We start from the raw sequence: 57,671 nt of genomic DNA, 5'->3' as shown, positions 1-57,671 counted from the left end.
TGGTATGGGTGTATTACCGCTTGAGTTTAAAGCAGGTACTACGCGAACTACGCTAGGTATTGATGGTAGTGAGAGTTTTAGTGTCAAAGGTGAGCCAACACCAGGTGCAACACTGACACTAGTAATTACCCGTGCCAATGGTGAAATCGTTGAAGTACCAATGACGTGTCGTTTAGATACCGCTGAAGAAGTGTCAATTTATTCAGCGGGTGGTGTACTGCAACGTTTCGCGCAAGATTTTTTAGAATCTGAGGAGCACTAAGCGATGGCGTTTAAACCACAAATTAAGGTGCCAGCGACCTATATGCGTGGCGGCACCAGTAAAGGGGTTTTCTTTAACTTAACTGACTTACCTGAGCCTGCCCAAGTGGCAGGTGAGGCGCGCGATAACCTGTTGTTACGTGTGATTGGTAGCCCCGATCCTTACCAAAAACAAACTGATGGTATGGGCGGTGCAACCTCAAGTACCAGTAAGACGGTAATATTATCAAAAAGCGCGAAACCTGATCACGATGTTGATTATCTATTTGGTCAAGTAGCTATCGATAAAGCGTTTGTTGATTGGAGTGGTAACTGCGGAAATTTAACTTCTGCAGTCGGAGCCTTTGCTGTGTCGAACGGCCTTGTTGATGCCAGCAAAATTCCAGACAACGGCGTTGTCGAAGTTAAAGTTTGGCAAGTCAATATTAGTAAAACCATTATAGTACATGTGCCAATTACTAACGGCGAAGTGCAAGAAACCGGTGATTTTGAGCTTGATGGCGTGACCTTTCCAGCCGCTGAAGTAAAACTTGAATTTATGGACCCTGCAGATGGCGAAGGGGCCTTATTCCCAACAGGTAACTTAGTCGATGAGCTAGAAGTGCCGGGTATTGGTATGTTGTCTGCAACGATGATCAATGCGGGTATTCCTACAGTTTTCATTAACGCCAGTGAAGTTGGCTATGATGGCACAGAGCTGCAAGAAGCCATTAACGGTGATGCATCGGCACTTGAAAAATTAGAAACAATTCGAGCCTACGGGGCGTTGAAAATGGGGCTAATTTCTCATATTGATGAAGCAAAGGCACGCCAACATACGCCAAAAGTGGCTTGGGTAGCACCTGCTAAAACGTATCACGCATCAAGCGGTAAAGTTGTAAATGAAACCGATATTGATTTAGTGGTACGTGCTATGTCGATGGGTAAATTGCACCATGCTATGATGGGCACGGCTGCGGTAGCAATAGGTACTGCAGCTGCCATACCTGGAACTTTAGTAAATCTTGCGGCAGGCGGTGGTGAGCGACAAGAGGTAAACTTTGGTCATCCTTCTGGCACTTTAAAAGTCGGCGCTGCTGCAACACTTGTTGATGGCAATTGGCAAGTCACTAAAGCAAGTATGAGCCGAAGTGCGCGTGTGTTGATGGAAGGTTGGGTTAGAGTGCCCGAGTAGTACTCAATCGCGTACTGATATTATCAAAATAAAGCGGCGGTTACGCCGCTTTGTCTGATCCGTAGCACTGTTGTTTCATTCCTTCAATATATTCATCAAACTTGCCGCTTTGTTGCATCAGTTCAATTTCATCATTTAAATCTTGTAAAACTTTTTGCCAGTGCGGCGTTGATTTACTAATAGAATAATAAAGCGGTTTGTATTCAAGCTTTGGTTCTAGCGCGACCAGTGATTCTAAAATTTGTCGTTTGCCGCTAATTGATAATTCAGACTTATAAACACTGGCTTTAAGAACTTCAAGGTCCGCCACAATCAGACTTACTCGATTACTTAGTAAAAGATGGATTAACTGGTATTCATTATTTGCGACGATTGTATCGATTTCTTTATTATCAATCATAGCATCGAGTTTTTTGGTATTTTTATAAGAGCGGACTACACCAATAGGTAAATTCTCAACTGATTTTAAATCACCATTGAAAGGGATTTGATTTCCTTTTAACGCCACGAATGATAGATCTCCACCAGGTATTTCATGACTTAAAGCAAGTAAATTGTTGCGAGTTTTACTAAGAAAATTATCTGATACAACATCATCTTCAATGAAGTACTCAGGAAAAAGAATATCAGCGCGACCTAATTCAGCTTCTCTTACGGCACGCGCCCATGGGTAGAAACCAATGTGTATGCCATAACCTTTTTCAAGAAGTGAGCTGACAGTAAATTGATAGAGCCAGCCCTTGTTACACAAGTTTTCGTCAATATAAGGAGGCCAATCTAAAGTGACGAGCTTTAAAACATGTTTGGCACTTAGGTTATAACCGTATCCGCCGTTGAAACGCACCGCTTCTTCAGTGACGATTTCACCATTTTTTTCAAAACTAACAGGTGTTAGACCCGCAAGGGCTTGATATGAGGCGAATAAAAAGAGCACTGTTAATAGTTTCATAAATTATCTAAGTTTTTATTATTTATCTAAAGCTTAGCCTTTTGTCGTAAATATACAACCTAGTAACTGTAACAATATCTAACGTACTTGCTGAGCTTTCTTTATAACTATAGTTGCCTTGCTAATTTTGGCGTGCTAGGTTTCATCAAGTGTAGCGCAGCGTTGCACCGCTTTGAGGACGACCTTAAAGTTGTAATTTAAATTCGGGGACGACCCCATAAAGAGGTCGACCATGAATTGGATCCTACTTATTGCTGCTGGCTTACTTGAAGTCGCTTGGGCTTATGGCTTAAAACAATCAGACGGTTTTACAAAACCCCTCATTTCATACTTTACAATCTTAACCATGGCTGCCAGCTTTTATTGCTTAAGTGTGGCGCTCAAATCATTACCACTTAGTTTGGCGTATGCGGTTTGGGTTGGTATCGGCGTTATTGGCTCAGCAATAATAGGCATGACACTATTAGCTGAAGGCGTGAGTCTATTAAAAATAGCCAGCTTACTACTGATTGCTCTTGGTATTATTGGTTTGAAACTCGCTAATTAATATAGTTTTTACTGCTCCTACTCAGTTTCATAACGCTAATTAAGGGTATGAGACTGAGAGCAAACGATTGAAGCAGTCGTGCGCTAAACAACTGAACTACATATTTTAAATTTGGAAAATTAAGAATTGGTACGACCGAGTGGATTCGAACTACCGATTTTGGCGTGGGTCATAGAGAGCGGTAGTGCTCTAACCAACTTAGCTAAGGAATATTTTAAATTTGGAAAATTAAGTATTGGTATGACCGAGTGGATTCGAACCACAGACTTTTGGCGTGGGTCATAGAGAGTGGTAGTGCTCTAACTAACTGAGTAAATCTTTTTAGATTAGTGTATTTATTAATATAAGTTGTAGGAATTACAAAGTAGCAATAAAGATATAATTGGTACGACCGAGTGGATTCGAACCACCGATTTTGGCGTGGGTCATAGAGAGCGGTAGTGCTCTAACCAACTGAGTTTCAACTGTATAATATTGATTTTAGGATAATAAAATTATGAGGAATTTGAATGAATTGGTACGACCGAGTGGATTCGAACCACTGATTTTGGCGTGGGTCATAGAGAGCGGTAGTGCTCTAACCAACTGAGCTACAAATATTTTAAATTTGGAACATTAAGAATTGGTACGACCGAGTGGATTCGAACCACCGATTTTGGCGTGGGTCATTGAGAGTGTTAGTGCTCTAACCAACTGAGCTACGGTCGTACAGGCATTTAATTCTGAAGTAGATTAAATGTTTTGGTACGACCGACTGGATTCGAACCACTGATTTTGGCGTGAGTCATAGAGAGAGGTAGTGCTCTAACCAACTGAGCTACAGATGTTTTAAATTTGGAACATTAAGAATTGGTACGACCGAGTGGATTCGAACCACCGACCTCTACCATGTCAAGGTAGCGCTCTAACCAACTGAGCTACGGTCGTACTGGGATGTTAAAATCAAGATTGGTACAACCGAGTGGATTCGAACCACCGACCCCTACCATGTCAAGACGTGTTCTATTTAACTTATGCTGATACATGTAGAGCCTATATTCTTTATAATTCAACATTTTATGATCTATTGCTGCTTTCTAATTTGTGTATTTTTGTGTGTTTTTTATGTAATTGCATTTGAAAAAGGCGCAGTTTAGGCACAAACTTAAAATGTCATTATTACCACTATTGTGTTGAAGTCTATGTTACCCACTAAGTATGAAAAAGAGTATGCGAAGATAAATTCAATTTTCTGCACGGCAAGATTTGAACAAGTAGCACTTGATAATGTTCTGCTTGATAGAACCATCAAGAAAATCATTTCAGAAGTTAACTTAGTTAGTTTCCTTAAGGGAAATAATGATGATAGTTTTGATGAGTTAGAGTCATTGTTAATTGACGCATATCAAGCCCCAATTCTGTGCTACGAAATTGATGGTAAATATTTTGCCTTTTCGGGTGTATTTACATATATGAAGTCTCAACGTTTAAGAGTAAGTAATGTTAACGCAACTATCCCTTGCTTGATTGTATCCTCTAGACCAAAACCCGAACAGCGTAAGTTAATTTTTTTGAATGACGTGCTTAGAATAATGCTAAAGCAGTACTTCAATGTGAGTGGTGACTCTATCTCAAAGTTGTTAAATTGCCTTTTTCTTAGTGAGGAGAATATTTTTAAAACTGAACATTGGCAAATGCTTTTTCCTAAAATAAAAACAAAAACTGAGTTTTGTAAATGGCTAAAAATCAGTAATAAAGTTATAAAGTTATGAGTTATTTACGAAGAGAGTTAATTACCCATTTAGTCGATGGATGCAAAAATACAGGCTTTCAGATAGATAAAGAAGATATCAAAAATGACTTTGATGAGTTTTTATTGAAAATTAAAGCACCAGTTGATGATTTAAGGGGGTTATATTGGGTTTTTGATTTCATAAGAATTGTACGTGATACATCAAAAACTGCTTATAAAACGTTGTTACACCAAATTGCACTTAAAAAATATATCTTTGATCTTTTTATCGAGTATGAAATTAAACTTTCAAAAGAAAACAATACTAATTACAGGGAGAAAACATTTAAAAAAGGATGGTGTGCTGCTTATCCGTTATATGTTTTTTTAATTAAATCGCATGATTATAAGCATGAACCTAGGGCACTAGATTTCATTGTTCACTTTATAAAACATTACTATGTTGTTGAGGAAAGCCTGATCAGTAGCGAGCTAGCAACAAAGACATTCACAAGGGAATATGAAGTCTGCTCTAAATTCAGACTTCTGATGTTAAATAGAAATACAGATTTTTACCCTGATCAAATTATTTTAGACTTAGCTGATCCTAGTTCAAAAGTTGTTAGTAAGCTGAAGAGATACATAGAGACTGATGATGAAAATAAAACTAACAAAGGTTATCTTAATTGCTTAATTCATTTCTATAATGATAGTTGGCAACCGGCAAGGTCATATAATCGTTCAGGTAGAACAGGTGATTTAAGATTTAAACGTTACAACAAACCTAAATATGAAAATTTGCTCGCTAATGACAGTATTAAAGTATTGAAGCCAGATAAGGAGTTTTTACCTGATGGGAATGGGGTCTTAGATGATGATTTGTTTGAGCAAATGCCTTATGTATTAATTGATGAGTTTGAAGAAGAGAATAAACTAGAAATTAAAAGTGTAGATAAAGTTTTTAGTAAAGATACGCGAGTAAAAAGAAAGGTTGATGTTACCAACAATGTAGTTCGTAGCCATAACATGGCTAAGCAAGATACGCGTTTGCTTTGTGAGAGAGATTTAGAAGTTTTTTTTACTGCATTAGAAAAATGGGCCAGCCAGAAACAAAATAAAGTACTAGCCGTGATCTGTTGGTGTATGTTTTTATTAAACAAAACATTTGAAGAGGCTTTGGAGCTTAATTTTACTACAGAGCTAGAAAATGCCAATAATGGTCTTTACTTTGATAAAAATAATGTCGCTTGGTGGGTGTTTAATGTTAATCAGCCTTTGAAGTCCTTACTTACGCACCGGGGTTTGTTCACAGTGGAAGAGCTTGCTATTACTAAATGTCCGGATTTTTTAAGTAATTTGATACTTTCTAATGTTAAGGAGGAAAGTAAATCAAATAAAATTTTTGAAGCAATAAATGTTGAGTATTTAAAGGTTCGTTTAGTTAAAAAATTAAAAAAATTATCTGAAAAATCAATGTCATCTCGCATAAGCATAACTTCAATTAGTAATTTTGTTGTTAATTATTTAAATGCCACTAGTGTTATCGATCCTATTATTTTTGATTTTAGTTATGACCTAAATTTATATTCTACAAGAGTATCAAAGAGTTATAGTAATTTAGGTGAGTTTTTTCGCTGTGAAATGCTAAACAAGTTTTGGCAAGAAATTCAAAGTGATTATGAGTGTTATCATAGAAAAAAATTAGGTATAAATTTATATGAGCTGACAAATTATCACCAAGAGGCAAGAACAGTTGGTTCTAAATTAACCCCTAAAGATGAGACAGTTACATGTTTAATTAATGACCTAAGAAAAGAAATTGAACACTATAAAAATCAAACAGAGAAGCATAAGTTAGAGTGGTTAGTCGCTTATCATAATGCTTATGTAGTTTACACAAGCTGGATGTTACTGTTTGGTACCGGCTACAGGGCTGTTTGGAACCCTCTACCAACTTTTTCTCTATTTATCGCCCAATTTAATCTTTTAGGGATCAGTGATAAAGATGATAGTGATTTCACACACTCTAGGTTAGTTTGTATTCCTAATATTCTTAAACTTCAAATTCAAGATTACCAAGAGCATTTAACATCCTTACGAGGCCTTATTAGGGCTTTGAATCCTCATTTAGCATTGAAAATTGACCACTTTATTTCATCAAAAGAATTAAGTCTAAAAATGTCTTATGAAGAGACTGCTTCTTGGTATTTAGACATTAAGAATTCAAGGAGAAATTATGGTCCACTATTTATTTTTGAAAACTTAACAACTGGTTTAAAAGTGAAGCCAATTTCACCAAAAAAACTAATTGAATGTTTACCAAGTGGAATATCTATTCCTTCAAATGCTGGGCGGCATTGGCTTAAAAGTAAGTTACTTGCTGTTGGCGTTACTAGTGAACTCATTGACCTTCAAATGGGGCATTGGCAAGTGGGTCAATTGCCATTAGCTAAATATTCGTCTTTAAGGTACAAGAGCGTATCCGTTGAATTGCTACCTCATCTTGACGAAGCTTTTGAGGAGGTAAAGTGGCAAAAAGTAAAATCTATACTTACTTAGACGATCTTGTTAAGCAAAAACATTTACACCCATGTTACCAAGAAATTGAGCAAGCTTATTTGAAGCATGGCGGTGATTTTGAGGAAAACTATACTGATATTGGCCTTTCTGACCTTTACGGTAAGATATGTGAATTACTCTTTCGTTATTTTAAAAAATGTTCAACCAAATATTGTAAACATCAATTCAAAAAGATTCAAAATAAGCTTAAAACAGACTTAGCAACTAGGCAGTTACAATTAAAAATCATTTCAGGGATTTTTAATTATGGAGAAGCGCATTACGGGATTAAAGCTTTAAATGTATCTTCAATCGTAGAATTAAAAAAAGATAAACCTATTATAGTACCGACAAGTATGACTATGCTTCCTGTAGCTATAGACTTGATTGAAATAATACAAGCAGAGATCAGGAAGCCTAGCCAAGATTTAGGTGTAGATGCAGAGTATGGGCGTTTAGCCCTTTTTATATTATTAACAACAGACATTCGTAACCCGCATGAAATATCTGAAATAATCAACCAACCAGAAAATGTAATCTATGGTGGAGGGCTGACTTTATGGTTAGGGTCCATAAAAAGCAAGTCACGACGCTACCTTTTATGTGATGTTGTTGCATTGTTGATATTTAAACTGCAGTCAAAGGCTAATTTTGAATTATTACCAGTTTATAACAGTACAAAAACAAATAACTATCTTAAGTCATTTCTATATCATCATTCGGATACTGAACTGGGTGCTTCATCTATAACATTTGCAAAAGTAAAAAAATTACGAAAGCTGGCTTACATTACTTATTTAAGTCCGCTTTTGTATTTGATGTATTTTCAAGTAAATTTGGCTGTAACATTATCTGAAACATCTTTCTTGAGACTTTTAACAGGGAGAGCTATTTCAACGAATGAACTATTGGAGCTAGAGCATGATAGTTCACTAACATCAGAAATTGATTTTTTATCAAATGTTAACTCTATTTATACACCTGCAAGTGAAATAAAAACTGAGCTTGAATTAGTTTATAGCGAATTGAAACAAAAAGAAAAACAACTATCTAGAGCAAAACTGATTTTAGATTTTAAGCAAGTTCTTAACAAAAATAAAAATCAAAATGTTTATCAAAACCTTCTAATGCTCTGGTTGTATCATCTATTAAAGAATGGGGGAGTGAATAAGCAAAAATTAAAAGTTAATACGGTTATTGATTATGTCAAGAGTGTCAGCCATCCATTTTTAATAGTGTTTACATCATGCGATTATAAACACCTTAAAAGTAGTGATTGGGAAAATCAGCTAAATGAAGCAGCTAACTATTTCAGCTCAGGGCAAAGAAGAAAGTATTTATATTATTTTGCTGATTTTTTAAAGGGCAGTGGTATAGTTCAGGGGTTAAGTGTTGATAATTTAGATGTTGCTTCAACAAAAGCAAATGTAAGTGCAAATATAATATCAGCCCAACACATTACAGCAACTTTAGAATATTTATATCAGCGATATCTTTCCCAACTTGAAACCTCTTCACCGTTCATAAATTTAGATTATTTGTATGCGTATCTGTTGCTATGCTTTTGCTTCTATAGTGGCTTGAGAAGAAATGAAGCCGCAAAATTGTACATCAGTGATTTAGATTTTTCGCCTATCGCACCAGAAAATGGTGAATTTGACTGGTGCAGATTAAGTGTTAGGCCGAATAAATTTCGTGCGTTAAAGTCAGCCTCCGCAAGGCGAGATATTCCTTTGGATGGGCTGTGGCCTCGCGAACAGTTAAAGATATTAAGAGCTTTTTATCAAGAGCTAAAAAACAATAATCATAAAAGAGCATTGCTGTTTAATTGTCAAAGTACTGTTGATCGTTCTTTCGAGTTAATCACACATTTACTGCAGCATTATTGTCAAGATTACACTATAAAAGTCCATCATTTACGTCATAGTTTTGCTAATTGGACGTGGTGTAGAATGAACAGCAATTTGCTAGATGAAATGAAGCTTAAATTTGAATTTACCAATGATGTTCTTTTTGAATCATCACTAAATGAGCGTTTCCAATACAGACTAAAACTTAAAAGTAACACGCGTTCAAAAATGTTTGTGTTATCTCATCTCATGGGGCATAAGTCTGTTACTACAACGCTATCTAGTTATATGCACTTAAAAGATATTTGGCTTTATATTGAGCTAAATAGTCAATTTTCTGTGAGTAAAAAATTTTTAAATGAGTGCTTTAGAAGAGCCAAGTTAGAGGGTATTGAACAAAACAATAGTTTGGTTGAGCGTATTAAGTTTTACTCAAAAAACGAAGAGTCTTCAATAAGCGCATTACCATGGGATCAATTCTTTAAATACTATATTCATAACTTACCAAATTTTAATGATGTAGATGATGGTTTTAAAACGATGAGAGCTGTATCTTTGATAGACTATGGAAAAATATTAAACGCTTTAGAAATAAATTCACCATTTGAAATAGCGCAAGTGTATGGGGTATCAGTTAAGCACATTATTGGTCTATATGAGAATGCAAAAAAGGTGCATAAAATGTTTCCTGAGTTTGGTAAGAAGCTTCCTGTCATCCCACACTTTCCCAATTTTAATGTTAGTCCAGGCGATCAGGATAAAAAAAAACCTAAAGGTAAAACAAGTTACCGTGCATTTGTACATTTATGTAATAAAGCGGATGAACTCTTCAAAAGTAATAAGTTAACATTAGTTGAAGTTTATCATGCTGTTAAAATTTTAAAGTATGCTGCAGCAGGAAAAAGCTTTGCAATTAGATCACCCGATCTATTTGTGAATGAGCAATTTCTTATTTTGTGCAGTAAGTTGAATTTAAAAGATAGGCACTTTAATTTAAAATTTCACAGAGGAGAGCTTACAGCTTCTGAAGCGACTAAAGCTAAGCAAGTTTGGGAGCAGCTGAAAAATAGAGTTGGCTATAAAGAAGCAAAAATTAAAGATGCTGCTTTATCTGAAAGTCGTTATCTACAAAATAGTGCAGGGCATGGCTACTTTGAAATTGCAGTATTGATAAGCAGAAAATCTAATTTTAAACGCGAACAACGACACCATAGCCTTTTTAGCTTTTTTCATTTGTTATTAATACTCAGCTTTCAAAGCGAATGACATAGAGTAGAGGTTTCAAACCTTAATTTTGAAGCTCGTTACATACAGGGAGTGATTATGATTAAATTTAAATTCATCGACTTTGAAAATATTGTATTGTGAAGAGAAATTTTATTAAGTGCTTAGTGGTTTCCCTACAGGGCAAAATCAAGCTGACTTTTTAATCATTGCTCAACTAGCTAAAGTACTAAGTATAATTTTACGCCAAGAAATCAATAAAGTTCAATTTCAGCGTTTGAATTTCAGTGTCAATCAAGCGATGCTACATTTAAAGTGTTCAAGACAAAGCAGAATGTTGTTCAACTTAAAAAAGCAAAACCTACACCGGAGCAACTACTACTTGATGCATTAAGTTCACCACAGAATTTATCTTTAGCACTACAAGAGAGTTTGGGATTAGCAAGAAGTGGCTTTACACGTGCTAGTAATCATCTTGCTAAATCTAAAAAGATCGTTTAATGCAAAGATAGTAAAAAGAAATGGATGCGAAAAGCTTAATACGAATAGATAAGGTGAATAAATGTGTACCAAGGGGAACTGACTGTATATAGTCGATTTGAGTCAAAAATCAGCAGTTTCGATATGAATCATTTATGCCCCTTTATGAGTTAACGTAAATACTCTAAGGTCGCCTTTGAGCGAAGAGCGGACGTTGACTTGTTCTTATATGTTCGTCCGTTTCAGATAAGAAGCGGACATTCAAAACATCTGTTTGTTGTTTCAAGCCTGTGCTATGTTCAGTTCGTCAACCAATGTTGCTCAAATGAATTCCCAGTTTAGAAAAGCAACCACCGAGGTAAGCAGAAGACGTTTAAGTAACTTCATGCCCGCAACAATTGACATGTTCAGCGTTGTATGAGCAAGAAAATGATAGCATTACTATAGCTTCCAATGTCACAGCCCGCCTTAAAGTTCTTATCGAATTTTGATCTTCCATAGTAAGTCACAGCTTAACTTTTTATTTATTGCAATTTATAAAGTTAGACGAGGTTGTATAAAATCTAAAAAAGCGGAGATGCGAGACGATACTGCACTATTTTTGTAGTATACCGCTTGCACCGACTCTCTGCGGTTAGGACTGACGATGTCGTCGCTAAATAGCTCGACGAGTCTGCCCGTACTAATATCCCTATACACCATAAAGTTTGAAAGTAAGGCTATACCTTGCCCCGCTAGACACAGCTGGCGAATAGTTTCGCCGCTTGACGCACGAAGACTGTACTGCAAGTTAATATCATACTTGAGCGGCCATTTATTTAAACTCGGTGAGTCGCTAAAGCCAATCAGTGTATGTTTATTTAGCGTGCTAATTCCATCCTCGTCTTCAGATATGGGATATTTTTCAAGATACAGTGGGCTTGCCACTATATGTAGCTTACTTTTTCCTAAACGTCTGGCGTGCAAGTTAGAGTCGCTTAAATCACCAATACGTATTGCGATATCGGTTTTATGTTCCAACAGGTCGATAATGCTGTCGTGACTGGTGATATCGAGGGTTATGTCAGGAAATGCTTCTCGAAATTCACCCACTAACGGCGCTAGCTGGTGAAATACAAACGGGCTCGCGGCATCGACCCGAATTTTTCCAGAAGGGGCGCGCTTTAATAGCCGTAATGCTTCTTCACCTTTTTCTAATATGTTTAGCCCGTCTCTGGCATATTGCAGGAAAAGCTCACCTTCTTCTGTTAGTTCCAACCGTCTGGTAGTGCGGTTCAATAGGGTTACATCTAAGCCATCTTCAAGACGGGTAACCGCTCTACTCACTTTTGCAACCTGCTGATTGAGTAGATTGGCAGCACTGGAAAAGCTACCTGTATCCACAACGGTTAGGAAGGCTTCTAAATCTTCAGTTTTTGATGAGACTGGCATCACATACCTTATATTTTCAAATATCGCAAAAGTATTTTGTCATTAGTGCTGTTTTTTGCAAATAAATTTATCGTCAAACTGTACGCACTTTAAAAATGACTCCCCAAAAGACGGTTTAGTTGTCCGCTTGAAGGGAATTGGTGGCGTCGGCAACGACTCCCATTACGTTACTTACTTTTTGAGGATAATTGAAATGCCTATTGCATTATTTGCGTTAACGTTAAGTGCGTTTGCTATTGGCACGACAGAGTTCGTGATAGTGGGGCTTGTACCTATTATCGCTACAGATCTTGGCGTTACATTACCAAGTGCAGGCTTACTTGTAAGCTTGTACGCCGTGGGTGTTGCCGTTGGCGCGCCCGTTCTTACTGCTCTTACGGGAAAATGGAATAGAAAACATGTTCTCCTAAGCTTAATGGCGCTATTTGTGGCAGGTAACATTCTTGCCTGGCAAGCCCCTAGCTACGAGAGCCTAATTCTAGCCCGCATACTGACAGGCCTTGCCCACGGTGTGTTCTTTTCCATAGGGTCAACTATTGCTACAGGGCTAGTGGAAAAGAAAAAGAAGCCAGTGCTATTGCCATTATGTTTACGGGCTTAACCGTAGCCTTGGTTACTGGCGTACCTTTGGGTACCTGGATTGGTCAAAACTTCGGTTGGAGAGCAACCTTCCTTGTGGTTTCCGCGCTTGGCACACTTGCGCTAATAGGCAGTGCGTTGTTGGTGCCGAACAATCTTAAGCAAAGTAAACCGGCCACCTTGAGTGAACAAATGAAGGTGTTGGTTCAGCCTCGTCTGGTATTAGTGTATCTAATGACGATATTGGGCTATGGCGGCACATTTACGGCATTCACCTATCTTGCCCCTATATTGCAGGAAGAGGCGGGGTTTGCGCCCTCAGCTATCAGCTTAATTATGCTGGTTTACGGTGTATCTGTCGCGGTAGGCAATATTTATGGCGGCAAACTTGCCGACAAAAAAGGCCCAATCCGTGCGCTAACAATCATCTTTTCAGCCCTTGCAGTCATCTTGTTTGCGCTGACATTTACCATGGGCAGTAAAGTTGCCGCAGTGATTACTGTATTGGTATGGGGCGCATTTGCTTTTGGTAACGTGCCAGGGCTTCAAGTTTACGTTGTTCAATTAGCAGAGAAGTTTGCCCCCAATGCCGTTGATGTTGCCTCAGGCTTAAACATCGCAGCATTTAATATAGGCATAGCAGTGGGTTCCATCTTAGGTGGCGCAATTGTCGATGGCATGGAGCTATCAGATACTGCATGGATTGGTGCGCTTATTTCTGTCGCAGCCTTGGTTGTTACTCGCTACAGCGGCTATTTAGACAAGCGCGCACTCAGTACTACGAATACGGCGAATAACACAACGAGCGCGTAGGGAGGTCACAATGACGACAAATACCTTTGATAAGCTTGCACAATATACGTTCTCAGTAGGTGTAGAGCTTCCGCTAGATAACGACTGGGCGCATTTCGACGCCACAAAAGGTACGCCATTCGGCGTACCTGATATGGCCGAGCATCACAGCCGTATTCAATTAGCCGACAAACTAGGGTTTAAAGCAGCGTGGGTACGAGATGTACCAATTTACGACCCTAGCTTCGGTGATGCCGCTCAGGTTTTCGAAACATTCACTTACCTGGGCTATTTAGCGGGTATCACAGACAATATTCTATTAGGCACAGCCGCTGTTGTTTTACCTCTTAGGCAGCCATGGCTTGTTAAAAAGGCGGCAGCAACGGTGCAGCAGCTAAGTAACGACCGCCTTATACTCGGTGTAGCCAGTGGAGATAGACCGGTCGAGTATCCGTTGTTCGATGTCGATTTTGACAGTCGCGGCGAGCAATTCAGGCAGTCACTTGAAATTGTAAAGCACGGTGAGAATTCCCTTGAGCCTGGCATGTCACTGTTACCGCGCTCAACCACGCCGCCTTTGTACGTTGCAGGGCTCGCTCAGCAAAGCCCTCAGTGGGTTGGAGAAAATATGGACGGTTGGTTGGCGTATCCGGGTACACCGAACGAGCATGTAAAGCGCGTAGAGATGTGGCGAAATGTCGCGGGCAACAAGCCTTACGTTAGCTTTATTCATCTTAATTTGGTTGAAGACGACGAAGCGCCCATAAAACGCCACCGATTCGGGGTTGAAACTGGTGTAAATGGGCTTATCAAAGAACTCAATGCAATGAAAGAAGCGGGGGTTGACCATATTGGCCTGCACTTCAGACGTAATACGCAACCAGTAGAAGACGCGATGCAGCGCATTGCTGACAACGTATTACCTCACTTTCATAAATAACGGAACCAACAAGGAGGCATCATGCCGAATGTAAATCAGTCACAATCTAAAATTCCTTCGCTAGGTGTAGGCACGTTTCGCTTAAAAGACGATGAAGCCTATAACAGCGTGACAATGGCACTTGAAGTGGGTTTCCGTCACATTGATACGGCGCAAATTTACGGCAATGAAGAAGCGGTAGGTCGCGCTATTAAAGACGCTATTGCAAACAACCTTGTTGCACGTGAAGACCTTTACGTCACCACCAAGGTGTGGAATGACAAACTGAATAAAGCAAGCTTTGTGGATAGCGTAAAAGAGAGTTTGGAAAAGCTTCAACTGTCGTACGTTGACCTGCTACTTATTCATTGGCCGTCACTGGAAAACGGCGAAAGCATGGAAGAGTACCTAGGTGAATTGCTGCGCGTTAAGGAGCTAGGCCTGACAAAAGAAATTGGTATTTCTAACTTTACCGTGGCACAAATTGAAGAAGCGGTGAGTGTCTTAGGCGACGGCGTTATCGCAACGAATCAGGTAGAGGTGCACCCTTATCTTACTAATGAAAAAGTGCGTGCAGCGTGCGAGAAGCATGGCATCACAGTTACAGGGTATATGCCGTTTGCTGTTGGCAAAATCCTAAAAGACGAGACTATCACTGCGATTGCAGATAAATATGCTGTAAGCACTGCTGAGGTAGTTGTAGCCTGGGAGCTGGCCCATGGTTTAGTCACTATTCCATCGTCGACTAAGCGCAAGAATCTGGAAACCAATTTCAAAGCGCTTGAACTTACCTTAGACGCAGATGATATAGCAAAGATTGACGCGCTAGATTGTGGTGACCGTCAAGCTAACCCAGATTTCTCACCTGCGTGGGACTAATTGGAAACATCACCTTGTTAAGGAGCTTTTATGCAAGCTAACGTTTGGCAATTTGAACAAGCTGGTGCAGCACTGGTGCAAAACGTAAGGGAATATTCTGAGCCGGAAGCAGGGCGTATTATCGTGCGCAACTATGCTATTGGCATTAACCCCGTAGACTGGAAGTTTATTGATGATAACCCCCGCGACTGGGAAAAAGGGCATATTCCCGGTGTAGATGGCGCGGGTGTTGTTGTCGCTGTAGGTGAGGGCGTCGATGACGGCCTATTGGGTAGGCGAGTGGCATACCATCATAGCCTAGGTGAAAACGGAAGCTTTGCCGATCATAGTGAGGTGTATGCTAGCCGTGTAATGGTTGTGCCAGAAAGCGTTGATTTTGCATTAGCCGCTGCCTTGCCATGCCCGATGCTTACTGCCTGGCAAGCCTTCAGCAAAGTGCCGGTAAGAAAGGGTGTTGACGTGTTGGTTAGCGGTATGGGCGCCGTTAACAAATTGCTGGCGCAAATGCTTTCTCAGGCTGGTTTTAGTGTACATGTTATCTCAGGAAGCTTTTCGCAAGAGCAAGCCGGTGAGATGGGCGTAAAAGCCATCCATCGCGGTAAACCTGAAGGACAAACATTTTACGCGCTTTTCGACGCGAATGGTCCAGACTATGCCGCGTCACTTGTGCCACTTCTTGAAGCTAATGGTCACGTAGTGAGTATTCTGGGCCGTATTGAGGTGCCTGTTGATGCGCCTTTCACTCGCACTATTTCTTATCATGAGATAGCACTAGGCGCGCTGCATGATTATGGTGATTTGTCACAATGGCAGCGCTTGGTAAAAGACGGTGAAGCGCTGCTTGAACAAGTTGCCGCGCGGGCTTTGATTGTTGATATGCCTAATCTGTTTGAATTTAATGAGTTAAACAACGCACTAAGGTTTTCAAAAGAAGATAAGCGTAAAGCGGTGGTGACGGTGTCATAAGGTCGGAACGATTTCTGAATGACCGTTTTGGTCCGTGTAGCAAAAAGCCTAGCCTTGTTTATCGAAGGTCGCTCTGACGCTCATAGTTGAAAATGGAAAACAAAGTTGTGAAGGTCCGGAATACGTACAGAGCAGTCAGTTGAACTCCAAAGCTCGACCGTCCGCTATTGGCACAAAGCCTCCCGTCGGCTTTAACTCATTTATGTCCATAAGTGAGTTAGATTTACCCTCTATATTGAATCACACTTGCTTCTCAGATGAAGTCTAAACTAATTCTTCCTAAGCTGTGAGATAAGATATTAGTTACTACAGATAAGATTTAATAATGGTAAGGTTAATCTAAACACAGCCCGGCCACGGTTTATATTTGCCGGGCAATTGATTTACTTTTCATTTAAAAGGAGTCTTAGATTCGTTTGTTACTTTCTCCGCTAATAACAACACCTGCTGGGCAGGGCTGTATTCACTTTTTTCAGTGTCTTTGAGAGTAAGCATTTGTGTTACATACCGAAGTAGAGCAGTGTCCATTGTTGCAAGTTTAGCTAGAGGCTCTGCTAGTATAGCAAAGTTAAAATTAGCATCATTTTGGTATTTATCCGCTTTATGTTGACTAAAGATCATTGTGAATATGTTACCAATATCTTGAAACAGTGCTGAAACCAAAATTACTTGGCAATCGAGCTCGCTATATTGAAGACGGCGAGCGTTACTGTATGCCATTTCAGCGACTTCAATACTGTGTTCTAGCAAGCCATGTTGGTACCCATGATGTACGTCAGCTCCAGATGCAATCAGAAACTTATCTAAAATATTTTGACGCGTGAGGATAAAGTCAGAAAAGGGTGTAAGAGTAGGTAGCGTGATACAGCTTAACAATCTCAAAAATCGTCCAATAAGGTTGGCTTTATTATCAGCCATTTTTAACATCATCGCTTGAAATAATTCTAAATTACAATTTGCATCAATTGACTTAATACGGCAAAGAATGATGTTTCCAAATTTATCTTTATCAAGGCTCGCATAAGCAAGTCCATAAATAAAGTTACTGGCTCTTGCAACTTCTATAGAAGTAATAGCATGCACTAAATTCTGGTTTATAATTAATGAATAATGCGCTATCGGCATTGAATCAATAATAGTGATTTTTTGAACCCATACATAATTTGTATCCATTATTTTAAACCTCATTGTTGGTGATTTTAACATTCTGGAGTAAACGGTCGAAAGCACTACCATCTTGGCGAGTGTTATTAGGTACGTATCGGCTATAGACTTCGAATAGCATTTTAGTCGTGCTGTGACCCATCTGCTTTGCAATCCACTCAGGGTTTTCTCCAGAGGCAAGCCATAAAGTGGCGCATGTATGCCTAGTCTGGTAGGGCCTACGTTTTTTTAGGCCTAATTGCTTAAGTGTTGGGTACCACACTCTTTTTGTAATATTGCGATGATCAAGTGGCTTATTTTTTGTGTTACAAAATACGTAAGTATTTTGACCGGTAACTTTATGCTGTTCTTTTAATGCATCTACAACCACTGATGACAATTGGATGTTTCGATAAGATGCGAGTGTTTTAGGTGTTTCTGTATTCCCATCAACTAAAGTTTCATGGATTGTTATTTCGTTTCTGTCAAAATTAACATACTCCCATTTCAAGCCATCTATCTCTGCAGTACGGATTGCTGTAAAAAAGCGAACAGTGTAATAATTATAAAAGTCAGCCCGCACATGCTTTAAAAAGTGTTGCACTTCTTTTAATGAAAAGGGTTCGATTTTAGTTTTCGGTATTTTTAAAGGTTGAATATTAATAAAAGGTGTTTGAAAATCATACCGTAATGAAGCTTCTTTAAGCATTTTTCGCAGTGGAGTCATTACGTGATTGATCCAATCATTACTCAGATTTTTCTTTACTGATAAGTTTCGCTTAGGCTCTAAAATACAGGCACGATATTTAATAATATGCGTACGATTAATTTCATCTAACCTAAATTGACCAAATTCTGGGATTAAATAGCGTTCGAATATCATTACCACATTTTTGTAATGGCTGATCTTCCAATGTATTTTGCTTTCATCTAGCCACTCGTAAGCAAATTGCTCGAATGTCGGCGTATTTACAACGATCAGGTCGCTTTTATTTGCCGTTGTCTCTTTTAACGTCTGTACTTGGTCATCATACTTTTTAAATACAGAGCATCGACTGCTTTTAGGAAATACATCACGATAGACAAATCTATCAAGCATGATTTGAGCCGCAATATTTTCTAGTACTTTTTCAAGTTTTTTTCTGTTTGCTTTAGTATCGAGCAAAAGAGTTTGCTCTCGACATCGAATGCCTTGATAATAGAAATCAAAAAATAGCTTCCCTGAACGATTGCGAATACTAGCCATTACACATACCTCCTCGTGTTAAAGGGATCACAATTTTTTGCTCCTGAGGGCTGCTAGCTTTATACATTTCTTTTAAAACATTCTCTAAAAGGTAAAAAACTTTACGTGAGCCAAAAGGCTGGATGTAATGTTGCCCCTCAAAAAAAACATTGTCTTTGAGCTTCCGATTGATATAGTCTGGTTTAAACTTAATATGTTCAGAAAGCTCTTTGGCTGTTAATAAAGTATACTGAGCATTTTGCATGTTGTATCCTCACAGGAAACCTATAAAGCAATTAAAGCACTTGGGTGGTTTCCTGTAAAGATACTTTTTATAATTTATGGTTATATGCTAATGGTTATTTATCACATAAAGGAATTAATAGACGCTAAGTCAGCTAAAGAGGGTAGAAAAATCTCAATGGCAGAAGTGGCTGAGGCGGCAGGCCTACAAAAAGCTGCTATCTCTAAAATGGCTAAAAATAATAACTATTCGACAACGACTCGCACATTGGATGCATTATGCACATATTTTGATTGTAAAATTGAGGATTTAATTACATATCAACACCAATCACTTTGATTTAAGTCTAGGGTAGCAGGCATATTTAATGGTGGTTATTGCCCTAAGAATTTTGACTATTTCATATAGATTTTATTACAACTAAATTGATGTCTAATAGCTTTCATGTCTGTTTTTCGCGCAAATATCTATTGAAATGCCAGAGAATAATCGAAACTTTAATTAATACATTTTATGGCTATTTCAATTACTTCTCCTTTTATTTAACTTTTAATTGTTAACAATGTGTTTATTTTGTTTCTTGTTTGTACTAGTCTGTATTGGTCACAGTGTGTGACCAAAATGACAACATTAATTTAAAGAGGCAAAAATGAACAAAACAACATTGTTTATCGGCTGTTTACTCACTACTACCAACTTGTTTGCAAATGATTGGGACTCAATTCCTTTACCGGTTACTCCTGGTGCAGGTAAAGTTTGGCAGCTACAGGAAGAATACTCCGATTCATTTAATTACACAGGTAAACCTGCTGCGTTCACCAGTAAATGGAATGATACTTATTTTAATAGTTGGACAGGTCCTGGCCTGACTTACTGGCAACAAGATGAGTCATGGGTTTCAGACGGCAACCTTATAATTAGTGCTTCGCGTCGTGCCGGCACAGATAAAGTTAATGCAGGGGTGATCACCTCGAAGACAAAAGTTAGCTTTCCAATCTTTTTAGAGGCAAACATTAAGGTAAGTAATCTGGAGTTATCCTCAAATTTTTGGCTTCTTAGTGACAATGACGAACGAGAAATAGATGTGCTTGAGGTATACGGTGGGGCACGTGATGACTGGTTTGCTAAAAATATGTCGACGAATTTTCATGTATTTATTCGTGATCCACAAACAAATCAAATAATCAGTGATTACAATGATCAAACGCATAATACGCCTAGTTGGGGAGCGTATTGGCGTGAAGGTTTTCATCGTTTTGGCGTGTATTGGAAAAGCCCAACAGAAGTCACATTTTACATTGATGGCCAGCAAACGCCTGATGGTTCGTGGGCGCAGGTGGTGATGAAAGATAAAGACTATACCGGTGCGACGTTAAACAAGAACACACATAATATGGATCAATCTGCTTATATCATTATTGATACAGAAGATCACGATTGGCGTTCAGAGGCAGGAAATATTGCTACAGATGCCGATTTGGCGGACGGTAGTAAAAATAAAATGTATGTCGATTGGGTGAGAGTTTATAAACCTGTTAATGTGTCCAATACAAACAGTGTTAGTAATGGTGCACAGATCAAAGCTAAGCATAGTCAAAAGTGTATTGATATAACAGCTGGCGCAATGAGTAATGGCTCTTATTATCAGCAGTGGGGTTGTGGCTCTGATAATGCGAACCAACAATTTAACCTTGTTGAGTTAAGTAATAATGAATATGCAATTAGCTCGCAGTTAAGTGGCTTGTGCATGCAGATTGAAAACGCCAGTACAAGTAATGGCGCTAAGTTGGAGCAGTGGGTTTGTGATCATGCAAAAACCAGTCAACGCTTTACTCTCAATAGCACAGGTGATGGCTACTTCGAGCTCAAATCAAGTTTAAGTAATAAATGTGTTGATATCGCAGGTAAACTGCAAACAAATGGTGCTGATATTGTACAGTGGCAGTGTTATAACGGCGACAATCAACGTTTTCAATTTATTGAATAAAACAATTAGTAAAATTTTTTACATTAATTTAAATTGTTAACAATTAATTGTTATTTATTTTGTGTTGTGTAATTATTCAACATAGTACCTAACCGCTTTTTTACAAAAGCGGTTCTTTAATAATAAAAGAATAGGCTTGCTATGAAACACATACATAAAACCATTTATATTCCAATAGCTCTGTTGTTAGGCAATGGGCTTATCGGCTGTACTAATAATCAACCAGAACAAAGCACACAGCTTAGTAATACTACAAAAAAAGAACACATGCTGTGGGATTTTGAAAAAGCTGACTACCAGCCTTTTTTAAAAAGCCACAATGCCACTACAAGTCTAATTGAACAGCAAGGCAACCATAAATTAAAGGTTACATTTGCTGCAAAAACGCATCACGAAAGTGATATTGAATTTGTCAATGACCAAACTTGGAATTGGCAAGCTTTAGGTAATTTCGCTTTTGCTTTAGATATTGAAAACCCTGATAAAGTGTCTACACAGTTATATATAAAAACAATTGATAAAACTGGCAAAGCGCAAAGCCGCAGTGTAGTGGTACCCAGCGAATCAACTAATACTTATTATATTGAATTAAAAGGCGCTGATTTAAATATAGAGTCGGGTATACGCTCTAACCCTCCGAGTTGGCAAAGCAGCTACACACCGGTATTGTATCGAGGTGGTGCAAAAAATATTGATGTTAGCCGAGTAACAAAAGTAAGCTTTGGCACAAAGGGCTTATTAGAAGACAAACACTTACTCATTGATAATGTAAGGCTAATAAAACCGACAAACTTTGATACTGAGTACCTAACAGGCTTAGTGGATAAGTTTGGCCAAAACGCCAAGCGTGATTTTGCCAATAAAGTATCTTCAACTGAGCAGTTAATTGCAGTTTCAAAACAAGAGCAAGCCAACCTTAGCAAAGTCCCTTTAGCTGGTCGCTCTAAGTTTGGTGGATGGCAGCAGGGGCCAAAACTTCAGGCTACAGGCTACTTTAGGACCGAAAAGTACAATGGAAAATGGAGTCTGGTTGACCCACAAGGCTATTTATTTTTTTCAACCGGTATCGCCAATGTACGCTTAGCCAATACCACCACCATAACAGGTTACGATTTTGATCAAAAATACATAGTGCAAAGAGAGCCCGGCGATTTAACACCTGAAGATTCGATTGGTTTAAATCCTGCGCCGAAATCGGCATGGCCATCACGTTATATTAGCTCAGAATTAAGAGCAAATATGTTTAATTGGCTACCCGCTGTTGATGATCCGCTCGCAGATAATTATGGATATCGCCGTGAGGTTCACAGTGGTGCGTTAAAAAAAGGCGAAACATTCAGTTTTTATAGAGCTAATTTACAACGCAAATATGAAACTCAAAACGAACAAGTATTGATGCAAAAATGGCGAGATACCACCATCGACCGTATGCTAACATGGGGTTTTACCTCGTTCGGTAACTGGATTGATGAGGATTTTTACCAAGAAGATCGCATGCCCTATTTTGCGAATGCTTGGATCATTGGCAACTTTAAAACCGTTAGCAGTGGCAACGATTACTGGAGCCCACTACCAGACCCCTTTGATCCCGCCTTTATTAAACGTGCTGATGTGACGTTAGCAACGTTAGCCGCACAAGTTAAAAATAACCCATGGTGTGTTGGTGTATTTATAGATAACGAAAAGAGCTGGGGCATGATGGGCTCAATTAATTCACAATATGGTTTAGTGATCAACACATTAACAGTCAATGCAAAACAAAGCCCGACAAAAGCTGAATTTGTGTCACTGATGAAAGAAAAGTACAAAGACATTTCAGCATTAAATGTAAACTGGCAAACTAATATTTCATCTTGGCAGGAATTTGCTTCAGGGGTGGTTATCCAAGATATCAACGAGGCAGTACAAGCTGATTTTTCAGTGATGTTATACCGCTACGCAAAACAATACTTTGCCGTTGTTGAGAAAGCTACAGCTAAGCACTTGCCTAATCATCTATACATGGGCGCGCGATTTGCTGATTGGGGCATGACGCCTGAGATCCGTCAAGCTGCAAGCGAGCACGCAGATGTAATGAGTTATAATTATTACCGTGAAGGCTTAAATGATGATTTTTGGGATTTTTTAGCCGCACTTGATAAGCCCAGTATTATTGGAGAGTTTCATAATGGGGCGTTAGATTCAGGGCTATTAAACCCAGGCCTTATTCATACTCAGTCACAACATGAGCGTGGCATTAAATATCAACAATACATGAAGAGTGTTATCGATAACCCGTACTTTGTTGGCGCACATTGGTTTCAATATATAGATTCGCCGCTAACTGGGCGCGCTTATGATGGCGAAAACTATAATGTTGGCTTTGTTAATGTCGCAGACATTCCGTATCAGCCGCTTGTCAACGCCGCGAAAGAAGTTAATCAGCAACTGTATCAACGCAGGTTTAGTCATGAAGATAACTAAATGCTTTGCCTTTAGCTTATTTTTAGTGATTACCTTATCTGTATATGCACAGCAACACGAGGTTAAGCCGCTCATAAAGCAAGGCCCCTATGAGATATACAATAAAAAAGCGTTACAGCTTTTAGATTTAGATGCAACGATTGAGACACTGGCATCAGGCTTTGATTGGTTAGAAGGACCAGTGTGGGTGAATGATGGCCAGTACTTATTGTTTTCAGATATTCCCACGCACCGTGTGTATCGGTATCAAGAAGGCGAAGGAGTGCAGCTATATTTAGCACACAGTGGTTATTCAAATGGTTTATTGCTGAATCAACAGAACGAGCTGGTGTTGTTGCAATCGCGCTCACGTCAAGTAGTTAAAATGGCCGCGCCATTAACGTCAGCTAAGGCCAACTATCAACAACTTGTTAGCAAATATAAAGGCCAGCGGTTAAATAGCCCTAATGACGGCGTATTTAATCGCCAAGGCCAGTTGTTTTTTACCGACCCTCCTTATGGTTTAGCCAAGCAATTGGACGATCCCGCTAAAGAGCTAAACTTTCAAGGTGTTTATAGCCTAACAGCGGCAGGGCAGTTACAGCTGTTAGACAAGACACTGATTTACCCAAATGGTATTGCGTTATCAAAGGATGAAAGCACCTTGTATGTGGCCGCATCCAATCCGCAAAAGCCTGCATGGTATCAATACAAATTGCATAAAGACGGGACGGTAATAAATAAAACGTTACTGTATCAATTGCCTGCTGTTACATCGGATAGCCATGGCTTGCCAGATGGCTTAAAAATACATGCAGATAGCGGGATTATTTTTGCAACCGGGCCTAACGGGCTCTGGCTATTTGATGAACAAGGCACGTTATTGGCACGGGTAAGGATGCCTCACATCAGTGCCAATTTAGCCTTTAATGCTCAGCAAAATCGGGTGTATATCACTGCACATCAACACTTGCTGGCGCTCTCATTAAAGAATTAAGCTAGTAATGTTCACCATTACAACTCATCGAGCATGTCAAATCAGTTGATTAACTTGCTCGCGCTTTACTTCAAAGCAAATTTCCGCGTTAAGTTATTTTCATTTTATTAACTATATATCCTTTACAATAAATTTGCATTGTTGTAGATTGTTAACAATAGACAGTATCATGTAAACTAATTTGGTGGCTAGATGAGAAATTCATTACTAAAAATAAAAAGCGTAAAGGTGGAGTATTATCAAATTCCTCTGGCTGAGGTGTTAAGTGATGCTAAACATGGAGATCATACCCATTTTGAAGTGATTGCTGTGCGCATCATGACAAACGACGGCTATGAAGGCATGGGTTATACCTACACCGGTGGCAAAGGTGGCCGTGCTATTTATTCATTATTAAATGATGAAATTAAACCAGGCTTAATTGGCGCCGACTCATCAGCAATCATGTCAATTTGGGATAAATTACAGTGGGATCTGCATTATGTTGGTCGCGGTGGTTTATTAAGCTTTGCTATTTCTGCCGTTGATATTGCGCTGTGGGATATCAAATGTAAGCGGTTATCAGCACCGCTGTGGCAAGTCGCTGGTGGTCATAGCGATAAAACAGCCTGCTACGCTGGCGGAATCGACCTTAATTTTGATGAGAAAAAGCTGCTGGCGAATATTCAAGGCTACCTAGAGCGTGGCTTTAACGCCGTTAAAATTAAAGTTGGTAAAGAGAATTATAAAGAAGATGTTGCTCGCGTTGAAGCCGTTAGGCAGTTGATTGGTGATGATAGAATATTAATGGTCGATGCTAATTATTCAATGAACGTAGAGCATGCAATTCGTTTTGCCAAAGCAATTGAAAAATTTGATATTACGTGGTTTGAAGAACCAACCATCCCTGATGATTACAAAGGTTTTGCTCGTATAGCACAGGCGACTTCTATTCCTTTAGCGATGGGCGAAAACTTGCACACTTTGCATGAATTTGGCTATGCAATTGATCAAGCCAAACTAGGTTTTTTACAACCTGATGCTTCTAACATTGGCGGTATCACTGGCTGGCTGCATGTAGCAAGTCAAGCCTATACCCACAACTTACCTATTTGTAGCCATGGTATGCATGAATTACATGTATCGCTTCTGGCTTCACAACCTCACGCGGGATTTTTAGAGGTTCACTCGTTCCCGATTGATGAATACACAACGCGACCGTTACAACTTGATGATAACGGTAAAGCCTGCGCCCCAGATATTATCGGTACTGGCGTAGAGTTTGACGCGCAATTAGTTAAACCACATTTAGTAAAACAATCATAAGGTATCACTATGCAAGCAGCAGAATATATTGGTAATAAATCGTTTCGTATCGTTGCAGGTCAAGCGATAAAGCCACAAGCAGATGAAGTTCGTTTAGATGTTGGTTTTGTTGGTATTTGTGGTACTGATATGCACATTTACCACGGCGTAATGGATCAACGTGTAAACCCACCACACACTATAGGACATGAGATTTCAGGTGTTGTTGCTGAGCTTGGCAGTGAGGTTACTAACCTACAAGTAGGTGATCGTGTTGTTGTACGTCCACTTGATTATTGTGGTGACTGCCCAGCCTGTAATGCAGGCCATAGCCACGTGTGTCATAACCTTAAATTTATGGGGATTGATTCAGTTGGCGCATTCCAAAATTCATGGACAGTAAAAGCGCGTACTATTCATAAACTACCTGACAATGTAACACTTGAGCAAGGCGCACTAATTGAGCCTTTATCTGTTGCCTGTCATGATATTTCGCGTTCACGCTTAAAAGCAGGCGAAAAAGCAGTGGTGATCGGTGGCGGCCCAATTGGTCAACTAGTAGCCTTGGTTGCTAAAAGCGTGGGTGCCGACGTGCTGATCTCTGAAGTAAATAACGAGCGTCGTAAGTTTTCTGCGCGTTTTGATATTGAAACCATCAACCCACTAGAGCAAGATTTACAAGAATATGTGTCTAAATGGAGCGATGGAAAAGGCGCTGATGTTGTGTTTGAAGTATCTGGTGTGCAGCCTGCGGTTGAAGCTATGACCCAAATTGCAGCAGTACGTGGCCGCATTTGTATGGTTGCTATCCACTCACAAAAACCGCCAGTTGATTTGTTCCAATTTTTCTGGCGTGAACTTGAACTAGTCGGCGCACGTGTTTATGAAGATGCGGATTTTGAAATGGCGATTGATTTAGTTGCTAGCGGCAAAATTGATTTAGAACCATTTATTACTTCTGTGAGTGAACTTGCTGATATTAGCTCTGCATTTGCCAGTATGGATAACAATCCAATGGGTATGAAAGCACTTGTCTCTTGCCAAACTAAGTAATGGAAAAAAATTATGTTAGATAAATTTAGCCTAAAAGGTAAAACAGCGTTAGTCACAGGGTGTAGTCGTGGTATTGGTAAAGCAATGGCACTGGCATTAGCAGAAGCGGGCGCCGATATCATCGGCGTATCAGCAAGTCTAGCAAAGTCTGGCTCAGATGTTGAAACCCAAGTCTTGGAGCGCGGTCAGCTATTTCATGCTTATCAATGTGACTTTTCATCACGAGAAAGCTTGTATACTTTTATTGAGCAAGTGAAAAGTGATCACCCTAAAATAGATATTTTAGTGAATAACGCGGGCTCAATCTTGCGCGATCCAGCAGTTGAACACAGCGATGAATATTGGGATAAAATCATTGAGATTAACTTAAACTCACAATTTATCTTAAGTCGCGAACTAGGAAAAGAAATGGTCTCGCGTGGCCAAGGTAAAATTATCTTTACTGCGTCATTGTTAACCTTTCAGGGCGGGATCACCGTACCTGGCTATGCGGCAAGTAAAGGGGCAATAGGTCAATTAACTAAAGCACTTGCCAATGAGTGGGCGAGTAAAGGTGTTAATGTAAACGCTATTGCACCGGGTTACATTGCAACAGATAATACCGAAGCCCTCAGAAATGACCCTGAGCGTGCAAAATCGATTTTAGAGCGTATTCCGCAAGGTCGTTGGGGAACACCAGACGACTTTAAAGGGCCAACTGTATTTTTAGCATCAGACGCCTCAAACTACATGAACGGCAGTGTATTGCTAGTTGATGGCGGCTGGATGGGACGATAAAAAATGACAATTAAAAATAACGTAAACTTTATCAATGGTGAGTATGTAAGTTCATCAAATAGTGACACCATCAGCGTGCTCTCGCCAAGTACCGGCGAGCAGGTGGGTGTTATTCCTAAGGGCAGTGTTGAAGATGCACAAACAGCCCTTGAAACAGCGACGGTTGCACAAACTGCATGGGCACAAAAAACACCACGTGAACGTGCCACAATCCTACGCCGTTTTGCACAAGGTATTCGTGATAATAATGAGCGCCTAGCTCAGTTATTAGTACAAGAGCAAGGCAAGCTGATTGATGTGGCTCGTATGGAAGCCAATGTCACAGCAACGTTTATTGAATATGCATGTGATAATGCCTTAACAATCAAAGGGGATATCATTCCTTCTGATCACGAAAACGAAAAAATCTATATTCATAAAGTGCCACGTGGTGTGGTTGTAGCAATCACAGCGTGGAATTTCCCGTTGGCGTTAGCAGGTCGTAAAATTGGCCCTGCATTAATTACCGGTAATTCTATCGTTATTAAGCCAACGCAAGAAACGCCATTAGCAACCATGGAACTCGGTGAAATTGCCAACCAAGCAGGTGTTCCTGCTGGCGTACTTAACATTGTTAATGGTACCGGCTCTGTGGTGGGTCAACATTTATGTGAAAGCCCGCTGACAAAACTGATCACCATGACCGGAAGTACCCGTGCAGGGCAAATTATTCATCAAGCCAGCGGTAAGCATTTAACTCCTGTTATGCTTGAGCTTGGCGGCAAAGCACCGTTTATCGTAATGGAAGATGCAGATCTAGATAAAGCTGTTGACGATGCTGTTACAGCACGCTTTGCAAACTGTGGTCAAGTGTGCACCTGTGCAGAGCGTTTATATGTGCACAGTGATGTATACGACAGCTTTCTTGAAAAGTTCATCCCTAAGGTTAAAGCCTTAAAAGTGGGGGATCCAATGGATCCAACATCAGAGATGGGTCCTAAAGTAAACCAGAGTGAAATTAATAATATTCACTCAATTGTTGAAAAAGGCATTGCTCAAGGCGCGAAGCTTGTAACTGGCGGCAAAGTCGCGACGGTGGCAGGATTTGAAGGCGGGAACTGGTACGAACCCACGGTACTTGTGGATGTTGACCAAGATAATATTTTAGTGCACGAAGAAACCTTTGGCCCAATATTACCTATTATTAAAATCAATAGCATTGATGAAGCTATTGCTTATACCAACGACAGTGAATACGGTCTATCAGCTTATTTATACACAAAAACACTGGATTACATTCACCGCTCTATTGCTGAAATGGAAGTAGGCGAAGTGTATGTAAACCGTGGTTTAGGTGAGCAGCATCAAGGTTTTCACAATGGTTGGAAACTAAGCGGTATGGGCGGTGAAGACGGTCAGTACGGGTTAGAGCAATACCTTGAGAAGAAAACAGTGTATTTAAATGAGAAGTAATTAGGCAGGGTGGATTCTCTCACATTTGCCCACCTAAAGCCGATGCAGTGCATCGGCTTTTTTGTGCTTGTGAGTTTTTTAACAAAAAATAAATAGGACATGAAATTACCATTTTTAAGCGTTAGTTGTGTATTTTGAGCAAAAATAACGGACTAGTATGGTTCATCAAATTTATATTTTACGATGAAGGTATTATGTCATGACAACAAAAAACACAAAGGTGAGTGAATTTGCCGATGCATTTAAAGGGCAACGTACCGCAACGGGCATAGGCCAAATGGATGACCAAAATGACCCCGTAAAGATGATATTAGGTCTAAAAGAGCTACGAAAAGCCGCGCATAATTGTACTGTGTTTCAATCAGGAGCCAAACCTGGCCGCATTGTTATCCCTTCTGAAGTTGCAATTAGAGAAACTCGGCAAATTCCCTTTGAAGTTGACCCACCAGAGCATGGCGGTTTTCGAGAGTTACTAAACCCGTGGTTCAAACGCCCGTTAGAAGAACAATACCAAGCTCGTTTACAACAGATCATAGATGATACTATTGAACATGCTATGAATACCGAGACGATTGAAATTGTTAGTGAATTTGCATTGCCACTGCAATCGAAGGCACTGACATTGTTACTTAATACCCCAATGAATACAGCACAAACGTGGATTGATTGGGGCACGCATGTATTTCGCAGTAAAGACAGTAATCTAGATGGTGATAAAGCCAATATTCTGTACGACTACATAGATCAACAAATTGATAAAGCAGTGGCGCAACCAAGTGATGATTTGTACTCAGTATTACTGGCAGCCAAGGTCAATGGTCAAACCATGACCAAGGAGCAAGTCAAAGGGGTCATGATCCTAACTTTTGCTGGTGGTCGCGATACGGTAATAAATGCAATCACTAACTCAATTGCTTACTTTAGTGAAAACGTCAATGATTTACATCGTATTTGCAATGAACCAGAAATTCTTAATCGTGCTGTAGAAGAACTTATTCGGTATTTTTCGCCATTAACACATATGGGGCGAGTAGCCACAAAAGATACACAGGTTTGTGAGCATGCGATAAAAGCTGATAGCCGTATCTCTTTGTGTTTTGCATCGGCAAATCGTGATGAAAGTGTGTTCAAAAACCCTGATAAAGTAGATTTTGATCGGAAAGTAAACCCTCATGTTAGTTTTGGTTTTAGTCATCATAATTGTTTAGGCGCTACTCATGCGCGACAAATATTACGTCAATTAGTGATATCTCTTGCTAATAAAGTCTCCAATATTGAGACGATAAAGGCCGATGAGAACATAGAAAAACTCGGTGAATTTTCAAGAAAAGTCGGCTTTAACAGTCTTCACGTTCGTTTAACTGCTAAATAATTAATCGATAACAAAGCGCACTGTAGCAAGTGCAAGTAATAAAAGAGGAATAATCATGGCTAAAGTAATTTTTATGACCCAAAGCAATGGCGCAATTGCAGTGGAAGGAAACGGTGGTTCGTTAATGGAACTTGCTGTGGCAAATGGTGTATCAGGCATTGATGGTGACTGTGGGGGTGTGTGCTCTTGTGCAACATGTCATGTTTATGTTGCACCTGAAGATTTTGAGAAAGTAGGAGCCGCGGATGAAATTGAAAGCGACATGTTAGAACTTGACGATAACGTGACTGAGTATAGTCGTTTATGCTGTCAAATTGAGGTGTCAGATGACATAGATGGTATGACATTTGTGGTGGCAAATTAATCGGTAAATTTTTATGCAACATATAAATACAGAGAAAAACGGCATTGATTTAAATGTAGTCGTCATAGGTGCCAGCCACGCAGGTGTTAATTTTGCATTTAATTTACGCCAACAGGGCTGGCTTGGCGCTATTACACTGATTGATAGTGACCCTGAATTACCTTATCACAGGCCGCCGTTATCAAAAAAAGCCTTGCAAGCAAGTGACGCAATTGCTAGCCCATTGAAAGCAGAAAAAGCTTATAAAGATAACAATTTATCTCTGTTTTTAGGGAAAACAGTTACAGCCATCAACAGTGAAAAAAAAACTATCACATTAGCATGTGGGAGCTTAATAACCTTTGACAAACTTGTTATTGCCACAGGCTGTTCGGCGTTTATTCCTGAAATTAAAGGCTTAAATAAGACTGTAGATTCTCAAGGAAGTAATCAGTATTTTGCTATGCGAACGTTTGCTGATGCAAAGGCAATAAAAGCTGCGCTTAATAACAGTCGCGATAAACAAGTCGTGATTATTGGCGGCGGGTATATTGGGCTTGAGTCAGCATCGTCATTTGTTGCATTAGGTGCCAATGTCACAGTGATTGAAAAGCAAGACAAAATATTATCCCGAGTGACCTCTGCGGTGATGTCTGACTTTTTAAATGATTTACATCAAAGCAAAGGGGTAAATTTACAAACCAGCAAGGACGTAGTCGAAATAAAGCACCAAAGCAATAAACACATAGTGGTATGCAGCGACGGCAGTCAATACCCCGCTGATTTTATTCTAGTGGGTGTGGGTGTAAAGCTAAATACCCAATTGGCAAGTGCTGCGGGGATAGAGGTCGAGCAGGGAATTAAAGTAAATGAGGCTTGCCAAACATCCCATCCTGATATATTTGCTATCGGTGATTGTACTCGTCATTTTAGCAAAATTTATCTGCGATGGATTCGTTTAGAATCAGTCCAAAATGCGGTTGATCAAGCCAAATCGGCGGCCATGTTTATTGCTAAGCAACAGTATACGCCCGCAGCTGTACCTTGGTTTTGGTCTGATCAATATCAATACAAGTTACAAATTGTGGGCTTAGCAAATGGATATAATGAGCTAATAGTACACAAAGAAACACCAGAGCAGTTTTCTGTTTGGTATTTTCATGATGACACCTTGTTATGTGTTGAAGCTGTTAACAGTAGCAAAGCTTATGTACTAGGGACGCAAGCGCTAAAACAAGGGCTATCAGTCAATAAGGCGTTATTAAGGAGCACAACAACATTAAGTAAAACCTTATTACAGAGCACATAATTGCGCTTATTCGCGCAGTTGTTGACGATACTGTAGCGGCGTGACTTTGAAGTGAAACTTAAACTGTTTAATGAAGTAGGAAGGACTGGAAAAGCCTAAATCATAAGCAATATCTGTGACTGATATATCAGTTTGACCCAATAATCGCGCAGCGTTATATAACTTATGTTGAATAAGATAATCGGAGTAGGGAACACGAAAGTGCTTTTTAAAAACCCGAGAAAAATACGACGGCGATAAATGACACATATCAGCGGCTTGCTCTAACGAAACGTTAATACTGTTATGGGTCTTCAATTGTTCAATAATCGGCGTTAACTTTTTAAAGCTTGCTAAGCCTGAGCGCGGTTTATTGACCGTTGTCGCGCCATTTTTACCGTACTCGCAAACGAGTGTTATAAGGCTATTAAACAACTGCTTACAAGTTTTGCTTCTAGGGTTTTGGTTGTATTCGCTTAGCATCCAAGCTAATAAGCAGTGCAACCGTTGTTGTATTTCGACACTGAAACTAAGATGCATACCCGATTTAAGCTGCTCTGTAAATTCGTTTAAAGCCGGGTCATTTAGTTGCTCAGGCATAAATTGGACTATATACCAAGATTTAGACCGCGGGTTTAACTCAAAATCATGGGTTTCCATTGCTGGTGTAAATACGGCCTCATAATCAGATAGCTTTGATTCGCCCTGATGATAAAAATAAGTGCCATCGATGCGCTCAAAAAAGATGAATTCATGGACCTGATGAAAGTGCATAAAACAGGAATAAGCATCGTGCTGCAAGTAACTAACATGATGAATTTCAAAATCGTAGCCATCCTTTATGGTGAATGGCTCGCAATAGATTGCAGGCTTAGACATATGGTTTATTGTTAACAAAATTTAATTGAAGTGTATCGCGCCTTATTAAAAGCTGCAATGTCTGATAAGCCAAATTGAATATTAGATATCCTAAAGGAGAAAATATGGAATTAAAGTTTTTATGCCCTTACTGGGGTTGTGAAGGAATAGCAGCAGAGCAGTTTGTTGCCCGCGTACTCGCTGCGGGTTTTGATGGGGCTGAAATTAACTTCCCTGAAGACGATGAGTTTATTGCAACCATTAAACGTGCGGCTTGTGAAGATAACTTTGATGTTGTAGCACAACAGTGGTTGGCTGCTAAAGCAGAATCGTTTGCACAGTACCGAGCTAGATTTAATACGCGGTTGCACTTCCTAGCAAATGTAAATCCGGTGTTTATAAATTCTCATACCGGAAAAGATTTTTTTAGCTTTGAGCAAAACTGTATTTTGCTCAAAGATGCTTTAGCGTTAGAGCAAAAATTAGGAGTTACAATTACTCACGAGACTCACAGAGGGCGCTTTAATTATGCAGCTTTTGCTACTGAGCCTTATCTTCAACGATTTCCTGAACTAAAATTAAACGCAGACTTCTCACATTGGACTAATGTAAGTGAAAGCTTGCTTGAAGAGCAACAAGATGCCTTATTAGCAGCGCAACAGCAGAGCTACTATATTCACGCAAGAGTAGGGCATACTCAATCTGCGCAAGTAAATGATCCCTTTAGTAGCCAATGGCGTGAAACATTAAACCTGTATGTACAATGGTGGCAAACGATCATCGACTTAGCAAAAGCGCGAGGTCAGCAAACATTTTATATTTGCCCCGAGTTTGGTCCTTGGCCTTATATGCCGAATGAACTCAATTCTAATAAACCAATAACAGAGCAATGGCAACTGAATGTTGCTATGAAAGATTACCTAAAGCAACACTTGGTTGTGTAACTAGGCGTTAGACCGGCTTTAATTAAAAAGCCGGTCATATAAGCGTTTGTACTATTTACCGTAGCGTTTTTCGTACATGGTCGATGTGACGTCTTTTACCGCCTCAATCATTTTAGGGTAAGGAATATCGGTGCCAGTGACAAAGCCGATATTGGCATTTTCACCATCAAAGGCTCGCCCAGATACCGGTTCATCAACATACTGAAACCAATGCGCGCCTACCATATAAGGTTTTTCGAGAACGCTTTGCATGTATTTTTTATACATGGTTGCACGGTCAGTTTGATTCGCTGCATGGACAATGCCTGGATTGAACAAGCCGGAGTCGGTTGCAGTACCGATATGAAATTCGCCAATAACAACGGGTAAATCGACATCTTCTAAAAATTGCCAATAATGATCTTGCATGCCTTCTTCGTAAATATTAAAGCTTAAAACATCTGAGTATTTTACAGAGGCTTTAATAATTTCATCGGGCATACCCCAATTAGCCATACGAGCGCCCATATATAAGTGATTAGGGAGTTTTTTAGCCAAGGTGCCATTAACCACTTTAAAGTATTGCTCGCCGAGCATTTCTAGCATTTTAGAAATATCAGCTATTTGTGCATCGCTGTAAGTGGTAAATGTAACGCCCTGGTCGAGCTCATCCCAGTTAGCGATATCACTTTGCCATGCTTTATTTAATGCAGTAATTGAGCTGTATTTTTGTTTAAGGTGTGTAGTAAAAGCATGCTTAGCAGGGCTATTCGCTGCATTTTTAGAAAGTGCATCGAGTATGATCCCATAACGCTTTTCAACACTGCCTTCACGCTCGCCCCAACTTTTCTCGTTATCTATAAAAATACCGATACACCAAGGCGATGCTTTAATTTTTTGTGCTATTGCATCGATTGTTATTTCGGCGCGTTTTTTAAATTCAGGGTCGTATACGTCAGGCATTAAACCCCAGTGGTTGGTGTGGCCAGAAAGGGTTTTAAAATCACCAATAATCCAACCGTTAGCAAAATAGGGCACCGATTCTTTATCATAAAAAGCTGGGTCGACCCAGTTACCAAACGATGTAAACCCCCAATCCTTCATGCGGTCAAGTGTTACATCATGCCATTTATCTATGTACGATTTAGGTGATGTTTCGCCGTAGCGACGTTGTAAATTTGCACGATAAAAGCTATATGTTTCGCCATGTGCCACAGGGCCTTTATGGGTTGAGCGTCGGTAGCTGTAATGCTCGCTCAGTGGCTCATCGTAATCCGGAAGCCATTGGAACATATTATGACGCAGCTCAGAAGTAATAAACCGGCTCTGGCGGGCTTGCTCTGAGACTTTAACAATGCCCATAGAATCTTCGGGGGTGATTTCATCACTGCTGCGATTACGTACTGAGTCGTCTTTAAAGTCTATCCCGGTAATTGTTGTTAGGTTAGCCATACGGACATTAGCGGGCCCATGAGAGAAAAATAAATAACCTTCAGGGTCGACCATCCACCATTTACCGTCTACTTTTTCAGTTCTGAAATATCCTGTAGCCTCTAACTTAGGACCGTTGGCGTAACCACCAAATCGTGAGCGGTCGCTCATACCTTTGGATTTTGCAAGTTCAGCTAGTTCAATATCAGCAAAACGTTTAAGTTGTTCATCTGATGTGATTGTTAACGCATTGGTTTGTTTTGTGTATTGACCATATTTGTCAATGATATTAACCATCCAATTTGGATCAGATGGTGGGTTTTTTCTGAGCTTTATATCGCCAATTAATATAGATTTATCTTCTAATACACCGATGGTGAACAAGTTCATTTCGCTAATTTTAGTAAAGTCGCCACCATCATCTCGCCAAGAGCGCCACACCATTAATCGATCATTTGTTTGCCAAGGTGGTGCATCTCCCCACATTCCGGTATTGGTTAGGGCTTCTTTACCATCTAAAGGAAAATATACCGTTCCTTTATAACTTGGGGGTAAACTAACTGAGCGGCTTTGTAGTTGTCCTTTGGGGTTTTCTATTGAGAGGTAAAAGTGTATAGAGTTGGCGCTGGTATTTTCTACGTCAAACGCCACATTATAGTTATTATATGCTGACACATCCCAAGGGCTCGGTGGAGCTATTTTTAGCTCAGAAATATTTCCCTCAGCTGAAAAATTTAACGCTAATTGTTTATTATTTGCTGACTCAATCAGTTGATGAGATGTATGACTATCAAAAAGCCAACTTTGCTGTTGTTGATCTGAAAAATCAACCAGCTTGGTCAGTGTTTCTACCTCAGTAAATGGGTCTGCTTGTGAGTTAACTGATGGCTCTTGCACAGGCGCTTTATGTGTATCGCTGCAACCATTGGTAAACACACAGGCTAAGCTTAGCGCAATTAAATTAAGTGTCATTGAAGGGCAAGGTGTTGTCATTATAGTTTGGTCCTGTTGTAAACTAGAATGAATAACATACGATCATTGTTAACAATAAACAATGATCGTATTCATATTTATCACTTTTAATTCTGTTTTATTAACTTCATTGGGTAGCTGTTGGTCGAATTCCATTGGCCAACATATAAATTGTCATCTTGATCTACACAAACACAGTGCACATGATTAAATACTTGCCAATCAGTTTGCATCGGTTGTAGTTGACCGTCCTGATAAAAAGGTTGTGGTGCACCCACGTTAGCGATGATTTTATTTGTTTCGTCAAAAATACTAATAAAACCTGAATCATCGGCATTGCGATTATCAACGTGTGACCAACACACCGGCGCATAAAAAACGGATCCCTTGAAGACGGGACCACCAATATAGGCGCCATTAGCACTGATTGTTTTAAGGTATTGGCCATCTAAAGAAAATACTTTTAAACATTGTTCAAACCGCGAGCTGACAATTAAAGTTGGGTTATTTTCATCACGTAGATCCACCTCGATGCCATGTGTATTGTGCAAATTGTAGTTGGTATCGCTATTATCATGCCCACCCCACTGTTTAATATAGCGGCCGTGTTTATCAAAGTGCAGTAAAAAATCGCTTCCGTAGCCATCTGTAACATATAAATCACCATTTGGGGCTATAGCGATATCAGTAGGGCGAAAGGGCTGCTCTGGCGTATAAGCACCGTATGTTTGCGGATGACCTATGGTGTAAATCAGTTTGCCATCTAAAGTCATTTTCGCAATGAATCCTGCTTGTGGAATAACATTGTTAGTGGGACTATCCCATTGCTCTTTGCTGTGACCGTCCCAATGTCGGTTAACGACCCATCCACTATCGACAACATATAAATACTCTTGCTCGCCTTCTTGCACAATTTTAATGGCATGGCCACCTGGGAATAGGGTACCAAATGCATCCAGTAACTCACCTTGTTGCGAGTAAACTAAAATGTTATTGCGCGTGTTATCAGTGATCATAAAAATACGCCCTTGCGAGTCCATCACCATGGCGTGACAATTTTCGATGGGGTAGTCTTCGGGGTCTAATTTACCCCAGTGCGCATCTATCTTGTATTGGTAGTTACCATGACCCACTATTTTGCCATGCGGGTCTTGTCCGTTTTTTGGTATTGCGTGAGCAATTTGTTGTTTTTGTTGTAAAGTTAACTGTTGGAGCATTGTAATTTCCAAATAAAAAAACCAACTCAAAGTAAGGGCTAACAATCTTTGAGTTGGTTTGGCTAGAAAAGGGTGGTTATCCAGGGTGATTTAAAATCGCGTCATCATCAACCCGATAGAGAGGATAGTAAATCGCTTCATTTTCTTTAAATGATTGATTGCTGACGGCGTTATAGGCACAGATCATTGACCAACGTGGCTCAGAGGCTCTATTTTGGTTAGATTTATGTAGCAAATTACAGTGGAAAAACAACACATCGCCAGGCTCAAGCTCAACGTTAACCAGCTCATGGTATTTCATGGCTTCTTCGACAAACTCTAAGCATGCGCCTTTTTGGTCGCCAGTTTTGCTGTGATCTAAACGCCCTAAATGGTGGGAGCCTTTTAAAACTTGTAAGCAGCCATTTTCAATTGTTGCTTTATTAATCGCCACCATACAACTGATTGCTTTAGGATAAAGCATATAGTTATCACGATGCCAGTAACCAAAGTCTTGGTGCCATTCCCATGCACCGCCTACAAATGGTTCTTTCATCATAATTTTGGTGCTAGTATGATAAACCTCTTCGCCGATCAGAGTTTCACAGACATCAACCAAACGACGGCCTCGAGAAAACATACTGTAAAAGTCATCCCCTGTTTCTTGCCATAAACACACTTTACTGACGGCACCATCGGCATCTTTTTTATGCCATGCTCGCTCGTAAAGCGAATCATCATTAAAGGCTGTATATTGCAAACGCGAAATTTCTTTTTCATCGTAATAGCCTTTTGCAATAACGTAGCCATCTCTATGAAAGTCTGCAATTTGTTGTGGTGTGAGTTGTCTGTTGTTCATAACTGAGTGTCCTGATAGTGACCATTTGTTGTAAATTGTTAACAATGATGATTGTGTTTATTTGAATGGTCAAGCTGTAATTTATATAAAAATATGGTATTTATATATAAATATTCATAAAATTAATTAACTAATTGTTTCTACATGTATTCACTGTGAATAAGGTAGAAAAATTATTTTTTAATTCATATATGAAGATGGAAAATTAATTCATTTTTGCGCTGATGGTGTTGTATGAACACAAAAGTAAAAAATAAATACGCAGTTCCGGCGTTAGATAAAGGTCTCGATATCCTTGAGTATTTGGCGAATAAGGGTAGTGCATGTTCACAAAGTGAAATAGCGACTGGGCTTGATCGTAGTGCAAATGAAATTTATCGGGTTTTGGTAGGGTTAGAGTCTAGAGGCTATTTAATTCGGGATGAGTTTTCTGGCCGGTATAGCCTATCTTTAAAGCTTTATAATTTATCCCGCTCTATTTCACCTATAGATCAAGTGCGCCAATGCGCTATTCCATATATGGAAGACTTAGTGGTCAGTGTAGGGCAGTCGTGCTACTTAACTATGTTGTATCAAAGCCAAGCTATGACGGTAGTACAAGCTCGCAGCCACAGTGCGATGCATTTGAGCATTGCTGAGGGTTCATTATTTACTTTAAGTAAATCAACTGCAGGGCAATTGCTGTTAGCAAACAGCAACGAGCATGTTCGCAGTATGTTGATAGAGCATGATAAAAATTATAGTAAATTAAAGTCAAAAGATTTAAGCAAATTTCATCAGGAGCTTAATGATATTGCTGAACAAGGGCAATTGGTACAGGGTAATCCAATTATTTCAGGTGTTACTGATTTTTCCGTTCCTATAGGTAAACCCAACGCAAAGTTGATAGCGGCATTAAGCATTTCATCTTTTGATGCAGCATTAACATCAAGAGTTAATACACACGCTATGATAGAAGAGCTTAAAAGTACGGCAACTAAAATCACCTCTTTACTTAACAGTTAACTTATTCACAGCGTTAGTCTCACTATATAAGTGAGGCTCATTATTACTCGCTGTTTCATAACCTCTTCAAATTTAAATAGTTACTTATAGCTCCCTTTGCTCAAAGTTCCCTCCGTTGTTGTTGGTCGTTCATATTATCAGCGCGCTTGTAAAATTTTTGTTTAATTTCGATTGACTTTTTACGCATTGTTCTATTATCGTAAAGTTAATTGTTAACAATATTTTGGTAACAATTATAAAATAGCAAAAATCATCAATGGCAACGTCGTCTAAACACAATATTTAGGTGTAAAAATGATAAACACACAATTTAAACTCAATGCAATTTGTATGGCTATATTGGTAGCAACACCATTGGCTAATGCACAAACAGAAGAAACAAGCAAAGCCTCTGATGTTGAGGTTATTCAAGTTACAGGTATTCGTAGTGCGTTAAGTAAATCTGCATCAATCAAACAAACTTCATCGGGTGTGGTTGATGCCATTTCGGCAGAGGATATTGGTAAATTACCTGATACTAATTTAGCAGAATCATTACAGCGTATTAGTGGCGTATCAATTGATAGAGCTAATAATGAAGGTAACCAAGTAACAGTGCGTGGCTTTGGTCCTAGCTTTAACTTAGTGACTTTAAATGGTCGTCAAATGCCAAATTCGTCTGTATTACAAGAAGCTGGTGTGTCACGTAGCTTTAATTTTAGAGAAATTGCAGCTGAAAGTGTGTCAGGTGTGTCTGTTTATAAAACAGGTAAAGCCAATGTCGCATCGGGTGGTATTGGTGCAACCATTGATATTAATACCGCTAAACCATTTGATTACGACGGCTTTAAAGCGTTCGCGAATGTTAAAGCGATAAAAGACACTAGTTCAGAGAAATCAAATGTTACACCTGAAATATCCGGCATGATCAGCCAAACATTTGCTGATGATATGTTTGGGGTGTTGTTGTCAGTTTCTCACTCAGAGCGTGAAAGTGGTCGTGAGCGTGTAGGTACGTCGCAGGGGTGGGTTAAAAATCGCGCAAATCCAGATGGTGTAGATAGCAGTGCTATTGACACCTCTGTTAATCCCACAGGAACATACTGGGTGCCTTGGACCCCTGAAATGGAACGATTTGAAACGGAGCGTACCCGTGATAATGCACAATTAGTATTGCAATTTGCCCCTACAGACAAAATAACCGCAACACTTGACTATACTATGTCGCGTTTTGAAGAAATTAGTGAAACTAATAAAATGTCATTTTGGTTTGATAATCCAGGTGGTACGGCTGATCAAAATGGTACCTTATTGGATATCACGAATGCCAATGATGAGCTTAACTTTTGGGCATGGGAGCTATACGAGAAAAAAGAAAACGACTCATTTGGTTTAAATTTAGCTTGGCAAGCAACAGAATCATTGAAGTTAAGTTTTGATGCTCATGACTCTACCTCTCATTCAAATCCAGATGGTAATACGGCCGAAACAATTGCAAATTTGAAAAATATTCCAGGCTCTGTCGATTTAATTGGTGCTAACTTTTCTACTGAAGTGCCGAGCATTACAGTTGATGACTCATCATTACCGGGCGGTGCTTATAATCCTGAGAATATCGTATCGGATCTGTATCAGCGCCGTGGTTACGAGATGAAAAATAACATCAAGCAATATCATGCAAGTGGTATGTGGGAAAATTTGAACAGTGGTGCAATTTCAGCGATTCATTTTGGCGCTATGTACACGGATTATCAAATTGATACCTATTTATCCGAGCAATTTTCATTTGTAGATATTCCGTTAGATAGCTTAGGGCTGATGTTTGATGACGCAGCAGGTTTTGCTGATGGTTTTTCAGGCTCTGATCAGTTGTTCCCTTATATGCCAAGATACAGTGCCCATGACTTTGTGGATATTGTTAAAAACGAAGGTCTATTTATAGAGCCTAATGTCTCTACTAATGGTGTTCAAGAACAAACAATGGCATTTTATGTGTCATTAGATGTAAGTACCGAGTTTAATGATATTCCAATTGATATGAATGTAGGGGTACGTTACGAAAGCACAGATGTAACCGGTTATTCTGTGAAACCAGCTATCATCGCGCTTAACTATCGCCATGCTGAAGAGCTACGTCCTGTGTATGCAGATGAAGCGACACCTCAAGAGCTAGAAGGTGAATACACGCGTATTTTACCAAATCTTGATTTAAGTGCTGACCTTGATAACGGCTATAAAGCACGTTTCTCATACAGTAGAACGCTAGCTCGTGCGGGGATTGATGCTATGTTCCCATCTACCACAATTAATGCGCGTCCTGGTGGGCCTTTTGATGCCTCACAGGGTAACCCAAATCTATTACCGATTACCTCAGATAACTTTGACTTCTCGTTTGAGTGGTATGGTGATGATGGCAGCTATGCATCTGTAGGTTACTTTAAAAAGTTTGTTGAAAACTTCATAGGTGCAGGTGTGGTACAAGGCACACTTGATGACATTAACGGTGAGCCGCTGCGCGATCCAAGTGTAAACCCACGTCCTGGCTGCCCTGACAGCAGCGATGAGCCTAACCCTGCTTGTATGAGCCAACCGTCTGATCCGGTTGTTACCTTTGATATCTCAACACCTGATAACCTACAAAACCGTGAGGTAGATGGCTGGGAATTAAATGGTCAGTACATGATTGAAGATACTGGTTTTGGTGTTGTTGCTAACTATACCTTAGTTAACAGTGACGAAGAGTTTGAACCGTATAACTTCGATCAAACCATTGCTCTGGCCGGCTTAAGTGACTCTGGTAACCTTGTTGGTTTTTATGAGAATGACGATTTCCAAGTGCGTCTTGCTTATAATTGGCGCGACGAGTTTCTACTTTCGCTAGGCACAGAGCCTACGTTTACCGAAGCTTATGGTCAGCTAGACTTTAACTTTAATTACACCATTAATGAATCGTACTCAGTTAACTTTGATGCGTTGAACTTGACTGACGAAACCGTTCGTCGTCATGGTCGCTTTAGCGAGCAGTTGATCTCTGCTGAGCAATATGGTCCACGTTATAGCATAGGTTTCACTGCTAAGTGGTAATAAGCTAAGTTTAAAGAGCAAGGCACTGCTAGTCTTGCTCTTTTTATTGGTTATATAGCAATAATAGAGGTTGCTATGAATGACACATTAAAATCAATTGTAATAGTCGGTGGTGGAACCGCTGGTTGGTTAAGTGCGGGGATTATTGCAGCCTATTTAAAAAAACATCACAGTCTTAATTACCACATTACATTAGTTGAATCAGCTGATATAGCAACGGTTGGCGTTGGTGAGGGCACATGGCCGACCATGCGCAGAACGTTACAAAATATGGGGGTTGATGAAGCGCAGTTTATTAATCAATGTAATGTATCGTTTAAACAAGGTGCCAAATTTGCCAACTGGCATAGCACAAAAGAAAACGACTTTTACTACCACCCGTTAATGATGCCACAAGGGTTTGCAGATAATGATTTAGCCGCAGCTTGGCTTCGTCAAGACACTGACTCAGCAGCACCGCATAAGCATTTTGCAAATTTTGTTTGCCCCCAACACGCATTGTGTGAGCACAACCTAGCGCCTAAAGCCCTAACAACACCACAATACAGTGGTGTGGCAAATTACGCATATCATTTAGATGCAGGCCTATTTGCCACATTTTTAAAAAATCATTGCATCAACCACTTAAACGTAACACATGTAGTGGCCAGTGTTTTATCGGTAAATAATAACGCTAATGGCGATATACACTCCTTGAGTTTGGATAATAACACGGCGCTTTGCGGCGATTTATTTATAGATTGCTCAGGGTTTAAATCTTTATTGTTAGGTGAAAATTTAAAAATCGGCTTTAAATCATGCAAAGACATTTTGTTTGCTGATAGCGCATTAGCAGTACACATGCCGTATGACGATGAAACTCAGGCGATTAGTTCACACACCATCTCTACAGCACAAACAGCAGGTTGGATATGGGATATTGGTCTGCAGACACGTCGTGGAGTAGGGCACGTTTACTCAAGCCGCCATATCAGTGAGCAAAAGGCCAAAGAGCAACTTTTTGATTACCTAAACATCTCGCCCGCTAAACGGGCTGACTTTAATGTTAAAAAAATTAGTTTTGAACCAGGACACAGAGAAAAGTTTTGGCACAAAAACTGTGTGGCTATTGGTTTGTCGGCTGGATTTTTAGAGCCATTAGAGGCGTCGGCCTTATTGCTGGTGGAAATATCCGCTAACTTTGTAGCAGAGCAATTACCAGCTAACCGCCAAGTCATGGATATAACTGCCGCACGGTTTAATCGTACTTTTAGCTATCGTTGGCAGCGTATTATCGATTTTTTAAAGCTGCACTACATGTTAAGTGAGCGAACCGATAGCCTTTTTTGGCAGCAACATTGCGCTGAGCATAGTATCCCGCAAAGCTTACAAGATAACCTAGCGTTATGGCGAACACATATCCCTAATGACAACCACTTTGATTATTCTGTCGAGGTATTTCCAGCAGCAAGCTACCAATACGTGCTGTATGGAATGGGCTTTAAAACGGCGACGACCCATTATGGCAATCATCCTCGCGCGATTAAAAAAGCGCACAATCTAGCAACTAAAAATACCAAAGACACGACTGAATTAGTGAGTAAATTACCGGATAACCGCACATTATTAAAACAAATCAAGAAGTATGGTTTACAAAAAATTTAGCTAAATCACTGCATTTAAATGAGCAACTTTACGATGACAAACGCAACATTATTAGATAAAAAAACACACGCAAACTTATACATAAACAATACGCCAAGTGCTGAATTTGGTGACAATATTAATTACATTCCCATAGTGGCTGATGAGTTAAAACAACTAGTGCTAGATTACCCTGTGTATTTTATGAAAAACCCACAGACAGGCCAGTTTGATCTGTTTGTTTTAACCGGTTTTACAGCGGGAGAGAACCTATTTTTGCAGCAAGGACGTTGGCGAGCACAATACATTCCGCTGCACATCAAGCGCCAGCCGTTCAAACTAGGTCTACGTGATGCCACGATAACCGAGCCTACGGATAGCGATTTAGCGGTGCTTATTCACCAAGATCACCCACGGGTTAATCAAAACATAGGAGAGCGGATTTTTGATCAGCAAGGAGAGCCCACAGCTTACCTGAATGCTGTTTGTGAGCAGTTAATGACATTAATGCACGGTAATAAGCGCACTAGCGCGTTTATTAAAGCCTTGCTAGAGCATGAGTTGCTAGAAGCCGTACAACTGAGCCTGACTCAAAAGGGTGAAAAACAAACGTATAGTGGCTTATACGCCATTAACGAGCAAGTACTAGCACAGCTTGACGCACATGCGCTTAAGTCATTACACGAAATGGGCTATCTTCAAGCTTGTTATATGATTATCGCTTCAACAGGGCATATACAAAAGTTAATTGACTGGCTTAACTAAACACCTTAAAACAACCCAGATATAGTGGTGAAAGCTCAATTGATGGCTTGTTAAATTAATTGAAGTTTGAGCCTATTAATGATCTATAGCTAAAGGCAATAGGATTTAGATGAATAAAAATAAAAAAGTACGTTGGGGAATTGCCGGGCTTGGTAGCATTGCGCAGCGTTTTGCTTTCGATTTAAAAAATAATGTAAATAATGCCGAGTTATATGCTGTTGCATCGCGCTCTCAAGAAAGAGCGGATAAATTTGCCAATGAGTTCGATTGCCAGACTGCGTATGGTGATTATAAATCGCTAGCAGAAAATCCACACGTCGATGTTGTTTATGTGGCGACTATTCATCCATGCCACAAAGAGTTAGTCGCTTTATTTTTAGCTCATAATAAGCATGTTTTTGTAGAGAAACCAGCATTTACTAATGTCGAAGATTGGGATGAAATGCTCAATTTAGCAAAGAGTAAAAACCTTTTGCTTATTGAGGCAATGAAATCAGTTACTTTTCCTGCTTATCGTGAACTGCTTAAATTTATTAAAAGTCATAATCTGGCAATTACTTGTATTGAGGCTTCATTTGGTACTAAAAATGAGTTTAATAATACTAATCGTCTATTTGATCCAAAACAGTGTGGAGGTGCCACATTAGACGTTGGGGTATATCCTCTGTGGCTATATGTCGATATTTGTAGCCAGTTAAATATTCCTCTGCAGAAACCCTTAGTTAATATTACGCGAGATAATCCAATATCAGCCGTTGATGAAATGGTCTCCTTTGTATTTAACACCAAGGTACAAGGTAATCTATCAGCTTCAATAACCAGAAACTTACCAAGTAAAGCTGTTTTATCAGGCCCAAATGTTGAGATTATCATCCATGAGAAATGGTGGAACCCGCAAATTATTGAGATCACACACTATGGTGCCAAACAAAAAATTGAAATTGATAGTACAGGGGAAAGCTTTGAGTTTGAGATAGAGCATATTTCAACGCTTATCTTAACTAACAAGTTAGAGTCTGATGTAATACCCCATGCTAACAGTCGCGCAGTGATTGAGATTATGGAGCGTGCCCTGACAGATAATGGCTATCAATACTTGGTTACTGGTTAAATGTTTGCCTTATTAAGCTAAAAGCGAAACGATAAGTCAGCACTTAAGATTTATGCAGTTCTGGTTTTATTTAGTTAACTGTACCTTCTGTTCCAAACTTGGTATTACTCCTTAAAATGCCAGAATAACTACTCTTGTATAGTCGGGCTTTAAGCTGTACTTAGGAGTTCCTTATTTGGGTTCTTAAATTAGGGTTAGAGTCGGTGTTTGAGTTTTAAGGTAATAGATAAATCACACATAAAAATTTAAAGGGTAAGAAAAAATTTTACATATGTATTGGAAATTACTCTACGATTGTTACCGTGCTATATAACCGAGTATTGTTAGTAAATTGCTTAGTACTTTATAATTTATATCGTTGATTTCATTAGGTACTCTATTTAGCTTATGTTCGGAATGATATCATTTAAAGCCAACATGTATCTATGTACCAGAATCAGCTATTCCTGTATAGCTCGTTTCTGCCCCAATAAGCTAACGTAAATCATCTAAAGGGCAGCTTTGAGTGCGCTACGGGCGGGTATGAGCAAACTATAGCCTTTCAGCCTCGATCATTCTGTTTAAATAGTGAGTGGTTTCTATATTAGACCTCATAAAATTAATTATTGACATACTCAGCTCGATGATTGACACTGAATTAATATTCACGAAGCAAGGCGTCTTCACATAAATGTGAATATTGGCAAATGCCAACCGATAGGCCCTTTACGGTAAAAAATATCAAAAAGTTACAAATTATTAGTTATTTATCATGTGCGAATAGAGAATTGGGCCAACTCAAGCACTTGAGGAGATACTAATATGCATGTCAATTTTCGTTCATCTTCAGAGTTTAAAAACATTACACTAGCTTGGGCTAAAAACAGCAAAGGGATCAAGGTTTGTAGACTTAGAGAGTCAATAGCAAATGTAGCTGGTTTTCCCGATTTAAAAAGTTATTTAACACACCTAGATTTTGATAAGGGTTTTCAGCCAACTAAAGAAAAATTCGAAGAAAAACTCTATTGTAACGGAAGAAACTTTGAAAATAGCCAAGTCTTTGAGCGTAGCGTTACTATCCAAGTGTCACAGGAAATTAAGGATTTATCGGTAATTAAATCAATCCCGCCTCAAATAAAGCCTTTGAATCACCCATCGAATGAAGCCTTGGTTCTGATTTCTGAGGTTTTGGGCTGTAATTTAAAAGCTATCAAAAAGCTAGATATTGACGAGCATCTATTCGAAGACGAAGAGCTTTCAGACGTAGAGTCTTGTGAATGGTCAGCGCTTTATGACTGCGTATGTACCGATAAAGATGGGTATGCAGTGGAGGTGCTTAGGTTTGATAAAGTAGGGAGTAAATACAACATTGTCTTTAACTTAGATGTTACTACAACTCAACATTTAGGTGATAATTTTGATTTAGATCCTGTTCTGCTGGACACTATCACCAATAGCCGTCTCCGATTAGATGATTATCAATTATTTAAATTTATCTCAAATTATGTAACCAATTTCTTGTCGTTAAATCCTGAGCCTTTTGTCGAAGAACCAACTGTAGGTTACTTTTTTAAGAAATCGATAGAAAAAGAATTTAACGAATTATTTTTTAATGAAATAGTTACTAACATGCCTGCTAGCACAATAACAAAATTCCCGCTTGTTAATTGGGGGGAGGGAAGCGAATTATCACAAGAAGTTGTTAACATTTATCATTTGACTAACTTGCTGATTAACAATATTGCAGAATATCCTACAAAAAACATTAATCATTTAATGTTATTTCTGGAAGCAATTGATTATTTACCATTTGACCCCTGGGAAAGAATGCATATTATGTTCTCTGACGTGAAAGGCGAGTTAATAGAGCGATAACAAAAATTAAAATTGTTCCTAATAGTGGTGCGTTTCGAACTGGAGACTTTGTTATAGATTTAGTTAAAACTTCGTAGTTTGATATTGCAAGATAAGCAGAGGGAGCATACACCCTTGAAGTATCCGTCCGGTGATCACCACCTAACCTTTAAAATTCCACGGTAATAGACTGTCGATATCGGGCGTAGGTTGGCACAATTCATTTAAACACGCGGTGATGTAATCGTAGGGTACTAAGTCGTTGGCTTTGGCTGTTTCAATGATGCTGTAAAGTGCGGCGCTGGGTCCAGCCCATACCGCGGTTTGGCTAAACAGCCAGTTTTTACGGCCAATGACGAACGGCTTAATAGCCCTCTCTGCACGGTTATTATCAATACTCAGTCGCCCATCATTAATGTATATGGTGAGTTTCGGCCATTGGTTTGCCATATAGTTAGCGGCATCTATGAGTTTGCTATTACCCACTAAGTTTGGTTGATGTTTTTCAAGCCACTCTTTGAGCTTGCTGAGTATTGGCTTACTTTGTGTTTGCCGAGTGTGATAAAGCTCATCAGCTGGTTTACCTTTTAATCGCGATTCTATCCCATATAGTTTTTGTATTAGACTAAGTACTACATCGGCTTTGCCTGTTTTGTTTTTCCCTTGTAGCTTTTTCGCCTCGATAAATTTACGACGTGCGTGCGCCCAGCAGCCCACAAGGGTGGCCTGTGTTTTTTCATACGCTTGATAACCATCCACGTGTAAGTACCCTTGATAATCATCAAGGTAATTCATCACACAGCTGGCTGCGCGACTATTATGGTAGTCGTAAAGCACAATATTGGGGATGGGGTTGTCTGGTTTAGGTGAGTCGGCTCCTGAGCAGTACACCCACATGTAGCTATTAATTTTATCCGATTTCACCACATTAACGGTGGTTTCATCAGCGTTAAGGAGTGGTTGTTTTAATAACTCGGCTTTCAAACGTTTAATGAGTGGCGTAAATAATGTGGCTGATTTAATCACCCAGTCACTCATGGTTTGTTGGCTAAGCTCAATGCCATATTGCTTAAACATGCTCTCTTGACGATGAAGCGGTAAACCATATTGGTATTTACTGGTGATAATTTGGCTAAGTAAGCTCGCTGTCGCGATGCCTTTGTTAATTGGCATGGCGGGCATTGGCTGTTGTTTTATCTTTGACTCAGTGCCTGATTTTTCACACTCACGACAGGCGTATTTCGGGCGAATATGTTCAATCACTTTGACTTGCGCTGGAATGAACTCAAGCTTTTCAGTGGTATCTTCACCGATTTTATGTAACTCACCACCGCAACATGCGCAACTTTTATCGTCGATGTCGTGAATAACGTGTTCACGGGGTAAGTCTTTAGGTAGTGGTTTGCGTTTAGGTTTGTTGCGGGTATAGCTAATTGCTTGCTGCTCAGGCTCAATTGTTTCAGTAATGTCTTCCGCTTCATTGAATAATTCACCTTGCCCCACAAAGCCTTCAGCACTTTTGCCGAATTGTTTTTGTTGGGCTAAACGGAATTGCTCTAGCAAATATTGATTTCGCTCATTCGCTTGAGGTAACTGTTTCTCAAGATCAGCAATGCGTTGTTGTAAGGTAAATACATCGTTCATGCCGTTTATTTTACGGCTTTCACTCATGATGTGTAGTGCTAACAGCTTAAACCTTGATGATCATCAATTGATCTAAGTCATTAAGTCACTGTGTGCTGACTTACGTTGATTTCTTCATGGCCAATGACGTCATAGCCTGATAATAACCAGTGTAATTGCTGCTCGCTCAATATCATGGTCACACGTTCACACCTAGGCCACGCTTATCAAGACGCTTATACCACGATGCAAAGCCCGTTTTATCCCAGTAGAGAAGTTTTAATTTGTCGCGTTTTTTATTACAAAACACAAAGAGCGCCCATGATAGCACGGTCAATTCAAGCTGGCACTCCACCAATGCCGCCAGCCCATTGATGGATTTACGAAAGTCCACATACTCAGCACATAAGTACACCTCAGGCGGATTAACAAACATCTTCATGCTGATAGCCCTTTAATAATTGTGACGACGACATTAGGGCAAAGCGTGGTGGGAAGTGCCAGTTGACCTGTGCGAATATTAAAGCTGACATAGGATTGCTCAGTGACGTTGATTTGTGTGCGCTGGGTTTGCTGCTCAACACGCACAAATTGAGGTGGCGCTTCTGATGATTGCGCCTGCTGCATACTTTTATATTTATAAAACGAGCTGATAGAGACTTGATGATGTTTGCAAAACGCTTCATTCGTTCCGGTAAATGACGAGCGAATCGCGAGGATTTCTTGCCAGCGTTTAGGGATAGGTGAACTCATAATGACCTCCAATAAATGATTGGCGGTATTTTCAAATACAAAAAATGCTGTTGCTAGGTGTGGTTAGCCGGACGGATACTATTTATCAACTCAATGCTGTACAATCAAATTAGTATCACTAGAGGGAAAGATATGTCAGGCTATCTAACTAAAATTAAAACGAAGATTCCTTACTCTGATAAAGAAGTAGATATAGACGTCAACGGTAAAACACTGATCTTAACGGGTGGTAATGGTTGTGGTAAGACACAGTTGCTGAAGTTAATTTATGAAAAGCTGAAACTTTCAGTTATCGACCGTCAAAATTACAATTTAGATGACGTTGAAAGGAACTTGAAATCTAGTCAAAGTCACCTTAGTCGCAACGGTCCTGCTCACCAACACTATAAGCACTACAAGCAACAAGTAGAGATGTATAGCAGACAGCTTGAAGAAACTAGGAATCCGCCATTAGAAATGAGTAACCTTGATGAGTTCGTTGTGAACTATCAAGAGCTGAAAGCTCTTTTAATTGAGTTTGAAGCGATGAGAAAATCTGAAATTGTTAAGCCGTCATCGGTTTCGAGCATAAGTAGCTTGAGAGATAAAGATAAACAGACAGTTCAACAAGTAAATAGGAAAGCAAGTACCTCATCATTATTTGAACAGTTCTTAGTCACGAATAAAGCGAATCAGGCTTTTTCCGAGTCAGAAAAAATCAACAACGACCCTGCAGAAGCTGCACGGATTGATAAGTGGTTTATTAAGTTAGAGGCCGATTTACGAAACCTTTTTGAAGATAGAGATCTTGAGTTAGTTTTTAAATCAGACTCGTTCTCTTTCGAGATCCATCAACCACACAAAGAACCGTACACTTTCCAAACATTATCTTCTGGTTTCTCGTCGATTATGGCTGTGTATGCTGATCTAATTACTAAGGTATCTCTACGCTCAATAGACCCCGAAGAGCTAACTGGGGTGGTATTAATTGATGAAATCGATGCTCACCTTCATGTTACATTGCAAAAGAAAATCTTATCATTTCTTACTCAGGCATTTCCGAGTGTTCAGTTCATCGTGTCGACTCATTCTCCGTTTGTTGTCTCATCGATTGATGATGCAGTGATTTATGATCTATCAAAACGAGAACAGGTCGAAGATCTATCAATGTACTCGTACGAATCCGTACTTGAAGGCTTATTCGGCGTACTTCCAATTTCTAGCTTACTTCAACAAAATATTGAAGCTCTAGCTAAGCTATTAGACAAGCCCACGATTGATGTCGAAGAGGTCCAGTCACTTTTAGATAAGTTACCACCGGATGAAGAGTCATTAGATTCTGAATCACTTTACTTTGTTAATTCAGCAAAGTTAGCGATCAACAAAGCAAAGAGGTAGTAGCATGTTCAATGCAGTTAGAAATGAACCAGCTCCTACTTCACTGGCTGGAAAAAGAAAATATGACTCAGAAGATGTTTTGAACTCCTTAAAAAAGGTGTTTCATAAGAAATGTTATATTTGTGAAACTAGTGCTCCATTAGAAATCAATGTCGAACACTTTGTACCACATGAGGGTGATGAGGGTTTAAAGTACGATTGGAATAATTTGTACTTATCTTGTGGTCGGTGTAATAACATTAAGCTTGCTAAGTATGGTGACCTTTTAGACTGTTGTGACCCTGATACCGATGTCGTTCGTGCGATAAAACATAAGCCACCATTAACTCCATTTGCTAGGAAGCTCCATATTGAAGCTCAAAGTGATGATGTTAAGGCTAAGTTAACAGAAGAGCTTTTAAACCGAGTCTTTAATAGTGAACACACGCCTAATAAAGCAGTTACGGCTTCATCCCTTAGACGCAAAGTGTTTGATCAATACAACTTATTGTTAACACAGTTGAACAATTACTATGATCCATTAGCTTTACCCGATGAAAAAGATAGAGCCGTTGAGCGAATCAAACTCCTCCTAAAACCTTCTTCTCCATACAGCGCATTTATAAGTTGGTGCATTATGGAAGATGAGGAGCTAGGGCCGATGCTGCATGATTGTATAGGTATAGGTTGATAGGATTCGATGTCAGTTTTTCACGCTCTCTCTAGTTCGTTACTTTCTTAGTGAGCACAGCCGCTAATTTAAGAGTGTACATAATTTTCTGCTAGCACATCTTTGTGATAACTGGAATTACGAGTGAAGATAAAGCGTTTATGATTTTACTAATTGGCTACATCCATCAAAGTTGTGACTGTTGTCTTCAGTCGCCGTTTTGAATTTCTAGCATCAATAGCTCTGTTTCAATGCCTCCAGTGCGTGTTGATACAATTCATTTATTAGTGTTAATCCAAGAGGTATTTTCTGCTAAAGTTAAACTAGTGAGTGAATTTTTAAGCGGTTATCAAATGACAGAAAACCAGTTAAAATTATCAAGTAAGCTAGACCTTATAAACGTAATTTCATGTGGAGAAATAGTCTCTCATTCAAATCCATTGGCTGAAATTAAGCTTGTAAGAAATGGGATTAAAGTGCAGGTAGTGTATGCCTTTGCCAGTGTTATTGATTGGGACATGGCAACAGTAGCAAAGGTGATAGGAACAACATCAACAACGTTATCACGAAATAAGGCTAAGTTGTTAAGTTCACAAATTAGTGAGCGTGCACTAGAAATTGCAAGATTAAGTATGGTGGGTATTGAATACTTCGGAAATATCGAAACTTGGAATGCATGGTTAAATACTGCTCACATTCAATTTAATGGCAGAGCACCGCGAACAGTCTTGAACTCAATTCGTGGGCGCGAGTTAATAAGAAACTTTGTTAAACAGCTTCAGTATGGGTTCACAGCATGATAACAGTTCAGCCTGACTAGCTTAGTTTTATCTAAATGTTTTTAGTAAATAGTAAATTCATTAATAGTTAATTTTCTATAACTGCTCACTGAGTAGAAAAATACCAAATTTTGAGAAGACACGAATATGCGAAAAACGCGTCATTGGTTGCTCTCATGATGGATCTAAAAAGCCGCTTAGCAGCGGCTTTGTAAGCATAAAATTTATCTAATTACTTGATATTGTGTTTAATCGCTTTAATTGCAGTGGCGCTGTCTTGGGCTTTTAGGGCTTCAAGAATTGCGCGGTGTTCGTTAACGCATTCAGAACTTGAGGTAATACGCTTATAATTTAAACGCATACGCATCACATACGGATACCAAATATTAACCAGCTCTTCACCACCGGCTTGGTAAATTAAATATTGATGGAAAGAAATATCGATTTTTGTGACTTCAGTGTAGTCCTCACGTTCAAATGCTTCTTGTAGCGAGTCTAAAATAGCTTCTAAATCTGCAAAGTGTTGCTCATTTAAATTACCGTTTAACTCGGTTACGGCATATTCTTCAATACTGCGGCGTAATTTGATCATTAACTTTTGCAGTTTAGGGTCGAGTACACTGTTTACTGATGCGCCACAGTTATTACGTGAAATCAATAAACCTTCTTTCGTCAATTGCAGTATGACATCACGAATCGGGCCACGAGATAGACCAAAACGTTCTGCTAATTCTTTTTCATTTAATTTAGTTTGTGGGGGCATCTCACCAGAAATAATATCTGAACGTAGCTGTTCAGCTATTTGATCTTTTACAGATAAAATTTTTGTTGGTCTAGCTGCGGCCATATTTTTTCCTACGATTATTTTATGCTTTGTTTTTCTTTATTTAGTGTATATAAAAAAAAGCGAATGGTCTATTGTCAACACGTTACAATAGACCAGAATTTAAGCTTATTTTTTAAATCGTCGCTCATACATTTCATTATTCACAGTTTTTGCTGCTTCGACCATTTCAGTATAAGGACGATCAGTGACTGTAATAAAACCAACATTATAGTTTTCTCCATCATAAGCACGTCCAGTAATCGGCGAGTCTATGTATTGGAACCAATGAGCGCCAATAAAGTATGGGTTATCAAAGACTGAGCGCATGTAGTCAGTGTACATTTTAGCACGGTCTTGTTGGTTTGAGGCATGAATAAGCCCTGGGTGAAATAAGCCAGAATCTAATGCACCAACATGGAATTCACCAATGATAGTGGGTTTATCAAATTCGCTTAAGAATTCCCATTTTTTCGGTTTAATGCCTTCTTTGTATGCATTAAAGCTTATCACATCAACATGCTTTGCTGATGCTCTAACGACTTCAATGGGCATTCCCCAATCAGGAAAACGAGCGCCTAAGTACAAGTGATTAGGTAAATATTTGTCCATTGCGGCATTAACTACGCTGAAATACTTATCGGCGTAAGCTGTAAGCATAATTGAAAAGTCAGCCAGTTGGTCGTTGTTTTTAACATCAACTTTGACGCCTTTATCAAACTCTTGCCATGAGGCTAAATTTAGGTCCCATACTTTGTTTAGTTCGTTTATGTCAGCATATTTTTCTTTCATCAAACGTGAGAACTCAGCTTTAGTTGGCACTGTTGCGGCATCCCTACCAAGAGTGTTGATCACAATGCCATAATGACTTTGTACTGAGTCAGGACGACCAAAGCTTTTTTCGTTATCAATAAACACGCCAACTGCCCAAGGGGAGTTATTAACCTCTTTTGCGACGTTTTCAACGGTAACATCTGCACGCTCTGCAAAATGTGGATCAAATACATCAGGCATTGCACCCCAGAAATCATTGCCACTCGAAACGGTTTTAAAATCACCGATGATCCATCCATTGGCAAAGTAGGGCACTTGTTGGTTGTTGTAGTAACTTGGATCTGTCCAGTTACCTAAAGAAGTAAAGCCCCAAGTGATCATACGTTTTAAGGTTACTTCTCGCCACTTTTGCATAAAGTCGCTATTATTCTGGCCGTACTTACGCTCTAGATTAGCGGAATAAAAGCTGTAGGTTTCGCCGTGCGCTAGTGGACCTGAGTGAGCGCTTTTTCGATAGCCATAGTGTTTACCCATTGGCTCATCATAACTTGGTAACCATTCAAATAAATCTTTACGCACTTCTGAAGCTACATACCGGCTAGGTAATGCTTCTTTATTAACTTGGTTCAGGCCTTTTGAATCTTCTGGTGTTAAACCTGATTCATTAGCACTTTTAAAAAGGGATTGGTTAAAATCATACCCAGTTAATGTGGTTGAATTCGCAAGTCGAATAATATCTAAACCCGTTGCTAAATAAAGGTAGCCATCTGGATCAACAAGCGACCATTTACCCTTGTATTTTGCTGTTCTAAAATAGCCTGTCCCTTCAAGTTTTGGACCTTGTGCCCAACCACCAAAACGTGAACGATTTGAAGGGCGTTTTGATAGTAGCGTTTGAGCTTCTTGTTTTTTATCTTCAATTAAATCAGCTTCAGAATCTACTTTGTAAGGAAAGTTTTGTTTTGCATTTTGACCAAACTTATCAACAATATGGGTTAAAAATTCAGTATTAAATTCAGGATTACTTCGTAAATCGATTGATTTTATTTGTAATGCTTTATCATGCAATGCGCTTTGTACACTTAAAGATATTTTTGTGATCCCTTTAAGATTTAGATTCTTTTTTCCCCACATAGAGATAAATTGAGTTTCATCAGATTCCCATGTTGCAGGGTTAGATCGTAAGCCGGATGTAAAGTTTAGCTCGACGTTTTCATCTCCGTCTGGGGTGGCTAAATCATGGCCATCAAGTTTAGCATAATAGGTTTTAAAGCCACCAATAGGTACATTTACTGTGCGGGTGTAATTAGCACCGTCAATATCTGAGATATCTAAGTAAATTTGTACAGAGTGTTGGCCAGGGTTTGCAAGTTCAAAGGCAATATTGAAATCTTGAAATTGGCTCCAATTCCATGGGGTATCTGGGGTTAGTGTGATACCTGAATAGAGGTTTTGCTCTGAATCAAATGCAACATTAATCACACCGGCATCTTTGGTGACTCTTGCGCCGTTGGTTTTTATTTGTACGGCGTTATTAGTTGTATGCTGTCCATCATCTAATAACTGCAGTAGAGTTTTGTAGGTGTTTGTTGCTTGAGCTGCCACGGGCTCTGACACGCTGCTTGTCTGTTGATTACAACCAGTAAGTGCAAGTATGAGTGCGGTTACAGCGATATTTTTTTTATGTTTCATTGTTGTCTAACCTTTTTTAACTATTTAACACACCATACACGAAAAAAACAAATTGAAAATTGTTAACAAAGTGCAATTTTAAGTTGGGCTGATTTTATTATTTACTTTTTTGATTTTTAAGGTTTTTATTTTTATGGAAAAATTTCATTTCAAATTAATTCCTTTAATTTTTTCAAAATATATGTTGCATAGGAGTTAATTATGAAATAACCTCGAATTGAATTTATGGTTAATTGTTGACAATTTAAAAGTCATTTTTGATTGTTAGCTTTCAATAGATAAACACGATGATAACAATAAAATTGGATAAAGATGTATGAATGGTAGCAACCGTAATGTTTTCTTTTTTGCCTTGGTAGTCGCCTTTGGCGGTTTTATTTTTGGCTTAGATGCTGCTTTGATCTCAGGAACGGTTCGTTTTGTCTCTGCTGAGTTTAATTTAACTGATATACAAATAGGTACTGTAGTAAGCGCTCCTGGTTTTGGCGTGTTATTCGCCTTATTGATAACTGGGTATATATGTAACGTACTTGGTCGTAAAAATACACTTATTGGCATTGCGTTCATTTATATTTTTTCAGCTATTTCTTCAGTATTAGCGCAAAGTTACGAAGCGTTAGTGATTGCACGTTTTATTGGTGGGTTGGCGTTTACGTCTTTATCAGTGGCTGCAATGTATATTGGCGAAGTAGCCCCAGCTAAGTATCGTGGCAAGCTGGTTTCTATGATCCAAATAAATATTGTTGTCGGTTTATCGGCAGCCTATTTCGCAAATTATTTACTCGTTGAGCTTTCGCAAAGTAGTTATCAATGGGTCAGCACTTATGCAATGCAAGATAATTTATGGCGTTGGATGCTGGGTGTTGAAGTTATTCCTGCTGTTATTTGGTTTTTATTGTTATTTACTATTCCGCAAAGCCCTCGATGGTTAGTAATGAAAGGCAACGAAATACGCGCAAAAGCGGTGTTAGTACGCTTAACCAAATGTAGTAAGCTGGCCGCTGAACAGCTGCAAACTATAAAGTCGAGTTTAACCGACTATTCAGATAGCGGTAGCTATCTAGCTTCATTCAAACAGTTACTTGATAGTCGTGTCCGTGCCGCTGTGATTATTGCGTTAACAATCGCATTGGTACAGCAAGTCACTGGGATTAACGCCATTATGTTTTATGCGCCAACCGTGTTTGAGCAGTTGGGTGTGGGAACAGATGCGGCATTTTTAAATGCGGTGTTAATTGGTTTGGTTAGTATTGTGTTTACAGTGGTGGCTATTGTTTTGATTGATAAGCTTGGCCGTCGACCTTTAGTGATTGGTGGTTTAGCAACGGCAACGTTGAGCTTATTTATGTGTTATATCGGCTTTAGTCAGGCAGAATACAGCTTATCAGCAGAGCATATTGCTGAATTTTCAAGCTTAAATACAGTGGCTGGGTTAGAGCAATTAATTGGTCAGGTATATCACAGTGATGTTGAGTTTAAACGTGCTTTGGCCACGGTGTTCTCTGCAACCCAATTACAAGGTTTTGAAAGTGATTTAATTCAACGTGCGGCAACAATTAATGCACCGCTTATTTCACTCGGTATTGCAGGTTTTATAGCCGCGTTTCATTTTTCAATCGGGCCTATAATGTGGG

45 protein-coding genes, 2 tRNA genes and 1 pseudogene (2 of these 48 running past the window's edge) are annotated in these 57,671 nt (G+C 39.4%); 32 read left to right on the top strand and 16 right to left on the bottom strand.

Translation table 11 applies throughout. From position 1 onward, the window contains the following. On the top strand, nt 1–262 hold the 3' end of the coding sequence (acnD, locus tag ISP07_RS04500) for a Fe/S-dependent 2-methylisocitrate dehydratase AcnD (RefSeq protein ID WP_138600116.1). 2,330 nt of this gene lie to the left of the window's left edge; only the last 262 of its 2,592 coding nucleotides appear in the window; the start codon falls outside the window, past its left edge; it ends in the stop codon at nt 260–262. A 3-nt stretch (nt 263–265) separates the two neighbouring features. Continuing rightward, nucleotides 266–1,435, top strand: a complete 1,170-nt coding sequence (gene prpF, locus ISP07_RS04495; RefSeq protein ID WP_194442274.1) for a 2-methylaconitate cis-trans isomerase PrpF — start codon at nt 266–268, stop codon at nt 1,433–1,435. 40 nt (nt 1,436–1,475) lie between these two features. On the opposite strand, the gene ISP07_RS04490 is transcribed toward prpF, so the two are convergent. Further along, entirely contained in the window at nt 1,476–2,384 is a 909-nt protein-coding gene (locus ISP07_RS04490) for a substrate-binding periplasmic protein (RefSeq protein ID WP_194442272.1), read from the bottom strand. 232 nt (nt 2,385–2,616) lie between these two features. Between ISP07_RS04490 and ISP07_RS04485 the strand changes: the two genes are divergently transcribed. Beyond that, nucleotides 2,617–2,931 carry a DMT family transporter gene (locus ISP07_RS04485; RefSeq protein ID WP_209326942.1) on the top strand — a complete coding sequence of 105 codons (315 nt, stop codon included), beginning with the start codon at nt 2,617–2,619 and terminating at the stop codon, nt 2,929–2,931. A 623-nt stretch (nt 2,932–3,554) separates the two neighbouring features. Here the strand turns inward: ISP07_RS04485 and ISP07_RS04480 are convergent. Together ISP07_RS04480 and ISP07_RS04475 are read right to left on the bottom strand one after the other, a co-directional pair. Then, nucleotides 3,555–3,639 (bottom strand) — tRNA-OTHER (locus tag ISP07_RS04480). Nucleotides 3,640–3,781: 142 nt separating this feature from the next. Beyond that, nucleotides 3,782–3,858, bottom strand: a tRNA-Val gene (locus ISP07_RS04475). A 254-nt stretch (nt 3,859–4,112) separates the two neighbouring features. Here ISP07_RS04475 and ISP07_RS04470 point away from each other — a divergent pair. From ISP07_RS04470 to ISP07_RS04460, 3 genes are read left to right on the top strand one after another with little or no spacing between them, the layout of a single operon-like run. Further along, a complete protein-coding gene (locus ISP07_RS04470) occupies nt 4,113–4,682 on the top strand; it encodes a hypothetical protein (protein WP_209326941.1) in 570 nt (189 codons plus the stop codon). Continuing rightward, on the top strand, nt 4,679–7,201 hold the full coding sequence (locus ISP07_RS04465; protein WP_209326940.1) for a hypothetical protein: 2,523 nt from the start codon (nt 4,679–4,681) through the stop codon (nt 7,199–7,201). The genes ISP07_RS04470 and ISP07_RS04465 overlap by 4 nt, the downstream gene beginning before the upstream one ends. Continuing rightward, on the top strand, nt 7,171–10,317 hold the full coding sequence (locus ISP07_RS04460) for a hypothetical protein (protein WP_209326939.1): 3,147 nt from the start codon (nt 7,171–7,173) through the stop codon (nt 10,315–10,317). Before ISP07_RS04465 ends, ISP07_RS04460 begins: the two co-directional genes overlap by 31 nt. A gap of 972 nt (nt 10,318–11,289) precedes the next feature. Here ISP07_RS04460 and ISP07_RS04455 read toward each other — a convergent pair. Further along, complete coding sequence (locus ISP07_RS04455) at nt 11,290–12,186, bottom strand: LysR family transcriptional regulator (protein WP_209326938.1); 897 nt, start codon at nt 12,184–12,186, stop codon at nt 11,290–11,292. A 193-nt stretch (nt 12,187–12,379) separates the two neighbouring features. Between ISP07_RS04455 and ISP07_RS04450 the strand changes: the two are divergent. The 4 genes and pseudogenes from ISP07_RS04450 to ISP07_RS04435 all read left to right on the top strand — a co-directional run bounded on the left by ISP07_RS04450 (nt 12,380) and on the right by ISP07_RS04435 (nt 16,321). After that, nucleotides 12,380–13,578: pseudogene (locus ISP07_RS04450) on the top strand (MFS transporter). Nucleotides 13,579–13,588: 10 nt separating this feature from the next. Continuing rightward, nucleotides 13,589–14,497 (top strand): TIGR03571 family LLM class oxidoreductase, encoded by a 909-nt coding sequence (locus ISP07_RS04445; RefSeq protein ID WP_209326937.1) that lies wholly within the window; start codon nt 13,589–13,591, stop codon nt 14,495–14,497. Nucleotides 14,498–14,518: 21 nt separating this feature from the next. Then, nucleotides 14,519–15,355 carry a 2,5-didehydrogluconate reductase DkgB gene (gene dkgB, locus ISP07_RS04440; RefSeq protein WP_209326936.1) on the top strand — a complete coding sequence of 279 codons (837 nt, stop codon included), beginning with the start codon at nt 14,519–14,521 and terminating at the stop codon, nt 15,353–15,355. A 30-nt stretch (nt 15,356–15,385) separates the two neighbouring features. Continuing rightward, nucleotides 15,386–16,321 (top strand): alcohol dehydrogenase catalytic domain-containing protein, encoded by a 936-nt coding sequence (locus ISP07_RS04435; protein WP_209326935.1) that lies wholly within the window; start codon nt 15,386–15,388, stop codon nt 16,319–16,321. Between the two features lie 390 nt (nt 16,322–16,711). On the opposite strand, the gene ISP07_RS04430 is transcribed toward ISP07_RS04435, so the two are convergent. From ISP07_RS04430 to ISP07_RS04420, 3 genes are read right to left on the bottom strand one after another with little or no spacing between them, the layout of a single operon-like run. Then, on the bottom strand, nt 16,712–17,494 hold the full coding sequence (locus tag ISP07_RS04430; RefSeq protein WP_209326934.1) for an HD domain-containing protein: 783 nt from the start codon (nt 17,492–17,494) through the stop codon (nt 16,712–16,714). Nucleotides 17,495–17,498: 4 nt separating this feature from the next. Then, the gene (locus ISP07_RS04425) at nt 17,499–18,710 is read right to left on the bottom strand and encodes an Arm DNA-binding domain-containing protein (RefSeq protein WP_209326933.1); all 1,212 of its coding nucleotides are present in this window, start codon (nt 18,708–18,710) and stop codon (nt 17,499–17,501) included. Continuing rightward, nucleotides 18,703–18,954 (bottom strand): hypothetical protein, encoded by a 252-nt coding sequence (locus ISP07_RS04420; RefSeq protein WP_209326932.1) that lies wholly within the window; start codon nt 18,952–18,954, stop codon nt 18,703–18,705. Before ISP07_RS04420 ends, ISP07_RS04425 begins: the two co-directional genes overlap by 8 nt. A 90-nt stretch (nt 18,955–19,044) precedes the next feature. On the opposite strand from ISP07_RS04420, the gene ISP07_RS04415 reads away from it, so the two are divergent. The 11 genes from ISP07_RS04415 (at nt 19,045) to ISP07_RS04365 (ending at nt 31,949) form a co-directional block, all read left to right on the top strand. Next, nucleotides 19,045–19,272 (top strand): helix-turn-helix domain-containing protein, encoded by a 228-nt coding sequence (locus tag ISP07_RS04415; protein WP_209326931.1) that lies wholly within the window; start codon nt 19,045–19,047, stop codon nt 19,270–19,272. Nucleotides 19,273–19,582: 310 nt separating this feature from the next. Next, nucleotides 19,583–20,920, top strand: coding sequence for an RICIN domain-containing protein (locus ISP07_RS04410; protein WP_209326930.1), 1,338 nt, complete (start codon nt 19,583–19,585; stop codon nt 20,918–20,920). Between the two features lie 141 nt (nt 20,921–21,061). Further along, a complete protein-coding gene (locus tag ISP07_RS04405; RefSeq protein WP_209326929.1) occupies nt 21,062–23,383 on the top strand; it encodes an agarase in 2,322 nt (773 codons plus the stop codon). Next, on the top strand, nt 23,370–24,359 hold the full coding sequence (locus tag ISP07_RS04400) for an SMP-30/gluconolactonase/LRE family protein (RefSeq protein ID WP_209326928.1): 990 nt from the start codon (nt 23,370–23,372) through the stop codon (nt 24,357–24,359). The genes ISP07_RS04405 and ISP07_RS04400 overlap by 14 nt, the downstream gene beginning before the upstream one ends. Nucleotides 24,360–24,551: 192 nt before the next feature. After that, complete coding sequence (locus ISP07_RS04395) at nt 24,552–25,664, top strand: mandelate racemase/muconate lactonizing enzyme family protein (protein WP_209326927.1); 1,113 nt, start codon at nt 24,552–24,554, stop codon at nt 25,662–25,664. 9 nt (nt 25,665–25,673) lie between these two features. Next, the gene (locus ISP07_RS04390; RefSeq protein WP_209326926.1) at nt 25,674–26,696 is read left to right on the top strand and encodes a zinc-dependent alcohol dehydrogenase; all 1,023 of its coding nucleotides are present in this window, start codon (nt 25,674–25,676) and stop codon (nt 26,694–26,696) included. A gap of 12 nt (nt 26,697–26,708) precedes the next feature. Then, entirely contained in the window at nt 26,709–27,473 is a 765-nt protein-coding gene (locus ISP07_RS04385; RefSeq protein ID WP_064385154.1) for an SDR family oxidoreductase, read from the top strand. Nucleotides 27,474–27,476: 3 nt separating this feature from the next. Further along, the gene (gene aldA, locus ISP07_RS04380; RefSeq protein ID WP_209326925.1) at nt 27,477–28,925 is read left to right on the top strand and encodes an aldehyde dehydrogenase; all 1,449 of its coding nucleotides are present in this window, start codon (nt 27,477–27,479) and stop codon (nt 28,923–28,925) included. 199 nt (nt 28,926–29,124) lie between these two features. Continuing rightward, on the top strand, nt 29,125–30,297 hold the full coding sequence (locus ISP07_RS04375) for a cytochrome P450 (RefSeq protein ID WP_209326924.1): 1,173 nt from the start codon (nt 29,125–29,127) through the stop codon (nt 30,295–30,297). A 55-nt stretch (nt 30,298–30,352) separates the two neighbouring features. Beyond that, nucleotides 30,353–30,661, top strand: coding sequence for a 2Fe-2S iron-sulfur cluster-binding protein (locus ISP07_RS04370; protein ID WP_154945436.1), 309 nt, complete (start codon nt 30,353–30,355; stop codon nt 30,659–30,661). A gap of 13 nt (nt 30,662–30,674) precedes the next feature. Beyond that, a complete protein-coding gene (locus tag ISP07_RS04365) occupies nt 30,675–31,949 on the top strand; it encodes an NAD(P)/FAD-dependent oxidoreductase (RefSeq protein ID WP_209326923.1) in 1,275 nt (424 codons plus the stop codon). Nucleotides 31,950–31,955: 6 nt separating this feature from the next. On the opposite strand, the gene ISP07_RS04360 is transcribed toward ISP07_RS04365, so the two are convergent. Further along, the gene (locus ISP07_RS04360; protein ID WP_228290507.1) at nt 31,956–32,807 is read right to left on the bottom strand and encodes a helix-turn-helix domain-containing protein; all 852 of its coding nucleotides are present in this window, start codon (nt 32,805–32,807) and stop codon (nt 31,956–31,958) included. A 104-nt stretch (nt 32,808–32,911) separates the two neighbouring features. On the opposite strand from ISP07_RS04360, the gene ISP07_RS04355 reads away from it, so the two are divergent. Continuing rightward, a complete protein-coding gene (locus ISP07_RS04355) occupies nt 32,912–33,730 on the top strand; it encodes a hypothetical protein (protein WP_209326922.1) in 819 nt (272 codons plus the stop codon). Between the two features lie 51 nt (nt 33,731–33,781). On the opposite strand, the gene ISP07_RS04350 is transcribed toward ISP07_RS04355, so the two are convergent. The 3 genes from ISP07_RS04350 to ISP07_RS04340 all read right to left on the bottom strand — a co-directional run bounded on the left by ISP07_RS04350 (nt 33,782) and on the right by ISP07_RS04340 (nt 38,167). Further along, nucleotides 33,782–36,133 (bottom strand): beta-galactosidase, encoded by a 2,352-nt coding sequence (locus ISP07_RS04350; RefSeq protein WP_209326921.1) that lies wholly within the window; start codon nt 36,131–36,133, stop codon nt 33,782–33,784. 86 nt (nt 36,134–36,219) lie between these two features. After that, nucleotides 36,220–37,329, bottom strand: a complete 1,110-nt coding sequence (locus tag ISP07_RS04345; RefSeq protein ID WP_209326920.1) for a 6-bladed beta-propeller — start codon at nt 37,327–37,329, stop codon at nt 36,220–36,222. Between the two features lie 76 nt (nt 37,330–37,405). Next, nucleotides 37,406–38,167: a phytanoyl-CoA dioxygenase family protein gene (locus tag ISP07_RS04340; protein WP_209326919.1), complete on the bottom strand. Its 762-nt coding sequence runs from the start codon at nt 38,165–38,167 to the stop codon at nt 37,406–37,408. A gap of 234 nt (nt 38,168–38,401) precedes the next feature. Between ISP07_RS04340 and ISP07_RS04335 the strand changes: the two genes are divergently transcribed. The 6 genes from ISP07_RS04335 (at nt 38,402) to ISP07_RS04310 (ending at nt 47,588) form a co-directional block, all read left to right on the top strand. Continuing rightward, on the top strand, nt 38,402–39,172 hold the full coding sequence (locus ISP07_RS04335) for an IclR family transcriptional regulator (protein WP_209326918.1): 771 nt from the start codon (nt 38,402–38,404) through the stop codon (nt 39,170–39,172). A 294-nt stretch (nt 39,173–39,466) separates the two neighbouring features. Beyond that, entirely contained in the window at nt 39,467–42,235 is a 2,769-nt protein-coding gene (locus ISP07_RS04330; protein WP_209326917.1) for a TonB-dependent receptor, read from the top strand. A gap of 75 nt (nt 42,236–42,310) precedes the next feature. Beyond that, complete coding sequence (locus tag ISP07_RS04325) at nt 42,311–43,879, top strand: tryptophan halogenase family protein (protein WP_209326916.1); 1,569 nt, start codon at nt 42,311–42,313, stop codon at nt 43,877–43,879. A 33-nt stretch (nt 43,880–43,912) separates the two neighbouring features. Next, the gene (locus ISP07_RS04320; protein WP_209326915.1) at nt 43,913–44,623 is read left to right on the top strand and encodes a SapC family protein; all 711 of its coding nucleotides are present in this window, start codon (nt 43,913–43,915) and stop codon (nt 44,621–44,623) included. A gap of 109 nt (nt 44,624–44,732) precedes the next feature. Then, the gene (locus tag ISP07_RS04315) at nt 44,733–45,734 is read left to right on the top strand and encodes a Gfo/Idh/MocA family protein (protein ID WP_209326914.1); all 1,002 of its coding nucleotides are present in this window, start codon (nt 44,733–44,735) and stop codon (nt 45,732–45,734) included. 801 nt (nt 45,735–46,535) lie between these two features. After that, complete coding sequence (locus ISP07_RS04310; protein ID WP_209326913.1) at nt 46,536–47,588, top strand: hypothetical protein; 1,053 nt, start codon at nt 46,536–46,538, stop codon at nt 47,586–47,588. 141 nt (nt 47,589–47,729) lie between these two features. Here the strand turns inward: ISP07_RS04310 and tnpC are convergent, their stop codons facing one another. From tnpC to tnpA, 3 genes are all read right to left on the bottom strand, one after another. Further along, nucleotides 47,730–49,211, bottom strand: a complete 1,482-nt coding sequence (tnpC, locus tag ISP07_RS04305; RefSeq protein ID WP_209326973.1) for an IS66 family transposase — start codon at nt 49,209–49,211, stop codon at nt 47,730–47,732. A 178-nt stretch (nt 49,212–49,389) separates the two neighbouring features. Continuing rightward, nucleotides 49,390–49,626 carry an IS66 family insertion sequence element accessory protein TnpB gene (gene tnpB / locus ISP07_RS04300; protein WP_209326912.1) on the bottom strand — a complete coding sequence of 79 codons (237 nt, stop codon included), beginning with the start codon at nt 49,624–49,626 and terminating at the stop codon, nt 49,390–49,392. 2 nt (nt 49,627–49,628) lie between these two features. Then, nucleotides 49,629–49,943 (bottom strand): IS66 family insertion sequence element accessory protein TnpA, encoded by a 315-nt coding sequence (gene tnpA / locus ISP07_RS04295; protein WP_209326911.1) that lies wholly within the window; start codon nt 49,941–49,943, stop codon nt 49,629–49,631. A 132-nt stretch (nt 49,944–50,075) separates the two neighbouring features. On the opposite strand from tnpA, the gene ISP07_RS04290 reads away from it, so the two are divergent. From ISP07_RS04290 to ISP07_RS20680, 3 genes are all read left to right on the top strand, one after another. Further along, nucleotides 50,076–51,320 carry an AAA family ATPase gene (locus ISP07_RS04290; protein WP_209326910.1) on the top strand — a complete coding sequence of 415 codons (1,245 nt, stop codon included), beginning with the start codon at nt 50,076–50,078 and terminating at the stop codon, nt 51,318–51,320. Nucleotides 51,321–51,324: 4 nt separating this feature from the next. Next, nucleotides 51,325–51,990 (top strand): HNH endonuclease, encoded by a 666-nt coding sequence (locus ISP07_RS04285; RefSeq protein WP_209326909.1) that lies wholly within the window; start codon nt 51,325–51,327, stop codon nt 51,988–51,990. Nucleotides 51,991–52,229: 239 nt separating this feature from the next. Further along, entirely contained in the window at nt 52,230–52,769 is a 540-nt protein-coding gene (locus tag ISP07_RS20680) for an antitoxin Xre/MbcA/ParS toxin-binding domain-containing protein (protein WP_209326908.1), read from the top strand. Nucleotides 52,770–52,980: 211 nt separating this feature from the next. On the opposite strand, the gene ISP07_RS04275 is transcribed toward ISP07_RS20680, so the two are convergent. Next, nucleotides 52,981–53,595, bottom strand: a complete 615-nt coding sequence (locus ISP07_RS04275) for a GntR family transcriptional regulator (RefSeq protein ID WP_209326907.1) — start codon at nt 53,593–53,595, stop codon at nt 52,981–52,983. Nucleotides 53,596–53,700: 105 nt separating this feature from the next. Then, a complete protein-coding gene (locus ISP07_RS04270; RefSeq protein ID WP_209326906.1) occupies nt 53,701–56,037 on the bottom strand; it encodes a beta-galactosidase in 2,337 nt (778 codons plus the stop codon). A 316-nt stretch (nt 56,038–56,353) separates the two neighbouring features. Between ISP07_RS04270 and ISP07_RS04265 the strand changes: the two genes are divergently transcribed. Then, on the top strand, nt 56,354–57,671 hold the 5' portion of the coding sequence (locus tag ISP07_RS04265; RefSeq protein ID WP_209326905.1) for an MFS transporter. It continues 278 nt past the right edge of the window; 1,318 of the gene's 1,596 nt are visible here — the first part of the coding sequence; the start codon lies at nt 56,354–56,356; its stop codon lies beyond the right edge, outside the window.

Origin of the sequence: Pseudoalteromonas sp. PA2MD11 (assembly GCF_017808125.1) — a bacterium.
Lineage (GTDB): Bacteria > Pseudomonadota > Gammaproteobacteria > Enterobacterales > Alteromonadaceae > Pseudoalteromonas > Pseudoalteromonas simplex.
Note: the sequence above shows the minus strand (reverse complement) of the source record. Positions and strands in the feature narration are given on the sequence as shown.

What these genes read in the sequence shown, in the direction of transcription:
- prpF (WP_194442274.1), top strand. Translation starts at nt 266, where the DNA reads ATGGCGTTTAAACCACAAATTAAGGTGCCAGCGACCTATATGCGTGGC.
- ISP07_RS04490 (WP_194442272.1), bottom strand. Translation starts at nt 2,384, where the DNA reads ATGAAACTATTAACAGTGCTCTTTTTATTCGCCTCATATCAAGCCCTT.
- ISP07_RS04485 (WP_209326942.1), top strand. Translation starts at nt 2,617, where the DNA reads ATGAATTGGATCCTACTTATTGCTGCTGGCTTACTTGAAGTCGCTTGG.
- ISP07_RS04470 (WP_209326941.1), top strand. Translation starts at nt 4,113, where the DNA reads ATGTTACCCACTAAGTATGAAAAAGAGTATGCGAAGATAAATTCAATT.
- ISP07_RS04465 (WP_209326940.1), top strand. Translation starts at nt 4,679, where the DNA reads ATGAGTTATTTACGAAGAGAGTTAATTACCCATTTAGTCGATGGATGC.
- ISP07_RS04455 (WP_209326938.1), bottom strand. Translation starts at nt 12,186, where the DNA reads ATGCCAGTCTCATCAAAAACTGAAGATTTAGAAGCCTTCCTAACCGTT.
- ISP07_RS04445 (WP_209326937.1), top strand. Translation starts at nt 13,589, where the DNA reads ATGACGACAAATACCTTTGATAAGCTTGCACAATATACGTTCTCAGTA.
- dkgB (WP_209326936.1), top strand. Translation starts at nt 14,519, where the DNA reads ATGCCGAATGTAAATCAGTCACAATCTAAAATTCCTTCGCTAGGTGTA.
- ISP07_RS04435 (WP_209326935.1), top strand. Translation starts at nt 15,386, where the DNA reads ATGCAAGCTAACGTTTGGCAATTTGAACAAGCTGGTGCAGCACTGGTG.
- ISP07_RS04430 (WP_209326934.1), bottom strand. Translation starts at nt 17,494, where the DNA reads ATGGATACAAATTATGTATGGGTTCAAAAAATCACTATTATTGATTCA.
- ISP07_RS04425 (WP_209326933.1), bottom strand. Translation starts at nt 18,710, where the DNA reads ATGGCTAGTATTCGCAATCGTTCAGGGAAGCTATTTTTTGATTTCTAT.
- ISP07_RS04420 (WP_209326932.1), bottom strand. Translation starts at nt 18,954, where the DNA reads ATGCAAAATGCTCAGTATACTTTATTAACAGCCAAAGAGCTTTCTGAA.
- ISP07_RS04415 (WP_209326931.1), top strand. Translation starts at nt 19,045, where the DNA reads ATGGTTATTTATCACATAAAGGAATTAATAGACGCTAAGTCAGCTAAA.
- ISP07_RS04410 (WP_209326930.1), top strand. Translation starts at nt 19,583, where the DNA reads ATGAACAAAACAACATTGTTTATCGGCTGTTTACTCACTACTACCAAC.
- ISP07_RS04405 (WP_209326929.1), top strand. Translation starts at nt 21,062, where the DNA reads ATGAAACACATACATAAAACCATTTATATTCCAATAGCTCTGTTGTTA.
- ISP07_RS04400 (WP_209326928.1), top strand. Translation starts at nt 23,370, where the DNA reads ATGAAGATAACTAAATGCTTTGCCTTTAGCTTATTTTTAGTGATTACC.
- ISP07_RS04395 (WP_209326927.1), top strand. Translation starts at nt 24,552, where the DNA reads ATGAGAAATTCATTACTAAAAATAAAAAGCGTAAAGGTGGAGTATTAT.
- ISP07_RS04390 (WP_209326926.1), top strand. Translation starts at nt 25,674, where the DNA reads ATGCAAGCAGCAGAATATATTGGTAATAAATCGTTTCGTATCGTTGCA.
- ISP07_RS04385 (WP_064385154.1), top strand. Translation starts at nt 26,709, where the DNA reads ATGTTAGATAAATTTAGCCTAAAAGGTAAAACAGCGTTAGTCACAGGG.
- aldA (WP_209326925.1), top strand. Translation starts at nt 27,477, where the DNA reads ATGACAATTAAAAATAACGTAAACTTTATCAATGGTGAGTATGTAAGT.
- ISP07_RS04375 (WP_209326924.1), top strand. Translation starts at nt 29,125, where the DNA reads ATGACAACAAAAAACACAAAGGTGAGTGAATTTGCCGATGCATTTAAA.
- ISP07_RS04370 (WP_154945436.1), top strand. Translation starts at nt 30,353, where the DNA reads ATGGCTAAAGTAATTTTTATGACCCAAAGCAATGGCGCAATTGCAGTG.
- ISP07_RS04365 (WP_209326923.1), top strand. Translation starts at nt 30,675, where the DNA reads ATGCAACATATAAATACAGAGAAAAACGGCATTGATTTAAATGTAGTC.
- ISP07_RS04360 (WP_228290507.1), bottom strand. Translation starts at nt 32,807, where the DNA reads ATGTCTAAGCCTGCAATCTATTGCGAGCCATTCACCATAAAGGATGGC.
- ISP07_RS04355 (WP_209326922.1), top strand. Translation starts at nt 32,912, where the DNA reads ATGGAATTAAAGTTTTTATGCCCTTACTGGGGTTGTGAAGGAATAGCA.
- ISP07_RS04350 (WP_209326921.1), bottom strand. Translation starts at nt 36,133, where the DNA reads ATGACAACACCTTGCCCTTCAATGACACTTAATTTAATTGCGCTAAGC.
- ISP07_RS04345 (WP_209326920.1), bottom strand. Translation starts at nt 37,329, where the DNA reads ATGCTCCAACAGTTAACTTTACAACAAAAACAACAAATTGCTCACGCA.
- ISP07_RS04340 (WP_209326919.1), bottom strand. Translation starts at nt 38,167, where the DNA reads ATGAACAACAGACAACTCACACCACAACAAATTGCAGACTTTCATAGA.
- ISP07_RS04335 (WP_209326918.1), top strand. Translation starts at nt 38,402, where the DNA reads ATGAACACAAAAGTAAAAAATAAATACGCAGTTCCGGCGTTAGATAAA.
- ISP07_RS04330 (WP_209326917.1), top strand. Translation starts at nt 39,467, where the DNA reads ATGATAAACACACAATTTAAACTCAATGCAATTTGTATGGCTATATTG.
- ISP07_RS04325 (WP_209326916.1), top strand. Translation starts at nt 42,311, where the DNA reads ATGAATGACACATTAAAATCAATTGTAATAGTCGGTGGTGGAACCGCT.
- ISP07_RS04320 (WP_209326915.1), top strand. Translation starts at nt 43,913, where the DNA reads ATGACAAACGCAACATTATTAGATAAAAAAACACACGCAAACTTATAC.
- ISP07_RS04315 (WP_209326914.1), top strand. Translation starts at nt 44,733, where the DNA reads ATGAATAAAAATAAAAAAGTACGTTGGGGAATTGCCGGGCTTGGTAGC.
- ISP07_RS04310 (WP_209326913.1), top strand. Translation starts at nt 46,536, where the DNA reads ATGCATGTCAATTTTCGTTCATCTTCAGAGTTTAAAAACATTACACTA.
- tnpC (WP_209326973.1), bottom strand. Translation starts at nt 49,211, where the DNA reads ATGAACGATGTATTTACCTTACAACAACGCATTGCTGATCTTGAGAAA.
- tnpB (WP_209326912.1), bottom strand. Translation starts at nt 49,626, where the DNA reads ATGTTTGTTAATCCGCCTGAGGTGTACTTATGTGCTGAGTATGTGGAC.
- tnpA (WP_209326911.1), bottom strand. Translation starts at nt 49,943, where the DNA reads ATGAGTTCACCTATCCCTAAACGCTGGCAAGAAATCCTCGCGATTCGC.
- ISP07_RS04290 (WP_209326910.1), top strand. Translation starts at nt 50,076, where the DNA reads ATGTCAGGCTATCTAACTAAAATTAAAACGAAGATTCCTTACTCTGAT.
- ISP07_RS04285 (WP_209326909.1), top strand. Translation starts at nt 51,325, where the DNA reads ATGTTCAATGCAGTTAGAAATGAACCAGCTCCTACTTCACTGGCTGGA.
- ISP07_RS04275 (WP_209326907.1), bottom strand. Translation starts at nt 53,595, where the DNA reads ATGGCCGCAGCTAGACCAACAAAAATTTTATCTGTAAAAGATCAAATA.
- ISP07_RS04270 (WP_209326906.1), bottom strand. Translation starts at nt 56,037, where the DNA reads ATGAAACATAAAAAAAATATCGCTGTAACCGCACTCATACTTGCACTT.